The following is a 55,385-nucleotide window of genomic DNA, read 5'->3' as shown; positions in this document are numbered from 1 at the left end:
ACGAGGACGTAAGGATGGATTATTTTGTACTAGCTCTACAAAATATGTATCCATTGCTGCCATCGGGCTTAATGCCTCTCCGAGTGGCTTATAGGTAGTTTGTGGCAAAGAAGGCAAATCAGGACAACGATTTGCCACCGGATTATCTCTTTCTAGGACGCGCCCCTGATCCTGATGCGTGCTGAGCTGCTTAATACTATGATGAAGCTCCTCGGGGGCCACCCATAATGGCTGCGCATACTGATTAAATAATGCTCGCGCATGGGCATCATGGCGAGGATTCGCGGGCAAGGGAAGGTTATGCGCCGCGTTTTCATCTGCTCCATAAAAACCAAAGCCTTTAACCGTATGTGCAATGCCATACGGAATCGATAAAGGATACTGAAGATGTCCCGCTTTTAATAGCTGAACCCGCTGCGCCAACCGCTTTTCCATATCCCAAAGGGTATAAACAAACATGGCAGGATCGCGCCCATCAAAAGCAATTGGATCAAAACCACAACCTTTTAAATGCTCAATAAAACCGCTTAATCCTTCTAAGGTTCCCATTTGGGTACGCTGCTCAATACGACGCCCATTCGCAATCATGATTGGTAACGCCATTCCTGAGTCTTCCGCTCGCCACCAGCGTGGAATCCAGTCACTACCACGCTGCTCTTCGGCAGCGCCATCCGATAAAAAAGCAACCAGTTTTTCCCCTGGTAAAGGCATGTGGGCATACTGTAGCTCAGCAAAACCCAGATACCCCCCTTCGATGATCCCGCCCGCTGTATGTGGATTCACATGACTACCTAGCGGAGCAGCCGGTGCCCCATCTGCAGCCAGAGCATAACCATAAAAATCTTGTAACAAGCGATTGAGCCCTGCCTCGCCATTACCGTAGGCTTGGGCTTGCTCTGGGTGTAGATTACCCAAAAGAACATTCAATGCCTCAATCGCGGCAACACTGTGCCCTTGTCCCATTAGCCAGGCGCGCGTTTCCCCTGTTAAAGCATTAAGCGTCATGTAGGCAGCATAGGCTGGCACCATATTCAAGGCCCCCCCTGTATGCCCTTCGGGCTGCTTTTTAAAATCTTCTGCCTCTAATGGCTGTCCATCTACATGCAAACGATTAGCATACGTCATATGCACCACCACCCACATACCAGCAGCGGTTAAACGATCCAAGGCGATCAGTTTTTCATAGACGGCATCGGTAGTCGGTTGCTTACCCTCTGCAACTAATTCTTGCGCCATGTTTTTGATATATTTTTGCGTTTCTTCGCTATGGGTGATCGGACCGTAACCTTGTTGCCAACGGGAAAAGAGGGTGCTAGCCATATGTGCTCCTAATTAAATCATCACTTATTTAAAGATAGCGTATTTCCGCCTTTTATGTATGAGCAGAAATACTACACTTTTACCTCACATTAGGGTTTACCCTTGACTTACACCTAGGGAAAACCCTATAATTCAAATACTGTCAGTTCCAACGCTTACTCATCTAAGGACATTTATCATGGCAACGCTATCTGCTGATTTTCAATACACCCGCTGGAGTGACTCTATCGAACGCTCCGTTATGAACCAAGTGCTTAGCAATGGTGAGGCGGTGTCCATGAAAGACATCGGCGGTACCATGTTAAAAGGCTGCAAAAAAATCGGCAGCACCTTAGGTAATGCTATTTGTAAAATGGCTGAAGCCCTCTACGAAGCACGCGCCAAAGAAGCTCGTAGATTAATCAGCAATTATTACTAATACTAAAAAGCCACTCTTCTGAGTGGCTTTTTTCATGCACTAACTTTTTAATAAATCCTTTAACATAGTTAAGCGCTCTTTTGGACTCATATGCGCTTGAGCGGCTTCAACAATAGCGCTTTCTGCTAGCCCCATTTCAGCAATAAAACGGGATTTCTCCCGAACCGTATATTCTTTAGCTCGGCGGCGCCGTTTACACCAGCTAACTCGTAAACTTCTTTGTGCACGTGTGATCCCCACATACATAAGACGGCGCTCCTCTTGAATGCGCTGCGTTAATACTATTTCTTCTTGGCCCACCGGTATATCTTCATCGTCACGGCCTAAATGTGGTAGTAAACCTTCCTCTACCCCAATCAAAAAAACATGTTTGTATTCAAGCCCTTTAGCCGCATGTAATGTCGACAAATGCACCGCGTCCGTGTCCTCATCTTTTTCATTTCTCTCGAGCATCGTAATTAACGCGACATGCTGCGACAAGTCGAGCAAACTCATCTCATCAAACTCGGCTTTAGATTTAAGCCAATCCACGAGCTCCAATACATTTTGCCAGCGCGCTAAGGCTGGCTTATCATCAAAAACATCATAGAGGTAACGCTCATAATCAATAGCAGCAAGCAGCTCATCCAACACCGCAGCCGCCGCTTTACCAGTTTGCTCTGCTTTTTGTCGCATACGGGCAATAAACTCAGCAAAAACCTGTAATGTTTTTACCTGTCTATCGGCTAAACGACCTGTTAAGTGAACCAAATCGATCGCCTCAAACATTGAAAGCTGGTGCTCAACGGCGACCTCACCAAGTTGAGTTAATGTTGTTTGACCTATACCGCGCCGTGGTGTTGTAGCAGCACGAATAAATGCAGGATCATCATCAGGGTTAGCAATCAAACGCAAATACGCTAAGATGTCACGGATTTCCGCTTTATCAAAAAAGCTTTGTCCACCACTCATCACATAGGGGATGCGTAACTCTCGCAGCTGCTGCTCAATAAGACGTGCTTGTTGATTACTACGATACAGTACTGCAAAATCCCCCCATTTCGCTTTACGTTCAAACTTTTCCGCCGATAAGCTAATGCCAACCCACTGCGCCTCGGCCTGCTCGTCATCGCAGTCCTTTATTTTAATGGGCTCTCCTATGCCTAAATCTGACCACAGCTTTTTACCAAAAACCACAGGATTATGGCCAATCACATGGTTTGCTGCTTCTAGAATACGCTGGGATGACCGATAGTTTTGTTCTAGTTTAATCAGTTTTAGCTGTGGGTAATCCACCGTCAGTTGGTGCAAATTTTCTACTGTAGCCCCTCGCCACGCATAAATGGCCTGATCGTCATCCCCGACTGCGGTGAACATTGCCCTATCGCCAACCAACAACTGCACCAGCCGATACTGACAAGCATTAGTATCTTGATACTCATCTACTAGCAAATAATGCACGCGTGCCTGCCAACGCTGGCGTACCTCTTCATTAGTAGCTAACAGCTGCGCTGGTAACCGTATTAAATCATCAAAATCCACCGCTTGATAAGCACGTAATGTTTCATCATAGCTGCGATAGACTTTGGCAGATTCAGCTTGACTAGGCGTCTGTACGGCTTGGGCTGCCGCATCGGGGCTCAAGAGCGCATTTTTCCATAAAGAAATATCTTGCTGCACCGCACGTAATCGGCCTTTATCTGTAGTCGCTAATAGCTCTTGGATAATCCCTAACGTATCATTTGCATCCATAATGGAAAAACGAGGCTTCAAGCCAGCATACTCAGCCTCTTCACGCAATATTTTTAAACCCAATGAGTGAAAAGTACTAATCGTTAGCCCTTTTGTTAGGCGCTTGTCCAGTAACCCCTGCACCCGTTCTTGCATTTCCTTGGCCGCCTTATTGGTAAAAGTCAGCGCCACAATACGTCGCGCACTGTATCCACACTCACCAATTAAATAGGCGATTTTTTGAGTAATCACTCGGGTTTTACCACTCCCAGCCCCAGCTAAAACGAGAGCCGGACCATCTAAATAGCGTACAGCCTCGTACTGTGCGGGGTTTAAACCTAATGCCGACATCTTAAATATCCTGAGGATCGATTTCTAATACAAACTTACAACGATAGTATTTCGCTAGCTCATCTAATTGCGGAGCCCAGGCTCGTATAAAAGCGTGCAAAGCCAACCGGTTAGGGCTTTCTATGAGTAATTGTGCCCGTTCAATATTAGCCACGCGCATGATACGTAAAGGCACCGCATCGTATACAAACACATGCTCCATGCCTGGCAGCTCTGGATGCTGTGCCCACTGTTTCGCATGGCGCAAAAATGCCATCGCCTGATCTAATTGCTTTGACTCGGCCGTTATCAATGCCAAATACACAAAAGGCGGTAAGCCAACCTGCTGCCGCTGCTGCAACTGGTGTTCCGCAAACAAGGGATAATCTTGCTGTACTAGAGCTTGATACACAACATGCTCGGGGTAATCCGTTTGCACTAAAACCCTAGCTCCAGTCTGATGGCGTCCTGCACGTCCAGCGACTTGCATCAACTGTGAGAATAAGCGTTCTGGCGCTCGAAAGTCTTGTGCGAATAACATGGTATCAGCATTCAAAACCCCTACCAGAGCAAGTCGACTAAAATCATGCCCCTTGGAGACCATCTGCGTTCCCACCAAAATATCCACTTCCCCAGCATGGACCTGAGCAAATAGTGCCTCTGCACTACCTTTACGACGCGTGCTATCGGCATCGATACGTAATACCCTAGCCTGCGGAAAACGTTGCGCTAAATATTCCTCGACCCGCTGTGTGCCTTTACCCAGAGGGGTTAAATCCACATAACCACAGTCGGGACAATGCTTGGCCACGGGGCTCTGGCCACCACAATGGTGGCACTGCATATAATGTTTATATCCTTTATGTAAGACAGCATAAGCGGAGCAATGCGGACATTGGCTCAACCACCCACACGACCCACAGTGCAATACAGGCGCATACCCTCGCCGATTAAGAAAAATCAGCGCTTGCTGGCCTGCCTCCAAGGTCTTTTCCAAGGCAGTAATTAACTGTGGACTATAGCCTTGCTCTAATTGGGCACGTCGCGTATCAACCAGCTCAATGGCGGGTAATGGTACCGACTTAGCCCGTTGCGATAAGGTCAAAAGCTGATAGTGCCCTTGCTGCGCATGATGCCAGCTTTCTAAAGAAGGCGTGGCAGAGCCTAAAACCACAGGTATCTGTTGCTGCTGTCCCCGCCATAGAGCTAAATCTCGTGCAGAATAACGTAAACCTTCTTGCTGCTTATACGAATGATCATGCTCCTCGTCCACGATAATTAAGCCAAGATTAGGCATAGGCGTAAAAAGCGCCAATCGCGTGCCTAATAAAACGTTCGCATCACCCTCGTAAACCTGCAGCCAGTTTTCTAAACGCTTGCCCGCAGCTAAACCACTATGCATCACCGCAATACGATACGGCTGATTATGCTCATCAACCAAACGCCCACGCAACATGTGCTCAAATTGTGGGGTTAGGTTAATTTCAGGCACCATAAATAGCACCTGCTTTCCCTGTGCCAACACCTGTAAAGCGACCCGCATATAGGTTTCTGTTTTGCCACTACCAGTCACCCCAAATAACAAATAACGCCGAGCACCTTGGTCAATATGAATCTGCTCAAGTGCTGCTGCTTGTTCTGCGGTTAATTCCGGCGCAGCAATCGCTTTAGCACGCTTAGGCGGAGTGGAGGATTTTTTTTGACGTGCTCGCAACCGTGCGACGGGACCGCCTTTTGACAGCTTTCCAGTATAAGCTGCTGGTCGTCGCAATGGACTAGGCAACACAGGTATGACCACCTCGCCTAAAGGGCGATGATAGTACTGCGCCGCAAACTGAGCTAAAGCAAGCCAATCCCTTGGCATAGGTGACACATCATCCAAGACCATACGGATGGCCTTTACTTGCTCGGCATTATATTCAGGTTGCTCAGGGGTTTGGATCACCATGCCAATTAACTGGCGTGCACCAAACGACACTAACACTCGTGTCCCAATTGCTACTGGCTCTTCATGATAATAATCAAAGAGCCCAGCTAAGGGTACGTCCAATGCCACACGTAACCAGTATTTAGCCATAGAGTAAAAAGGCTCAAGATAACTTGAGCCTAGAAGTATATAAGTTAGGGATTAAGCCTGGTGGTATTGCGCACTATAACTATGTACCTCGTCCACTAAGACCTTCACCATATCAGGATCTGTGAAGCGTGAAATACCGTGACCAAAGTTAAATACATGACCACCTTGTCCTACCGGACCAAAGTCATCTATCACTCGGCGTACTTCTTTACGAATCGCTTCTTCGCCGCCAAACATGACCATAGGATCCATATTGCCTTGAAAAGCCACCTGGTCTTGTAGACGCTGGCGCGCTTTGGTCAAGTTAACCGTCCAATCAACCCCTACTGCATCAGCACCACACTGCACAATGTCTTCAAGCCACTGACCACCACCCTTAGTGAAAACAATCACAGGCACACGGCGACCATCATGCTCACGGATTAAACCATCTACGACTTTTTTGGTATAACGCAATGAAAACTCTTGAAAGAGCGAGTCGGCCATGACACCACCCCAGCTATCAAAAATCATAGCTGCTTGCGCCCCGGCTCGGATCTGCTCATTTAAGTACTGAATGGTTGTCTGAGCATTGATTTCAAGAATATGGTGCACCAAGTCTGGACGCCCATACATCATTCCTTTGATCAGGCGATAATCAGCAGAACCTTGGCCTTCGACCATATAGCACGCGATTGTCCAAGGGCTACCCGCAAAACCAATAAGAGGGACTTTGCCGTCGAGCTCGCGGCGAATAAGATTTACCGCATCAAAAACGTATTGCAGCTTTTCCATATCAGGAACGGCCAAACGCTTAACGTCCTCTTCAGTTCGAACCGGGTGAGCAAATTGAGGGCCTTCGCCGTGAACAAAATCCAAACCTAGTCCCATGGCATGGGGAATCGTTAAGATATCCGAAAATAAAATCGCCGCATCAAGATCAAAACGACGCAAGGGTTGGAGTGTAACTTCGCAAGCGTATTCCTTATTTTGCGCCAGTCCCATAAAAGATCCAGCCTCGGCACGCGTTGCACGGTATTCGGGCAAATAGCGGCCGGCTTGGCGCATTAGCCATACGGGGGTATAGGGAACTGGCTCGCGCAATAAAGAGCGCAACAAAATATCGTTTTTAAGTTGTGGTAATGACACGGCAATTCCTAAGTAATCAATGCCTGCTTATTTTAGTGGATTAATGGCTGATCTGGGCAGGCAGACACCCTAAATTTCTCAGCATTAATATTATGTTTGCGCATCAGCTCCCAAAAGGAGCGTCTATGCTTTTGTGCAGCACGCGCTGCTCGCGTAATATTGCCTTGATTTTGCATTAAAGCAGCGCAAATGTATTCTTTTTCAAAACACTGTACCAGCATTTTTTTTGCTTGCTGGAATGAATGATGCTGCAAACCAAACTGTTCATTCATCGTCGCAACATATTGCTCGATAGGAGCAGAAGCATCTTGCAATACGGGTTGCGGCAAATGATCAAAATTTTGGTCTGAAGAGGTATATTTTACCGCCATGGACTGGCGAGCACGCTGCACTAAAATCTTAACACGGATAGGAAGCTCGATTGGGACGCTATAATCCATAATAAAGTCCAACGCGCCCACATCCGATAAGTCCTGTATAGCTAAAGGATGCAAATTACGCACTATAGCTAGCACCGGACAACGCAAGTACGGTCGAGCATAATATAAATGGCTACGTAACCAAGAAAGATTATCCGCACTTGCTGCAACAATAATTGCATCATATTGGTTCAGACAATCGGCCCAGTGCAAAGTGCCTTGCTGCTGACTATCAACATCCAACAAGGACTCAAAAGATCGTTTCTCAAGGCAAATATTTTTATATTTTGCCTCATATAACGAGGCCCATTGACTTTTCTCATCAAGTAGTAATACAGCTCGTAAATCTCTCAACATTATGTAGTACTCCTCTTACGATTAGCTGCTACATAATACTGACACTTGAGCAAAAAAAAGACTCGTATAAGCCGTAATAGTTAACTATTTGAGTAGGATAAAAACCTCATAGTCGTTACGTAAAAAATAGGCGCCTAGTGGCGCCTATTTTTGCAAAGCAGAAAATCGGATTAGTGGCGAACTGATTTACTAAACTTGCGAGCAGCTTGCGCTTGAGCCGCTAACATTGCTAATTCCGCTTCCATTACAGCAATATCCACTTTATCTTTGGTATTGCGCAGGGCTTCTTCAGCTTGTTTACGTGCCTCTAATGCTTTTTGCTCATCCAGGTCCTCAGCACGAATCGCCGTATCCGATAAAACAACGACTTTACCAGGCTGAACTTCGAGAATACCGCCGGCAACGAAGATATGCTCTTCTGTGCCGTCGGCAAATTCGATTTTCATGGTGCCTGGACGGATACGCGAAATCAATGGTGTGTGACCAGGTAAGATACCAAGCTCACCGGACTCTCCGGGTAAAACAACAAACTTTGCTTCACCCGAGAACATTGATTTTTCCGCGCTGACTACGTCAACTTGAAGCAACGCCATGACTCAATCCTTATTATAGGGTTTTGGCTTTCTCGAAGGCTTCGTCGATGTTACCTACCATGTAGAAGGCTTGTTCAGGTAGCTCATCACACTCACCCTCAACAATCATCTTAAAGCCACGAATGGTTTCAGCCAATGGAACGTACTTACCAGGCGCTCCGGTAAAGACCTCGGCTACGTGGAAAGGCTGAGACAAGAAACGCTGGATCTTACGTGCGCGGGCAACGATGAGTTTGTCTTCAGGAGACAATTCATCCATCCCAAGAATCGCAATAATATCGCGAAGCTCTTTATAGCGCTGTAAGGTCTGCTGAACGCCACGTGCAACTTCGTAGTGCTCTTGACCAACGATCTGTGGATCAAGCTGACGACTTGTAGAGTCAAGTGGGTCTACTGCAGGGTAAATACCTAAAGCAGCAATATCACGAGACAATACAACAGTAGAGTCTAAGTGCAAGAAAGTTGTTGCAGGAGATGGGTCAGTCAAGTCATCCGCAGGAACGTATACCGCTTGGATCGAGGTGATCGAACCAGTCTTGGTAGAAGTAATACGCTCTTGGAGCTTACCCATTTCCTCGGCCAATGTAGGCTGATAACCCACGGCAGAAGGCATACGTCCAAGTAGAGCGGATACCTCTGTACCAGCTAGGGTATAGCGATAAATGTTATCCACAAAGAACAACACATCACGGCCTTCGTCACGGAACTTCTCGGCCATCGTTAGACCAGAGAGCGCTACACGTAGACGGTTCCCTGGGGGCTCGTTCATCTGACCGAACACCATGGAAACTTTGGACTCTTTCAAGTCATCTAGCTGAATTACGCCAGCTTCTGCCATTTCGTGGTAGAAGTCGTTACCTTCACGGGTACGCTCACCCACACCCGCGAAAACAGATAAACCGCTATGCTGCTTAGCAATGTTGTTAATGAGCTCAAGCATGTTAACGGTTTTACCCACACCCGCACCACCGAACAGACCCACTTTACCCCCTTTAGCAAAGGGGCAAACCAAGTCAATAACCTTAATACCGGTTTCTAGTAGTTCTACGGAGGGTGAAAGTTCGTCGAATTTCGGTGCTTCCTGGTGGATAGAACGTAATTCGTCGGAATCAATAGGGCCTACCTCGTCGATAGGACGACCTAAAACGTCCATAATACGACCTAAAGTGCCCACACCGACAGGTACAGAAATTGGTGCACCTGTATTGGATACGGCCATGCCACGGCGCAAGCCATCGCTGGAACCCATAGCAATGGTGCGGACAATACCGTCACCTAATTGCTGCTGCACTTCAAAAGTTAAGTCATCTTCTGCAAATTTAGAATCTGCATCGACTAGCTTTAGCGCATCATAAATCTTTGGAATGCTGTCGCGGGGGAACTGAATATCCACCACGGCGCCGATGCACTGAACGATGGTACCGTTGCTCATGTTTAGTCCTTGCTTAATAACGTATACGGTAAGCCTAGCGGATAATTATACCGCTGCGGCTCCCCCCACGATTTCAGAAATCTCTTTAGTAATGGCAGCTTGACGTGTTTTGTTGTAAACCAACTGTAGCTCGTCAATAACCTTAGCGGCGTTGTCGGAAGCAGCTTTCATTGCAACCATACGTGCCGATTGCTCCGATGCCATATTTTCGGCCACAGCCTGATACACCAAACCCTCTACATAACGCTGTAATAGCTCATCAATTACAGTTTTTGCATCGGGCTCATAGATGTAATCCCAGCCGTACTCGGAGTTATTTACGTTTTGTGCGGCTTTGACGGCTTCGTCATCACCTGACTGGAAGGGGTCATCCAGACCACTTGGTAGAGGCAATAAACGAATAAACGTGGGGTCTTGTTTCATGGTATTCACAAAACGGGTGCTGGCTAAATAAACCGCATCAATTTTGCCTTCCATGTAATCATCAAGCTGCACTTTTATGGCGCCAATCAAACGAGATAGATTAGGTTCGTCGCCTAATTGGACTTCTTGGGAAACCAAGTTCGCACCAACTCGAGCTAATGTGCCCGCGCCTTTGCTACCCAGAGCGGTGGCTTGTACTTGAATGCCCTGCTCTTCAAAATCACGCAAGCGATTAAGCACCACACGCATCACGTTGGTGTTTAGACCACCACACAACCCCTTATCCGTCGTCACCACGATCAACCCTACGGCTTTGAGCTCTTTGCTTTCAACCATGTACGGGTGGGTGTATTCCGGATGGGCCTGCATTAAATGTGCGGCAATTTGGCGCACTTTATCTGCGTATGGACGGCCTGCTCGCATGCGCTCTTGTGCTTTACGCATTTTCGAAGCAGCGACCATTTCCATCGCCTTGGTGATCTTGCTCGTATTTTGTACGCTCTTGATCTTTGTACGAATTTCTTTAATTCCGGCCATCACACTTTCCTGTAAAGGCATGATGGAGCCTGCATTAGGCAAGCCCCTTCGATATGCCTATGAGTTAGAATGCGCCGTTCTTTTTAAAGTCTTCGATCGCAGCACGTAATTCGGCCTCATCTTCACTGCTGAGCTTGTTATTTTCAGCAATGCGTTGTACCAAATCCGCGTTTTTACTGCGTAGCGAGTCTTTAAGCGCTTTTTCAAATGACAGAATCTGCTCTACTTCGAGGTCATCAAAATAACCGTTGTTCACAGCAAAAAGAGCCACTGCCATTTCCCACACGGGTAGTGTTACGTATTGTGGCTGTTTGAGCAGCTCAACCACACGACGACCACGCTCTAGCTGACGGCGAGTTGCCTCGTCAAGATCCGAAGCAAACTGAGCAAAAGCAGCCAATTCACGATACTGAGCCAAGTCGGTACGAATACCACCGGACATTTTCTTCATGATATTGGTTTGCGCTGCACCCCCCACACGCGATACGGAAATACCAGCGTTAATCGCAGGACGGATACCGGAGTGGAATAAGTCAGTTTCCAAGAAAATCTGACCGTCAGTAATCGAAATCACGTTTGTCGGTACGAAAGCCGATACGTCACCAGCTTGGGTCTCAATAATTGGCAATGCAGTGAGAGAACCAGTTTTGCCTTTAACCGCACCGTTCGTGAATTTTTCTACGTAATCCGCATTCACACGAGCGGCACGCTCTAGCAAGCGGGAGTGTAAGTAGAACACATCACCAGGGTAAGCTTCACGCCCTGGAGGACGACGTAGCAGCAAGGAAACCTGACGGTAAGCCCATGCCTGCTTGGTTAAGTCATCATAAACGATAAGAGCGTCTTCACCGCGATCACGGAAGTACTCACCCATCGTACAACCTGCATATGGAGCTAAGTACTGCATAGCGGCGGACTCAGAAGCCGAGGCAGCAACCACGATGGTGTACTCAAGTGCACCGTGCTCTTCGAGCTTACGTACTACGTTGTTAATAGTAGAGGCTTTTTGACCTACCGCAACGTAAATACATTTAACGTCTTTGCCTTTTTGGTTAATGATCGTGTCAACGGCAACCGCAGTTTTACCCGTTTGACGGTCACCAATAATCAACTCACGCTGACCACGACCAATTGGTACCATGGAGTCGATGGCTTTAATACCGGTCTGTAAAGGCTGATCAACAGACTGACGTGCAATTACCCCAGGGGCAACTTTTTCGATCACGTCGGTTTCTTTAGCATTTACCGGACCCTTACCATCGATAGGGTTACCTAGTGTATCTACCACTCGGCCTAATAGTTCAGGGCCTACTGGTACTTCAAGAATGCGACCTGTTGTTTTAACAGGGTCACCTTCGGAAATGCTGGTGTACTCACCTAAAATCACAGCACCAACGGAATCACGCTCTAAGTTAAGCGCTAAACCGAAGACGTTGTTAGGGAACTCGAGCATTTCGCCCTGCATCACATCGGATAAACCGTGGATGCGTGTAATACCGTCAGTCACGGATACCACCGTGCCTTGGGTGCGAACGTCTGTGGACACGCTTAAGCCTTCAATGCGGCTTTTTAGCAGTTCGCTGATCTCAGACGGGTTAAGTTGCATGTTCAGACTCCTGGAATCCTGTATTCTGGCCTGCGATCAAGCTGCCAGTGTGTCGCGCATGCGGGCCAGTTGGGCCTGCACGGAAGTGTCTAGTACTTGGTCACCAACCATTACGCGTACACCACCGATCAAAGTAGCGTCCACGGTCACCACAGGCTTGAGCTTTAAGCCAAATTTCTTTTCGAGCGCAGCGACGAGATCGGCGATTTGCTCGGGGCTTAGTTCAAAGGCGCTAGTAATATGCGCTAGCTCCGTACCTTCGAGTTGGTGTTTCAAAGCGTCGAATTGCTCTGAGATATAAGGCAAAAGTAATACTCGGCCTTTATCTACGAGTAACTCGAGGAAGTTCCGCGCTTTGTCAGAAAGCGGGGTTTTCATCAGACCTGCAAAAAGCTCATAACGCTGTTGGTTAGATAGCCCTGGTGTTTTTAGGGTTTCTCTAACGTCTGGGTGACCGGCCACCTGAGCCATTTCGGACAACAGGGCCGACCACTGCTCTAGCGTACCCTCATTGCGTACAGACGCAAAAAGAGCCTCGGCGTAAGGTCTGGCAATAGTCGATAGTTCAGCCATGGCCTGCCTTCAGATTAAAGTTGAGCCTTAAGCTGCTCTAGCAGCTCGGCATGCGCTTTGGAGTCAACTTCGCGTTGCAAGATCTGCTCAGCGCCTTTAACTGCCAATACCGCAACTTCGCCACGCAGTGTGTCGCGTAAGCGTTGCACTTCTTGTGCGGCATCTTGTTGAGCCTGCGCAATGATGCGCGCTTTTTCCGCTTCTGCCTCATGGCGAGCCTGTTCGATTAGCGCAGCAGCTTGCTTTTCAGCTTCGGCCAAGCGCGAATGGTTATCAGACTTTGCGGATGCTTCCATCAGACTGATACGCGCCTGAGCTTGTGCTAGGTCAGCCTTGCCTTTTTCGGCAGCAGCCAAACCATCAGCGATTTTCTGGCGACGATCATCGATTGCTTTTGTCAAGGGAGGCCATACGAATTTCATCGTAAACCATGCCAAGACGAAAAACACGATCATCTGAAAAAAGAGAGTCGCGTTTAAATTCACGGTCGTTTCCCTTATATACCACTCGTGTCCGGCGCTAGTAGGAAGCTACCTGACACCATCTAATCAAGCCGCTAGCGGCGCGTATATGAGCACCGCTCACGACTGCCTGTCCGCCTTAGGGCAAGCGGACCCGCGCCGCAATTAACCAATAAATGGGTTAGCGAACGCAAACAACATAGCAATACCAACACCAATTAGGAAGGCCGCATCAATTAGACCTGCTAAAAGGAACATTTTGGTTTGCAAAGCGTTCATTAGCTCAGGCTGACGAGCAGAGGCTTCTAGGTATTTACCACCCATTAGGGCGATACCGATACTGGCACCAAACGCACCCAGACCGACGATAATACCGCAAGCAAGGGCAACGAAAGCAACGTTGGTCATGACAACTCCTTGGTTAAAAATCTTGTGAGTTCAAAATTACAAAAAAACGGCGTAGCAGAGGAATTCTGCATCCCGATTTTGGTGACCGACCAAAATCGGAAACTGATTAATGGCCTTCGTGAGCCTGACCTACATAGACGAGTGTCAGCATCATGAAAATAAATGCCTGTAGCAGCACGATCAAGATGTGGAAAATGGCCCACACCGAACCGGCTAATACATGGCCAATACCCAAGCCAAGGCTTGCGCCATTAAACCCTGTCCATGCACCGCCTAGTAAAGCGATAAGCATGAAAACTAATTCACCAGCAAACATGTTGCCGAACAACCGCATACCGAGAGACACGGTTTTAGCACCGTATTCAATCAGGTTGAGGAGAATATTAAATGGTGAAAGCAATACACCTGCAATCCCACCAAACGTGAAGGGAGCAGTAAAGAGTTCTTTGACGAAACCACCGGGCTTTTTGATCTTGATGCCGTAATAAAGTGTGAGTAAAAGCACACCTAAAGACATACCCATAGGTACGTTCAAGTCAGCAGTAGGCAAGATGCGATGGTAATACAAGGGATCGCCGGCTTCAGCGCCTAGGCCTGTCACAGCAAATGTCCAGGGCAACAAGTCGACAGGAAGTAAGTCGAGCACGTTCATGAGGACGATCCAGAGGAAAACGGTTAGTGCAAGAGGCGCCACAAAACGGCGGGATTCTTCACTAGGAACGATAGATTTAGCTTGGTCTTCTACCCAGCTAACAAGAATTTCAATCGCGGCCTGAAAGCGCCCAGGTACACCAGCTGTAGCCTTGCTCGCGGCACGGTACATGATGTAGATGGCAATAAGACCCATGAGCAACGACCAAAAAGCGGAGTCGTAGTTGATAACGCTGAAATTGGCGATTACATCTTGTTTTTCCCCGATGTTGTTCAAATGAACGAGGTGATGTTGAATGTAATCTGACTGAGGCGAATTAGCACTAGCAGCAGCCATCTGTAATTACCCTGTTATGTTAAAGGCCCTTAAGCCCACGATTAAGGCAGCTTGCCCAGAGCAAGCAGCACTACGTAACCCTTTAAAACACCTATCAAACCAAACAGCAAAACAGGCCAAACCAACCACTCGTGAAACTGCCATGCTGCCACACCTAGTATAGCGATTGCTGTTCCGAGTTTAAACGCCTCGCCCCAAAAAAAGGACATGGCATTGGCGTTGGCACCACCAACCAAACCCAACAATAAGCGCACAGCGAAAATAGCATTGGGTATAAAGTATGCCCCGGCTCCGACCAGTGCCGAAACGGCTGCATATGTTCCCCCCCACCATGCTGAAAGCAAAATGGTGAGCATCGCCAAACTAGCCTGCGCTATGAGTACCTGTACTATACCCAAGGAGGAACGCTGCGCCAAACGCTGGCGTTGCTCTGGGCTAAGCACAATGGCTTCGATTTCTGTTTGATTTCCAGTCATAGTATCCGAAGAATATGACTGATTAGGCCCGTTGACCCGCCGCATATCCTAATGGTTTCCATAAATTTTTGCAAAGAAGCTTTGATTCATAAGCCCTTTTTGCGCTAAATTGAACGTAACAAAGAACATGCCGTCGGCGTCAAGCCCATGAAGTATAGCTTCATTTTTTTGTTGCAAGCAAATCTGTTTTGCTTTTTGTGTAACAAAAAACAGCAAATTCTAAGCAAAAGCCACAAAAACCCCCACTGAAAACCTCTTGCAAGGCGCTTAAAATAAGGCTTTCAGTGGTTTTTGAAATTATTTGTGCTTAAAGTCAGGCTGACGCTTTTCTACAAATGCTGCCATCCCTTCTTTTTGGTCTTCAGTGGAAAACAGCGCATGAAAGTTGCGACGCTCGAACATTAGGCCTTCGCTTAGACCGCTTTCATAAGCGCGATTGATGCTTTCTTTAGCCATCATCACAGAAGGCAAGGACATGCTTGCAATCGTTTGAGCGACTTCCATGGTTTTTTCCATGAGTTGCTCTGTAGGCACCACGCGTGATACGAGTCCCATTTGATCGGCTTCTTGCGCGCTAATCATACGCGCGGTTAACACCAGATCCATGGCTTTGGCTTTACCAATCGCGCGGGGCAAACGCTGGGTACCACCATAGCCAGGAATAATACCCAACTTGATTTCAGGCTGCCCAAAACGTGCATTCTCGGCGGCAATAATCATATCGCATAACATGGCTAACTCGCAGCCACCGCCTAATGCATACCCAGCTACAGCGGCAATCAGTGGCTTACGCACATCACGCAAATATTGCCAGTCACCACCTAAGTAGTCCTCATTGTACACATCACTAAAATTCCATTGGCTCATTGCGCCAATATCAGCCCCTGCCGCAAACGCTTTTTCGTTACCCGTTAATACCATGACGCTGATGTTTGGGTCAGCCTCAAAGCCTCGGATCGCTTGTGCTAGCTCAGCAACCACCTCGTTGCTCAGGGCATTCAAGGCTTTAGGACGGTTTAATGTTAAAACAGCCACACGACCATGGGTTTGGACTAAAACTAAGGATTCGCTCACATTGCCTCCGCTTATTTCGTAAAATAAAAGTTATGGAACAAGATATTATTTTTTACCGCCTTTGTTTCGATGACCTATCTGGCCATCGCCTCACAGTTAGTCTAAGTATTCCGCAACCAGACCCCTCTGGTCAAAGGGTGTTTTTACCTGCGTGGATACCAGGCAGTTACTTAATTCGTGACTTCAGTCGTCAAATAGAAAGCATACAAGCTTTTGCGCAAGAAAAGCCAATTCGTATCCAAAAAATGAATAATCACGAGTGGCTTTGTGAGCCTTGCGCTGGCGAACTCCGTATCGAATATACCGTTTATGCCTGGGACTTATCAGTGCGCAGCGCACATGTGGATGATAGCCATGCTTTTTTTAATGGCACAAGTGTGTTTTTGGGGGTGAGTGGCCAGGAACATAAACGCTGTCAAGTAGACGTGGTCGCCCCTAAGGGAAAAAACTGGCAGGTTTATACCAGCATGCCCGAGGCCGCCACCCACCCAAATGCCGCGCCACGCCATGGCTTTGGTGTCTACGAGGCACCTGATTATGATGCCTTTATTGACCACCCTTTTGAAATTGGCACCCCACAATATGTGCGCTTTTACGCCCATGGTGCGTTGCATGAGATGGTATTCACCGGAGTGGTTCCTGAGCTTGATTTGACACGTATCGCTGCCGATGTACAAAAAATCTGTGAAGCACAAATCGAACTGTTTGAACCAGAAAGTCGTGATATTCCCTTTTTAGACAGCTCTGATCGATATGTGTTCATGACCATGGTCACAGCGGATGGTTATGGTGGGCTTGAGCATCGCAGCTCGACTGCTCTAATGACCTCACGCTCTGACTTACCAACAGTCCACTGCGACCCAAATAAAAAAAGCCAGGGGTATCAAGACTTTTTAGGGCTGGTGAGCCATGAGTATTTTCATACATGGAACGTCAAGCGCATCAAACCCAAAGCCTTTGCTCCCTATGACTTATTACGCGAGAACCACACCCAATTATTATGGGTATTTGAAGGCTTTACCTCGTACTACGATGAGCTCATGCTGTGGCGCTCAGGTGTTATTGATCACGCAACATTTTTAGCACGCCAAGCCCGCACTATTACTCAAGTGATGCGCCAAAGCGGTCGCAAAAAACAGTCCGTATCAGAAAGCTCCTTTGACACATGGACTCGCTTCTATAAGCAAGATGAAAACTCGCCAAACGCCTTGGTTAGCTACTACAGCAAAGGCGCTTTGGTCGCACTAGCTCTGGATTTATACATCCAGCACCACAGCCAAAATGCAAAAAGCCTCGATGATGTCATGCGTCTTTTGTGGCAGCGTTATGGCAAACACTTTTATCGCGGCCAAGCATTAGGCATCGAAGAAAATGCAATGCCCGCGCTCATACAGGAAGCCACGGGCGTGGATGTATCGGCGCTCATTCAACGCTATGCAGAGGGACGTGAAGACCCTCCTTTAATCGAGCTCTTTGCCTTGCATGGCATCACCCTTAAAGCCAAAGCTCCTGCTCAGCCCTCTTTAGACGTACGTCTCAAAGAACAACCACAAGGGTTACAAATCCTGACTGTTTATGAAAATGGCGCAGCGCACCGTGCAGGCTTATCAGCTGGCGACTGGGTGGTTGCTATCGATGGCTTGCGTGTACAAACACAACAGCAATGGGATCAGCGACTTCAGCGTTATGGGCTAGGCGCATCCTTAGACATCCATGTGTTTCGTCGTGATGAGTTACGCTGCTACACCGTCACGCTTTCTGAAAGCATTGCTAAGGAATATGAGTTTATCCATGACACCAACACCAACTAAGACCGCCTTAGTCACAGGTGCCGCCAAGCGCCTTGGTAAGCATATCGCCCTTAGCCTCGCGGCTGAGGGTTGGGATATTGCCTTACACTATCATCACTCTGAAAAAGACGCCCTTGCCACGGCCACCCGCATCCGTGAGCTAGGGCGTCGGTGCGAACTGTTTTGTGCTGACCTACAGCAACAAGATGCCGGCCAACAGCTGATGCAAACCGTGATCACACGCCTGGGTCCCGTGCAGCTGCTGGTTAACAATGCTGCGCGTTTTGAATACGATAGTGCCGCTGATTTTTCTAGTGAATGCCTCCAAGAACATCTCGGCTCCAATCTCATCGCCCCCTTACAGCTTATTCAAGCCCTAGGCGCACAAAAACCACAAAAAACGCCAGCTGTGGCGATAAACCTGCTCGACCAAAAGCTTTGGGGCTACAATCCTGATTTTTTCTCATACACCTTATGCAAAGCAGCGCTAAAATCCGCTACGATTATGATGGCGCAAGCGCTCGCTCCGCATGTACGTGTAGTAGGCATCGCTCCTGGTTTGACTTTACCTAGCCATCTCCAAAGCCCAGAAGACTTTGCGCGTACGCATCGGCTTTCTCCTTTGGGACACGGCAGTAGTGTCGATGACATTTGTCGAACCGTGCTATACGTCGTCAACACCCCCAGTATTACTGGCAGCTGTATTGTGGTGGACGGAGGGCAGCACTTATTGGGTCTACAGCGCGACTTTAGCCTACTTTAATTTTGGAAGTACCGGTTTTATGATTACCCCCCCGTTTTTGCGTCGAATTTTTTTAAATAAGCTAACGATTGACGCACGTATTGGGATCCTAGAGCATGAATTACGCGCTACCCAACCCATTTATGTTGATGCAGAGTTTGATACCTTAGTCACAGCGCGTTGCAACGACCAAGACATACATAGTGTTTTAGACTACCGCCAACTACGACAGACTATTATTGATTGCTGTACCCAAGAGCATGTTAATCTTTTAGAAACATTGATTGAGCGTACTGCACAAGCGATCTTAGAGCGCTTTCCTTCCGTACAGCGCGTTAAACTACGAATTAGTAAACCCCAAGCATTTACCGACTGTGAAACGGTGGGTATTGAAATTGAACTACAGCGTTAATTATGAACACTCAGGATTTCCCTACTAAAGCAGAGCTAAAACAAAAGCACGAAAATAACAAATTAGAAAAGCGGTTATTAAGGGAGACCGGGCGTGCTATTGCTGACTTTAATATGATTGAAGACGGCGATAAAGTCATGGTGTGTTTATCTGGGGGTAAAGACTCATATGGTTTATTAGATATTCTATTAAAACTAAAAGCCCGTGCGCCGATTCATTTTGATATTGTGGCGGTCAACCTAGACCAAAAACAACCTGGTTTCCCTGCAGATGTGCTCCCTAACTATTTAGAAAGCATCGGGGTGGATTATCACATTGAAACGCAGGACACTTATTCCATCGTCACTCGTGTTATCCCCGAGGGCAAAACCTATTGCTCGCTTTGCTCCCGTTTGCGTCGTGGTATTTTATATCGGGTAGCAGAACAGCTGGGGGCAACTAAAATTGCGTTGGGTCACCACCGGGATGATATTTTAGCCACATTTTTCTTGAATTTATTTTATGGCGGCCGCTTAAAAGCCATGCCCCCTAAACTCCAATCCGATAATGGTAAGCATATTGTGATTCGCCCTTTATCCTATGTGGCAGAAAAAGATCTTATCGCTTATGCAAAATTACGTAACTTTCCCATCATTCCCTGTAATTTATGCGGCTCTCAGGAAAACCTAAAGCGCCAGGAAGCAAATCGTATGATTGCAGAGTGGGATAAAAAATACCCGGGACGCACATGGAATGTGTTTGGAGCACTGAATACCGTTGTACCCTCACATTTAATGGATAGGAATTTATTCGACTTTGCTAATTTAGCGATTACCGGCGAAGCAGACCCAGAGGGAGATACGGCTTTTGATGCGCAGGACTTTAGTCCAGCCCCTGAAGCGGTACGCTTTGGCGATACGGATACCGAGCCCACAGCATCAGTGCAACCTATGCCTAAGGTGATTCCTATTCAACGCCAATAAGGTGAAAAAGGCGGCTCCTGTCGCCTTATCAATGTGGTAGTAGCATAACTAGCTTACAGTCAGCACGTATTGCCAACCGAAAAGTAAACTGTTGGTACACCAGCAAGCCCTGCTTAGGGTGATTGAACTCACGAATCCCACCCTCACGCTCTGTCACCATTTGCCGCCCCCACCACTGAGCAAAGATAGGGCTCTGCTCTTGTAGCTCGGCGACCAGGGCGCGCACTTCGGGCTCATCCACATGCACCCCCACATCCGCTCGAAACTCCCCCACCACGCGCTGGGCACGGCGCTCCCAATCCACAACCAAATCACGAGCACGGGTATCTAAAAAGATATAACGCAATAAATTAGGCTTAGAGCTGCAATCTGGCCAACCTGCAAATAAATCCAACAAAGCCTGATTACGTGCCAGCACATTCCAACTGCGATCCAAAATATACGCCGGCGCAAGGATGTGATCCACGCAGTCACTTAACCCCTGCGGCAATGGCTTAAGCTCAGCTTTGTCGGCCTCGGGGTCCGCGCATTCAGCTAGATCAAATAAGTACTGCCGCTCTGCGCGAGATAAGCGCAGCGTTTTTGCTAAGCGCGCACATACCGTAGGTGAAATCGAAACATCTCGCCCCTGCTCTATCCAGGTGTACCACGTGACACTAATGGCACAAAGCTGAGCGACTTCCTCACGCCGTAATCCAGGGGTGCGACGCCGTGTTCCTACAGGCAAGCCCCAATCTTGGGGCTGTACATGCGCACGCGCCTCTCGTAGAAAATTGCCTAATACTTTGCGGCGTAAAGCCGCCGCAGAGGTATCCGCTTTAAGGTAGCTAGAATTTGTCGCACACATTAATTATCACGCAATGCAAAAGCCAACGCACGCCGTACCTCGGCTTCGTCGCGCCCACTACGTGCTATAAAATCGGCTAGCTGATCCTCTCCTATATCGCCAACACTAAAATATTGAGACTGAGGATGACTAAAATAAAATCCCGACACACTAGAAGCGGGGTGCATGGCCGAACCTTCGGTTAAAAACATTTCGATGTCTTCACAACGCATAACACGGAACATATCTGCTTTTACCGTATGCTCCGGGCACGCGGGGTAGCCAGGTGCCGGTCGAATCCCTTGGTATTTTTCACGAATAAGGGCGTCGTTGTCTAAGTCCTCGTCGGGCGCATACCCCCAAAGATCCCGTCGCACTCGAGCATGCAAGCACTCAGCAAAGCCTTCTGCAAAGCGATCACCTAGCGCTTTTAACATGATGTCAGAATACACATCCCCTTCGGCTAAAAAACGCTCCGAGTGTTTTTCTATGTCTAACCCGCCCGTTACCGCAAACATACCGATATAATCTTCGATACCGCTTGCTTTAGGGGCAATGTAGTCAGCCAAGCACTTGCTATCGACCCCTTCGCGTTTTACCGTTTGCTGGCGCAAATTACGCCAAGTAAATAACACCTCGGAGCGCGATTCATCCGTGTAGATTTCAATATCCTCACCATTGACCGTATTAGCAGGATAAAAAGCCACCACACCGTTTGCGCGCAGCCAGCGTCCATCGATGATTTTTTTCAGCATCGCCTGCCCATCCGCAAACAGCTTTTGCGCTTCTTCGCCAACCACCTCGTCCTCTAGGATACGTGGGTAACGCCCAAACAAGCTCCACGTCTGAAAAAATGGGGTCCAGTCAATAAACTTAACGATTTCGTTTAGATCAAAGTTTTTAAATAAACGACGCCCAATGAATTTTGGTTTGGGTGGGGTGTAATGATCCCAATCGATTTTTGGTGCATCTGCCCGCGCTTGCTCTAAAGAAATCAATGGTGTGTGCTGACGATTCGCATGGCGTTCACGCACCAAGTCGTACTCTTTACGTAAAGCCTCTAAATAAGGTTCGCGCGCGTCTTCTGACATCAACTGCGTGGCAACCCCAACCGAACGGCTTGCATCCGGCACATAAATCACTGGCCCATCATAATTAGGCGCAATTTTTACAGCTGTATGCACACGACTTGTGGTAGCCCCACCGATCATTAAAGGAATATTACGCTCGCGGAAATAAGGGTCTCGCTGCATTTCCGAAGCCACATAAGCCATTTCCTCTAGGCTAGGGGTAATCAAGCCCGATAAACCTACAATATCCGCATTGACCTCTTTGGCCTTAGCAAGAATCTCCGCACAAGGCACCATGACGCCCATGTTAACCACATCAAAGTTATTACACTGCAGCACCACGTCCACAATATTTTTACCAATATCATGAACATCGCCTTTAACGGTAGCAATGACGATCTTACCTTTGGAACGCACATCGCCCCCGGCCGCTTCAATTTGACGTTTTTCCTCTTCAATAAAGGGTACCAAATGCGCAACGGCTTGTTTCATTACCCGGGCGGATTTGACCACCTGTGGCAAGAACATTTTGCCCTCACCGAACAAATCCCCCACAATATTCATACCGTCCATTAGCGGCCCCTCGATGACCTCGATAGGACGACCACCACGTGCAGCTATTTGCTGACGGATTTCCTCTGTGTCTTCTACAATATATGTGGTTATACCATGCACCAACGCATGGGCTAAACGCCCCTCTACGGGTTGTTCTCGCCAGCTCAGGTCTTCTTCACGTTTTTTGCCATCGCCTTTTACGTTTTCAGCTAGCTCCACTAAACGCTCGGTATTGCTGCGTTCATCGTCGGGATCGGTTTTCCCCACTGGCTCCGCGCGATTTAAAATAACGTCTTCGACCATGTCGCGCACCACAGGGTCAATATCTGCGTAAACCCCTAGCTGTCCAGCATTTACGATACCCATCGTCAACCCTTCACGGATCGCGTAGTATAAAAACACGGTGTGAATGGCCTCGCGCATGGCTTCATTACCACGGAAAGAGAAACTAACGTTTGAAATCCCGCCCGAAGTACGTGCATGAGGAAGATTTTTATGAATCCATGTAATCGCCTGAATAAAATCTAACGCATAATTATTGTGTTCGTCTAAGCCCGTAGCTACAGCAAATACATTGGGGTCAAAAATAATATCCTCAGGCGCAAAACCAACCTGATTCACTAAGATATCGTAAGCTCGACCACAGATTTCGATACGACGCTCAAACGTGTCGGCTTGACCAATCTCGTCAAAGGCCATCACCACCGCTGCCGCCCCATATTTTTTGCAAAGCTTAGCGTGTTCAATGAACGCCGCCTCGCCCTCTTTCATGGAAATCGAGTTCACAATCGCCTTGCCTTGCACGCACTGTAAGCCCGCTTCAATCACAGACCATTTAGAGCTATCGATCATAATCGGCACGCGTGAAATATCCGGCTCAGAAGCAATTAAATTCAAGAACCGCTTCATAGCTGCCTCGGAGTCCAACATGGCTTCATCCATGTTGATATCAATGATTTGCGCCCCGTTTTCTACCTGTTGGCGCGCCACATCCAACGCCTCTTCATACTTTTCCTCGCGAATCAAGCGCAAGAAGGCTTTACTGCCGGTTACGTTGGTGCGTTCACCCACGTTCACAAACAGGCTGTCCTCATCAATATTTAAGGCCTCAAGCCCAGATAAACGCGTTTTAATGGGGATATTTGGCACCTGACGCCGTGGCAGTGATTTGACTTGCTCCACAATCGCACGAATATGCTCTGGCGTGGTACCACAGCACCCCCCTACCATATTCACCAGACCCGCTTGAGCAAACTCGTGTAACAGGCTGGATGTGTCTTTAGGGGTTTCATCAAAACCCGTTTCTGCCATAGGGTTAGGTAATCCAGCATTGGGATATACACACAAATAGGTATCACAGATTTTAGATAGCTCTGCAATATACGGGCGCATCAACGCCGCTCCCAACGCACAGTTCAGCCCTATCGTCACAGGGCGCGCATGACGTACAGAGTTCCAGAATGCCTCAACCGTTTGCCCTGATAATATACGCCCCGAAGCATCTGTCACTGTGCCTGATACCATCACTGGCAAACGGATACCACGCTCCTCGAACACGGTTTCCACTGCAAAAATAGCCGCTTTGGCATTAAGGGTATCAAAAATGGTTTCGATCAAAATAATATCGACCTCGCCATCAATCAAGCCATTCAATTGCTCTGTATATGCATCACGCAACTGCGCAAAAGTGATGTTGCGAGCGGCCGGGTCATTGACGTCAGGGGAAATGGAAGCGGTTTTAGGTTGCGGCCCCAATACACCTGCCACAAAGCGTGGTTGCTCTGGTTGGGTATACGCATCACAGGCCTCCCGCGCCAACCGAGCAGAAGCCAAGTTGAGCTCATAAGCAATGTCATAAAGCTCGTAGTCGCCTTGCGCTACTGCGGTTGCTCCAAAGGTATTCGTACAAATCACATCCGCCCCAGCTTCTAAATATTGGCGATGGATCGCTTGAATAATGTCGGGGCGTACTAAGGACAAAAGCTCATTGTCACCTTTCAGGTCTTTATGGTGAGCCTTAAAGCGCTCCCCACGAAAATCCTCTTCGGAAAGCTTGTATTGTTGAATCATGGTACCCATCGCACCATCCAAAATAACAATACGTTCACCAAGCAAACGCACAAAGTCAGCAGCACGAGTATACGAATCCAGAGGATAGGGAGCGGCAGGATAAGACACGGTAAATTCCTACAAAGTGTATCAATTAAGCAACAAAAAATAGAAAGTGAGCTAATCCAGTACACACACTTTCCTTAGCTACGTTTTAATTGTAGCCTTAGCACAGCATTACGCTGAATTTACATCATAGAAACAAAGGTTTATATAGGCGAACGCTAGAGTCTAACGGATTCTATATAACTTTCAGTCCTATACAGGAAACGTAACCGTATAACGGCAAAACGTGCTGCCCCCGCAACGGTATTAGCTCATCACTAAGCCCGATACTGGCCTTTGTTTTCTACCTGAATCATCCGTGCTTACGGTTTACTTTCATGGCGTGCGGGGACGCGCGCCCAGCAGGTATATTCATGAAATTTTCTTTTTATCGTCCGAGTCTAAGTCTACTCGCTAGTCTGCTTTCCGCTTCCGCTTTTGCACAAGCTCCTGTCAAAGAGCTAGATCATATTGTTGTCACCGCGGCGCGTGCGCCCCAATCAGAACAAGAGGCAATCGGCGATATCAGTGTCGTCTCAGCAGAAGAAATCGCTCGTGCAGGCCAGAACAGCGTAGCTGAAATCCTCGCCCGCCAACCTAGTATCGAGTTTTACAATAGTGGCGGACCACAAACCACGACAGGGGTATCGATCCGCGGCGCCGAGGCACGCCATACATTAGTGTTAGTCAATGGCATGCGTATCAACAGCAGCGTCAATGGTAGCGCCAACTGGAATGCGATCGACCCAGCCAGTATTGAGCGCATTGAAATTGTACGAGGCGCGGCAAGCAGTCTTTATGGTTCCGATGCAATTGGTGGCGTAATTAATATCATCACCAAACAAGGTGCTGCTCACCAGCCCGCCCAGCTCTACGGATCGATTGGCTATGGCAGCCACCGTACCGTCAAAACCCACTTAGGGATGGATGGTGGCTCTGAAAGGCTCAGCTATAACTTTAACGCCAGCTTTGCTGATAGCAAGGGTTTTAATGCCACAAACAAAGACAACACTTTTTCCTACTACGCTGACAAAGACGGCTACCAAAGTCATAGCCTTAGTGGTGCCCTCGCTTATGAATGGGCTACTGGGCAAAAAATAGGAATAAACGCGTATAACAACTACATCAATGGGGATTTTGATGCGGGCGAGTTGATTCGAGACGCTTTTACCCAAACCCGCCAACAAAGCTATGATCTTTATAGTCAAAATCGCCTTGGTGCTAACTGGCTCAGCACTTTAAACTTTGGTCTAAGTAAAGAGCAAGTGGTAAACCCTGCCTATGACAGTCGCTTTAGTACGCTACAACGGCAATATCGCTGGCAAAACGATTGGGATTTAAGCGCCCATCAACAGCTCGCTTTTATCGTAGAGCGTCTCGAGGAGCGCATCACACATCAGTTGACTTATACGGATACCAACCGCAACACCAACGCTGTGGCGGCTATTTACCGGGCTCAATACGGACAGCATCGCGTCCAAGCGAGCCTACGCAATGACAATATCAGTGGTTTTGGGCATCGTATGACCGGCGGGCTCGGTTATGAAATGGATTTAAACGATTCATGGACCATCGGTGCGGCGGCGAATACGGGTTTCAAAGCCCCTTCTTTTTCTGATTTGTACTATCCCTTGGACTGGGGCTTTCAAGGCAATCCTAACTTAAAAGCTGAAAAATCTCGTAATGTCGAAGCCTCTCTTGGCTACGATGACGGAACCAGTCAATTCAAAGTCACCGCTTTTCAAAATAAAGTCCGTGATCTGATTGACCCCTATGTGTGTAATGACAACTTTGAATGTACCGCGCTAAATGTTGATCGCGCTACGATCCGCGGTGTGTCATTATATGGAGCACATGATATGGGCTCCGTTCGTCTATGGGCAGCGGCAGACTTCACCAATCCGCGCGACGACAGTAGCCGTAATCAGCTAGTACGCCGCGCAAAACAAAACATCAAAGCCGGGGTGCAATATCAATGGCAAGTGCTTGATCTAGGCGCAGAATACCAATACGTAGGCAAGCGCTATGAAGACAAAGCCAACCAAACCCAGCTAGGTGGCTATAGTTTAGTGAACTTAACGGCTGATTATGCGCTCAGTAAAACCATGACCGCCCAGATCCGTTGGAATAATATTTTTGATAAAACGTATCACAACAGCTATGGCTACAACATGCCTGGTTCCAATGTGTTTGTGAACCTGTCTTGGCGTATGTGATGCAAGTTATACGCCGATGGCTTTTAGTAAGCGTAGCACTGCTGTACTGTGGCAGCAGTGCCGCTTATGAGCGCGTTATTAGCCTAGCCCCACATATCACGGAGCTCATTTACGCTATTGGTGCTGAAGATAAGCTCATTGCCACGGTCAACAGCAGTGACTACCCTCCTGCCGCCAACCAGCTCCCTCGGGTTGGGGATGGGGTCAGCATTTCTGCTGAAGCCTTACTTGCCTACGCCCCTGACTTAGTATTGGCTTGGCAGCCTACTGCACAATTACAACGCCTTGAGTCCGTCTTGGCTCAAAGCCAAATTACGCTGCAGTATATTCAGCCTCAGTCACTCACCGAGATCCCACAAGCCGCCCTAACATTAGGTCAATGGTTAAACCGCGTTGAGCAGGCAGAACAAATCAGCGCCGAGTGGCAACAGCGTATCGCTCAACTGCCTGCTCCGCCCCCTCATACCAGTGCCCTGATTCTTTTAAATATAACCCCACTCTATGGGCTCAATGACCCCATGCTAAATGATGTGCTCCGGCATTGTGGTCTATACAATTGGATCCCCGCCGATCAGCCTGTGATGACTGCTATTACGCTTGAACAACTATTACAGCACCCCGCTCAGACCCTTATTTCTAGCGATACGCTCGACGAGCTTGCTCCGCTACTGCAGCTGCTGGAACCCTTTTATTCACAGTCACCCCACATTTTGTTTGTAAATGCGGATCATTTTTATCGGGCTGGGCCTCGGTTAATCGAAGCCACTGAAGCGCTATGCGCACAAGTTCAGGCCCAAAACGAAGCCCAATAGGACGAAAAAGAACAAAATCGTTTATGCTTAGGGGGTATGATTGAAATAGTCACTATTTTCACCACCTGAAGTACAAAAATGATGAATCCAACTACCCCTAACGATCCTTTTATTATTGCTGGAAAAACCTATTCCTCACGTCTATTGGTTGGCACTGGAAAATACAAAGACTTTGAACAAACGCGTGCCGCCATTGATGCAAGTGGTGCGGAAATCATCACAGTGGCTATACGTCGCACTAACATCGGTCAGGACCCAAACCAGCCTAGCCTATTAGACTATTTGCCCCCTTCGGAATTTACTATTTTACCTAATACAGCAGGCTGCTATAGCGCTGAGGATGCTGTACGCACCTTACGTTTGGCGCGCGAGCTACTCAACGGCCATAAGCTCGTCAAACTAGAGGTTTTAGGTGATCCGAACAACCTGTTTCCTAATATGCCCGAAACACTTAAAGCCGCAAAAACACTTGTGGATGAGGGCTTTGATGTGATGGTGTATTGTGCCGATGATCCGATTCAATGCAAGATGCTCGAGGACATTGGCTGCGTTGCGATTATGCCCCTGGCCTCACTGATTGGCTCGGGCATGGGTATTATCAACCCTTGGAATCTACGCTTGATTATTGATCAAGCCACCGTACCCGTATTAGTCGACGCTGGAGTAGGCACCGCCTCTGATGCCACCATCGCTATGGAGCTCGGTTGCGACGGTGTGCTAATGAACACCGCTATTGCGGGCGCTCAAGACCCGATTCGTATGGCCAGCGCTATGAAACATGGCGTACTAGCAGGTCGCCAAGCCTATTTAGCCGGCCGCATCCCGCGCAAATATTATGATGCAGACCCAAGCTCCCCACTCGAAGGTATGATTCACTCCCGTAGCAATGCATAACATCCCTAATACCCTTACCATTGCCGGCGTCGACCCGTCTGGGGGCGCTGGCGTATTTGCTGATATTAAAACCATGAGTGCCTTAGGCGCTTATGCTACAGGTGTTGTGGCAGCGCTTACTGCACAAAATACCCAAGGGGTCACTGGCATTTATCCGGTTGACCCTGCTTTTATTAAGCAGCAAATTGACACCCTTTTTAACGATATCAGCATCGATGCCGTCAAGCTCGGCATGCTTGGACAGCAACCTGTGATCCGCACTGTGGTAGAAGCGCTCACACACTGGCAGCCAACTCATATTGTGTTAGACCCCGTCATGATCGCTAAAAGTGGGGATCACTTGCTAGAAAAAGCCGCCATCGCAGAAATGCGAGAAGCCTTGCTTCCTTTAGCCACGATGATCACCCCTAATCTTCCCGAGGCAGGTGTATTTTTAGAGCAGCGCCCAGCAGAAACGGTGAAGGAAATGTATGCCGTTGCGGAAAAGCTCCGACGCTTAATGGCGGACGCCGATCATCGCTGGGTACTTTTAAAAGGGGGGCATTTGCCAGGCAATGAGTGCACGGACCTCCTTTATAACGGCGATCAAATGATCGAAATGCCCGCGCAACGCATTCCCACTAAAAACACTCATGGCACAGGTTGTACCTTGTCTGCGGCTTTAGCCGCACTGCTCCCCCAGTCCTCGTCCGTCCCCAAAGCCGCCAAAGCAGCAAAAGCTTATTTATACAATGCAATTGCTCGCTCTAACGAGCTTCGGGTCGGCTCTGGCCATGGGCCTGTACATCATTTCCATGCTTGGTGGAAACCGTTACCCTCTACTGATTAACCTTGATGACGCCATCACGGCGTTCTTTATAAGTCTTACTATCCATGAGTCAGCCTTTAACCGGTATTATTGTGGCAATGCAAGAAGAACTTGAAGTGGTCTTGCAGTCCCTCCAGCAGCCTCAAGCCCACCAACGAGCGGGCATGACGTTTTATCAGGGTATCTATGCTGGTAGCCCTGTTGTCGCTGTTATTTGCGGGGTGGGTAAAGTCAACGCCGCGCTTTGCACGCAAATTCTTATTTCTGAATTTCATACCCAACGCATTATTAATATCGGCGTCGCCGGTGGGCTGCATCCAGAGATTCAACCTGGCGACGTTGTCATTGCCGACACGCTCATGCAGCACGATATGGATTTACGCCCGCTTGGCTTAGCTCGTGGGCATTTTTACCGCATGGATACCCATGCTTTCCCCTCTGACCCCATGCTATTACAATGGGCACGCCAAGCGTGTGCCGATCTAAAAAACCACCGTTTTTTTGTTGGGCGTATCGTAACAGGGGATCAATTTATTGCCAGTCCAGAGCTAGCTCAAGAATTACATCAACACTTTGATGCATTGGCTTGCGAAATGGAAAGCGCCAGCATTGCGCAGGTTTGTTTTTTAAACCACATTCCTTTTATCTGCATCCGCTCTATTTCAGATAATGCGAACACGGGTGCACACATGGATTTTGCTCAATTTACTCCTATTGCTGCGGCCAATGCCACGACGCTATTGCAAAGTATGATTCCTTTGTGCCAAATTAATGCCGATACCATTGAGTTCAAGGCATAATAAGTCTTTACGATTGGTTAATGTCTTTTTTTATTGTCCTGCTACTGTGAACCTGCTATGAATATCAACGCGCTGTCTGAAGTCGAACTTGCCCGCTATTACATGGTTGAACAACAAATTCGTCCTTGGTATGTCGAAGACGAAAAGGTATTGCAGGCCTTATTCGATGTACCACGCGAGCATTTTGTCCCTCCTGCTTTCAAAGGCATGGCTTTTGCTGATACCGAAATCCCGCTCATTATTGATGCCGTCGATACCAACGAATACATGCTAAAACCCGTCATCGAAGCACGCTTAGCGGTTGAACTCAACCTAAAGCCCACCGATGGAGTGCTGGAAATCGGCACAGGGTCCGGTTATCAAGCCGCCCTACTCGCTCGTCTGGCTCAGCAGGTCACTTCGGTAGAGATCAATAGCACCCTAGCTGCCTTTGCCACAGAAAATCTGCAACGCCAACACGTACAAAATGTAAATGTAGAAATCGGCGACGCCCACGAGGGCTGGGGCACGACGGAATATGATGCTATTTTGCTTACCGGTTCCGTCCCAGTTGTGCCCGATGCACTCAAATACCAGCTCTGTATTGGCGGCCGGCTCGTGGCAGTAGTCGGGCGCTCTCCAGTTATGACGGCTATGCGTATTACACGTACCAGTGCCGCTAGCTTTGAGACCACGCCTCTTTTTGATACGGTCATCAAGCCTTTACGTGGCAGCCGCGTCACCCGCTTTCAGTTTTAAATGATGAAAAAAAAGCTGTGTGGTTTTATCTTCGCTGGCCTATTGATAGCCACCCAAGCGGTAGCCACACCGCTCGACCTTTGGCAAGCGTGGCTGCTTGCCCAACAACATGACCCCATCTATGCGGCACAACGCGCACAAACACAGGCCTCTCAAGAGCAAATTGCACAAGCTCGAGCTCGTTTATTACCCGCCGTTGATGCCGTCGCAGGTATCACACACAACGACACCCGCCGCGCTAGCCGCCTGAATCAAAGCAGTGATACCCGTGTTAATCAATGGCAGCTGCGGTTAAGCCAACCCCTTTTTGACTTATCGGCTATCGCCCAGTTTGAACGCTCTCGTTACTTGGCATCAATTGCTGTTTTTGATTTGGAAAATGCCAAACATGAGCTCATGTTACGTGTAGCTCAAACATATTTTGCTATTTTATCTGCCCAAGACAACCTGCGTTCCCTTCAAAGCCAAAAACAAGCTATAGAGCAACAACTCGCTGCCGCGCAACAAAACTTTGCCTTAGGTGGAGCCACCATCACTGACACCTACGAAGCACAATCTCGTTTAGATTTACTCAATGCTCAACTTGTCATCGCCGAAAACAACCTCACTACCGAAAAAAACCAACTAAGTCGTATTTTAGGGCGGCCTGTGCAACATATTGCTCCGCTTCATCACCAAGCAACCTTGCCCACCCCCGAGCCCTTAGATCCCCACGCGTGGGTGCAACAAGCCAGCCTGGGCAATTTGTCCTTAATGCGAGCTAGCCTTGCTATGCAGGCCCAACAATATCAGCTCAAAGCGGATCAACACGAACACACCCCTACGGTGACACTACAAGCTCGTAGCGGCAGTCAAAGCAACATGGGAGTATCTGGCCCTAACACCAGCCCTCGTTCTTTGGATAGCAGCATAGGTGTGGAACTAAGCATTCCTTTATACCAAGGTGGTGCTATAGCCTCTAGAGTGCGAGAAAACGCTTCTCTTTTACAACAAAAGCATTACGAACAAGAAAATGCGCGACGCCAAGCAGAAGAGCAAGTCCGTAGTTATTTTAGTGGTGTATTGGCGGGCTTACACGAAGTGAAAGCCCTAGAGGCAGCAGAAAAATCTAGCCGTGCTGCATGGGAAGCCAACCAAACTGCTTATGAGATTGGTGTACGCATTAATATTGACGTACTTAACGCCCAACAACAGCTTTATGAAACTCAGCGTGCGCTTGCTCAAGCTCGTTACAATACCCTATTGCAGGGGCTACGCCTGAAGCAAGCAGCTGGGTTATTACGCGCTGAGGATATAGCCGCGTTAAATACATTGCTAGCACCAGCTAACTCATCACTAATGCAATGACCGCATCGCATTATTGTGGAGCGCGAATTTTTTTGACTAAGGCCGTCGTTGATCGATCAAATGCGATTGGGATGGCAACGGCGTCCCCGCCCCAACTGCGCACTAAGGCCGTCTCTGGCAGAGTTTCCATATCATAGTCCCCACCTTTTACGATTAAATCCGGCTTAAGTTCAGCAATCAATTGCTCCGGTGTGGACTCCGTAAAAATGGTGACCGCAGTCGTGGATGCCAAAGCGGCTAATAAAGCACAACGATCCTGCTCCTGATTAATGGGTCGATCAGAGCCTTTATTCAGGGTACGCACCGATTGATCAGAATTGACCGCTACTATTAAGCTGGCACCTAGCTGTGCCGCTTGATCCAAATAGCTTGCATGGCCACGATGCAAAATATCAAACACCCCATTCGTAAAGACCAATGGGCGAGGCAGTTCCCCTGCTGCCACCGCCCTAATCAGATCGCTACGAGAATAGATTTTTTTCTCAAAGCTAGGCATATTAATTAAGCCACAACTATTTTTTTGCTCAGGTCTTTACGATAACGATTTAACGCCGAAGGAGACTCAAAGTCTTCTCCCATCAGCAGCGACATATTATGCAAAATACGTGTGCTGACCTTGCCTTCCCATTCTTTATCAAAGCGGATCTGGTTGTCGAGCCAGTTTTCTAACCAACCAGGTGATGGCAGTTTAGATTGCACGGTGTCATTAGGGAACATGGACTTGTTCACGTGCAAATTCGTAGGGTGTAGAGCCTGAGCTGTACGATGCGCCGATGCCATCAATACGCCAATTTTAGAAAAAGCCAAACGTGTTTCTAATTCTGCCTGCTCATCACCTAACTTTAGAGCGCGACGCATATAGCGTAAATATGCTCCAGCATGGCGTGCTTCGTCCTGAGCCACGATCTGATAAATGGCTTTAATCACCGGCTCGGTATGCCATTCTGCAGCACGGCGATACCAGTGATTAAGACGAATCTCACCACAGAAGTGCAGCATTAGGGTCTCCATGGCTGGAGCAGGGTCAAATTCGAAACGTACTTTGTGCAATTCCTCTTCGGTAGGCACCAGCTCTGGACGAAAACGTCGTAAGTACTCAATTAAAACCAATGAGTGTTTTTGCTCTTCAAAAAACCACACCGACATAAATGCACAAAAATCACTGTCATCGCGGTTATCACGCAGAAACATTTCTGTCGCCGGCAAAGCAGCCCATTCAGTAATGGCGTTCATTTTAATGGTGTAAGCCTGCTCATCTGTGAGCTTGCTACCATCAAAATCATCCCATGGAATATCGTGTGCCATATTCCATCGTACTGCTTCCATGGATTTAAAGAGTTCAGGGTAAAGCATAGTTATCCTTATGGTATTGGTGGAGTGGTAACAAGACACAATGCTTACACCACTGCATAACACGTATTAGTCTGAAATTATTTGTTTAAATCTAATACGCGTATTCTTCAAAAAAATGACCATTGCCAATATACAACAGCCATTTAGCCTAGAGTTAACGCACTAATGCCCATAGTGCAACCACAACAGCTACGCCTAGTACAGCGCATAATGCGGCCAATAGCCGATTATTTTGTTGCTGCGACTGACGTAACAAACGTAATTCATCATGAAGCGCCGGCAAAGCATCAGGGCGACTTAAATTTTCGTAAACCAAACGGGGAATTTGGGGAAGTAGTTGTGACCACTGCCCGGCCTCTTTGGTTAAACGCTCTTTTAAGCCTTGAGCTCCTATGCGCTGACGCATCCAGTTTTCTAAATAGGGTTTAGCCGTATCCCAAAGATCTAACTCAGGATCCAGGTCACGCCCCATGCCTTCAACGTTTAATAACGTTTTTTGCAACAAAACCAACTGCGGTTGAATCTCTACATTAAAACGCCGCGAGGTTTGAAATAAGCGTAATAACACCTGACCGAGCGATATTTGCGACAAGGGTCGGTCAAAATAGGGTTCACAAACGGCACGTACGGCGCCCTCTAGCTCTTCCTCACGCGTGTCAGGGGGTACCCAGCCTGACTCGATATGCAGCTGTGCAACTCTCCGGTAGTCACGCTGGAAGAAAGCCAAAAAATTTTGGGCTAAATAGTTTTTATCAAACTCAGAGAGTGAGCCCACAATCCCAAAATCTAGTGCAATATAGCGCCCTAACGTGGCCGGATCATCAGAAACATAAATATTACCTGGGTGCATGTCCGCATGGAAAAAGCCATCGCTAAAAACCTGACTAAAAAAGATTTCAACGCCCTTGCGAGCCAAATCTTTTAAGTCAACACCGGCTTCGAGTAAGCGATCAACTTGGCTAACTGGTATGCCTTTCATGCGTTGCATGGTAAAAACATTTGTCGCGCAATAGTCCCAATACACCTCGGGAACTATTAATAAATCAGCACGCCCTGTTTCTGGTCCAAAATTTCGACGCAATTGACTACAGTTAGAAGCTTCGCGAATTAAATCTAGCTCATCATGCAAATATTTTTCGAATTCAGCCACTACCTCGCGCGGGCGTAAACGTCGCGCATCTACTAATAGACGCTGCACTATGTTGGCAAAGGTGCGCATCAACGCCAAGTCTTTGTCTATGACCTCGCGCATACCTGGTCGCAACACTTTGACCGCCGCCTCGCGCCCATCAGGCAAAATAGCAAAATGGACTTGTGCAATCGATGCCGAAGCCACTGGATCGACTTCGAAGTGTTTAAAAATCACATGCGGCGATGCACCCAGTGCTTTCTCTACCGTTTTTGCGGCTAGCTCTGATGAAAACGGGGGAACACGATCCTGTAATCGAGCAAGCTCCTGCGCTATATCCGCAGGAATCAAATCGCGCCGTGTAGACAGGACCTGACCAAACTTAACAAAAACGGGACCAAGCGCCTCCAGGGCTAGACGTAAACGCACCCCACGGCTTAATTTCGGTTGACGTCCCAAGCGTACCCAACGTAATAAACGATGCGTCCATGGGTGTTGAATACTTGAAAGCACCAGCTCATCCAGACGGTACTTAAAAGCAATGTATAAAATAAAGATAAACCGACGAATGCGCAGCATGGTTTATCCTTTTAGGGCGAGCAAATGAGTACGTTGCTCAAGAGCTTGCAAACGTTGCTCTAACTGCTGCAATTGCACTTGCCAGCTATGCAGATAATCGCGACTGACTAAGATACCGCTTTCCTCGCCCAAAAACTCGGCCACGTTTGCCTGCAGGTGTTGCTGTGTGCGCTGACCAAAACCGATCAACTGCTTTAAAGCAGCCATTACACGCACAGCGATAATATCCCCCGTAAAGCGTGCAATCTCGGCTTCGGGGTCCAAGCGCAACTGGCTTAACACTTGAGCTAATGCATTTGCTAAGCCCGCATCGCCTTGGATATGCACCAAAGCTAATAAAGCGTCGGGATCTTTTGTGGCCAACGCCGCTGGCAACTGATTAAGCCGTGGGGTTGGTATAGCCAACTGCACATCTGCCACAATAGCTGGATCTGTTAACTGCAGCAAACCAGCATAAGTGAATGTTAGCGGTAAATCTAAGGCCCCTACACGCAATAACAATGTACGCCCAGCATATACGGCTAAACGCTCTTGCGCCCATGGCTCCCGGCTTAAAACGGCATTAAGCGCCCGCACAAGCAGTGTTGTGGGGCGCATAGCTGCCGGTATAGGCAGCGAAGCAAAAAGGGTTGGTAACGACACAATCCACCTATAGCTTGGATAAAACCTTAGTTTAACCCGTAGTATAAGGGATTAGTGGCTTGGGTTAATCTGTTGGATACCAGCCAACAACCAACCGCTATTATCCGCTTTGTAAAGGTTCCAAACCTCTTCAAAACTAAATGCTTCAGAGTCTGGCGTTTCGCGTAACATGCCTGAATAGCGTACGCTAGCCAAATGTCCGTCCGCCACTTTTTCAATACCCAACAGCTCAGCATTCAACAACACGATCTGTGTTTGTTGCCCGCCCTCGCGTGCTGTGATTTCTGGGGTGAGCTCTTTCAGTAAGTCATCCGTTAGGTATTCGCGCAATGCAGCAGGATTACCCTGATCCCATAGCTCCTGAATATGGCGGAATTGCTGTTTAGCATTATTTAAAAAGACCGAGATATCAAAATCAGCTGGGATAAACCAAGAAGGATCAATTTCTTGAGTCGATGACTGAGCGCTTGCTGCAACGGAGGCAGCCCCTGCCGTTGCCGCCGTAGACCCCATTGCAGGGGACGACGCCGGCATTTGTGGCGATGACTCACGATACATTGGGGCAGATGTATTCGCCGCCTGCGTAACTGGGCGTGCTGCACCACCACGTAAACGACGTACCAAGAACATCACCGCAAAAATCACTAGACCAATAAGCACCATGCTAGACAGTGCTTCTAACAAGGGCCCGCCTAAGCCTAGGCTAGATAATAGCGCCGCAATGCCCAAACCTGCCGCAATCCCTGCAATAGGACCTAAAAAGCGAGAAAAACCGCTTTTGGGCTGCTGCGCAGCACTATTACGAGCCGCATTGGCATTGGCCGGTGTGGCCGCATTGCGATTGGCTGTAGCAGCTGGTGGCTGCACAGCTTGACGTTGTTTCATAACATTAGTGGATTGGCGCCCGAAGCTTTTGCCCCCGCCAATTCGACGTGCCTCGGCATCAAACGATGCCGTCAACATAGTAAGGGTAGATATCGCAAGAACGGCTACCGCCGCAAAACGGGATAAACGTTTAGAAATCATAAATGCTCCTGTGGGCGGTATCACCCCACCCTATACAGTGGATGTAAACTGACTATAAGCTGACAGCATAGCATAAAAAGGGCTTTTACTTTATTTTTTCCGCTCACATAATGCTTTTCAGTGCCGTCTTAGTTTCCTCTGACAACGGTTTTTTTTGGCGTGTTTCTCGATCTGCTGTCACGATCACGGTTTTACCTACAGCCACACAGGTATCCCCTACAAAAATCACTTGCTCTGTTGTAAAAGAGGTTGTGCCAATATGTATGACTCGTGTTCCTATAGTGACCGTATTCGGCCATGTTAGCTCTGCCAAATAATCCACAGAAATATGAGCCATCATAAACATGGTTTTACCATGTCCTAGTTTATGTTTAGGATCACGTAACAACTGCACACGCCCCACTTCTAAAAGTGTTACGTACACGGCATTATTAATATGACCCTGAGCATCCGTATCACGGTAACGCAAGCGCTCTTCTAAGCGTAAGGGATACTCCTCCAATCTATATTTATTTTTCTGCATTTTTCCTCCAAAAACAGCAAAAGCAGCATCTTACAACGATGCTGCTTTCAGACCACTCTGCGTACATAGATCAAACCATACCAGCCTGCATTAAATAGACAAAAACCTCGATATCATACACATTTTTACCTAAAAATTAAAAACACTTTAGATGACACCATGTCACCAATCTTAACTAAAAAAACCATGTTAATTCTCGCCATACATAATCTGCTCAAACCAATATCTAGGGCCTTGCCCTTGATCCGGTCCTAGAGCCGAAAATCCACCGTCTACAGGTATATCTACACCTGTAATCCAGCTAGCTTGCATAGAGGCCAAAAAATACACCACAGAAGCCACTTCCATTCCATCCCCTACCCTCCCTAACGGGTGCATAATAGCTCCAACCCTATCCGCTAACAAGCGGTCCTCATTAACCATCTCGGCTAATGTTGGAGTCCACGTCCATGCGGGAGACACCGAAACCACCCGAATTTTTTTAGGTGCTAACTCCACTGCTAAACTCTTCGTTAAATGCAAAACGGCGGCTTTAGAAACGGGGTAAAGAAGACGATTACGCGCTGCTATTTTCCCTCCAATACTCCCCATATTAATAATCACAGCCCCCTCGGCCATAATAGTAGCGACCTGTTGCGCCATTATGGCTGCAGAAACAACATTCACGCTCAAACTAGCATGCCACTGTTCACGGGTTGAATAAAAGCCATGGTCTTGATAAACACAAGCATTATTAACTAACACATGAACACCACCAAATGTGGCCTTTATTTTATTTATAGTCGCCTCTATCGCTATATCATCTTGAATATCCAGTAATAAAAAATGTACCTTCTCCCCCAGTTCTTTTACTAAACGCTCACCACTTTCTTGATCTTGATCAGCTACAATGACGTTATCTCCAGCATTAGCAAATGCCCGTACAATAGACGCTCCGATACCCTTTGCACCCCCTGTTACCAATACTACTCTAGACATGCTCGTCCTCCCCAAATAAGGTAGACATACATGCTTTAGGATAAATCGAAGCTATTAAGCGCATACTATTTAATGATGCCTCATGCATAGCCGGTGGTGCTCCACATGCAGCGGCCGGAACAATAACCTTATATCCCATATCCACTGCATGACGCACAGTACTCTCTACCACCGAATGTGTAGCCACCCCAGCAATAACAAGACGCGATGGAGTCAAGTTCTGCAGTACAGCCTCAAGCTGAGAAGAATAAAAAGCATTAATCCTATTATGTGTAATAACGAACTCTCGCTCACAATCAATCAGGGGCTCTAGTCCCTTATAAAACTCACACCCCCAGCTCCCCTCTTGGACTGCCTGCAACTGTCTAACCCCATTAAAAATGGGGGCATTATGTGGTAAATCCGCATAATCTTTTCTATAAGCTACACGTACGTGAACAATAGGAATACTGTTATGGCGTGCCTGCTGCAAAAGCGACATAGCGGCTTGAATAATATCTTTTCTTTGAGGACTATTTTCCTCAATTCCAACTCGTATTTTCCCTCGCTCATGCAACACTTCATTCTGGTAGTGTAGTGCTATCAATACAGTCGTCACAGGCAGCTCCCAAACGTTAAATATGAATCTCTAAATTAGAATGCACATCTTCTCTATTTATAAGATTGACTTGTTTCATATATAACTTCCAACCCTCATCTACGCGTAAAAGCTTATAAATATATGAGCCAGCTAAAAGACGTTGCGTGCCTGCTCTACTTTCCACACATTGAAATGTAGCGCGGGCGACTATATACCCCCGCTGATCTTCTCCCTCAATGGTGATGTTTCCCAATAAACGAGAAGACTGTGTTGGAGGCTGCTGCGACCAGTTCCTCGCATTCTCTAAGCGCTTTATTCGTAGCTCTCTTAACATCGCGTTTTCCCAAAATAGGGAAATATGATCATACGGACTTGTCTGCGCAAAGGATTGTGGCACCCAGTACATTCCATCTTCTGTCCACAGATTAAGCCACTCTTGCCAACGCTTCTCATCAAGTAATCTTGCTTCAAAATATAAAAACTGTTTAATCGCCTCTCGATCCTCTTTAGCTAGTGCTGTTGAGCGAAGCGTATCCACACTCACATCAAAATCAATATCAAATAGCATTTTCTCCCCCTTAATCCTCTAGCATGTAGGCTTTCCAAGCACGATATAAGTTACGCACAGGTAATTCACTTGTTCCATTAATTGCCTTATACCCTCCAGGAATAGCTACATCCGTTCCGTGATATCGATGCATACTAATCCAGTCTCCTCCATCAACCAGATTTCCCTCCTGACAGCGGCCATAAAGCTCTACATCGTCAGGCATTACATTGGAAGACGGTGAGTTAATTAAGTTGGCGTACATTAAGCCGCGATGAAATAGCTCATCGGGCACCCCTTTCAAGCGGAATAACTGAATTTCTACTTCTGTCTCATTCACAGAAACAGGACGAATGACTCGAAACTGCTGGAAAACCGTATGTGGGGAGCCGCTACCATACAAAACCGTGTTATGTCGATTTTCACTTAAGATCTCTAGTGCACGCTCAGCACCATATGCCTCGCTTAAAAGCTCATAATGGCGCTTAGATACAGGATCTGTTTCTATCGACCCCGGATCAAAGATACCCTCCATATAACCATGGCCATGATCAAATGCATAAAGATCTAACTTTTCCCAAAAAGCATACGGCTCACCATTACCGGCCATAATATGTAGCTCTAAAGGCATATGTCCTTCTTGCTCTGCTTGCTTCTTAGCAGCAGCATGTGAGGACTCGTGCGTCACTACTGCATGCATTGTGTCATGCAGATTCTCATAAAAGACTTTCCAGTTAGAAGGCTGCTTTACTTTAAAACTGCCTTTTACTACCTCAACCTCTCCTAATGGAGAGCGATCACAAAGATTATCTAGGGAGCTAATTACACCGCCTAAAAACTCTTGTAGTCCAATACCGCTTTCTGACTGATTCGCAAAAACAAAACCTCGATAACTTTCAACACGTGCAACACGACGCATTGAAAAATCCGGGTGTTTAGGATCAAAGCAGGTACCCTCGAAGCCCGCCCTCATAGGAGCTGCTAAATGCTGCCCATCTAATTTGAATGTCCAAGCATGATAAGGGCAGCGAAAAAACTTCCCTGTATTGCCACACCCCTTCGCCACTACCTGCGCTCCCTTGTGGGGACAGCGATTATAAATAACATGGACATTATTATCACTACCACGCACCATAATGACCTGCTGAGTGCCCAAAGTAGTTGTAATATAGTCTCCTATATTAGGAACTTGGCTTTCATGACCAATATATACCCATATTTTTCCATAAATACGTTCCATTTCCATGTCAAAAATGACCGGATCAGTATAGAGATTTTTATGGACACTATCATCTCTAACCATAGCCCTAATATCCGATTTTGAATATTTAATCATTATCTCCTCCTTACAATTTACAATCTACAGAAAAAGGATCTTTATAATCACTAAAAATCTTTTCCACAGTTTTATTAGTTAAGACGCCATCATCATTTAAATAAACCTCTCTCATGTAGTAGTCCTGAATTGGATAATTATTATTATTAAATCTAAATTTACCTCTAACAGACTCAAAATCTGCTTTTTTTATTTCTTCTCTTAGCCTTTCAGTATCTTTATAATTACCATCTATATTTTTAATAGCAGAGCTAATAAGTTGAGCCGCATCATAGCCTTGAGCTGCATACATCGATGGCAATCTGCCGTACTTTTTCTTAAATAACTGAACAAACCTTTTGTTTGCTTCATTGTCTAAATCGGGCGACCATTGCGCAGCATTCATCATCCCTCGCATAGGATCACCAACAGCTTTAATGGTATCTTGATCTGCTGAAAACCCAGGGGTATATATAGCTAACTGTTGATTCAACCCTGCACTTACTAGTTGTTTAATAAAACCTACCCCCATCCCTCCAGGCAAAAAGAAAAAAACTGAATCTGCTCCCGATGCTCTAATTTGAGCAATCTCTGCAGAGTAGTCTAGCTGACCTAATTTTACGTAAATCTCATCAGCAATATTCCCTTTAAAGAAACGCTTAAAACCATCAATGGATTCGCGCCCTCCGGGGTAATTAGGTGCAATTAAAAACACACTTTTATATTTTTTATCATTAATATACTTACCCATTGCTGAAGGAATATCCTCATTCTGCCATGAGACTGTAAAAAAATTCTTATGGCATCTATTACCAGCATACTCCATAGGTCCTGTATTAGTTGATATATATATTTTCCCACTATTTAAAACTAATGGCATTACAGGAAGCAAAACATTAGAAAAAACCATTCCTGTCAACAGGTCAACCTTATCTCTTTTTATTAATCTATCTGCTGCCTGCCTGCCTTCACTTGCTTTTTGCTGATCGTCCGCTATGATCAGTTTGACTGGTACCCCGCCAAGCTTATTATTACTAACTGACAAAGCCAGCTCAAACCCATCTTTAATCTCATTCCCCAATGCCGCCCCTGGCCCTGATAAAGTAGAGAGCAAGCCAATTTTCAACTCATCTGCAAGCGCCAACCCATTGGAAATGATTAACGCACTTAGTGCTGTCCCTATATAAAACCTCTTCATGTCTCGCTCCTTTAGTCAGTGATTACCCTTGATATGCTCTTCCAATGGTATATAAATCTTTTATTCTTATAGAATGAAACTACTTTATGTCTAAACTATATTAGATAAGGAGACAAAATAGCACTAGCCATATCTGGCACGTTCTATCCATATTAAGAAAACAAATGGAGACATAAAAATGACTTCTTGGCTGCTCAATGGGCTAAAAAACCTTTATTCTAAGAACCCTATTTTTGAGTCCTCTGATCCCGATTTCACAGCGGAAGGAACAGCCCAAGCACTCAAAGAACATCAACTAATTTGGAAAAATGGAAAAGTAGATTCCGTTTTACGCTGTATTGAACTCGGTGAACTCTCTTTTATGATGCTTCGGTATGGTGCTGCCGTACATGTATCACCTGACTATCTCAAAGATTTTTATTTATTTCAGGTGCCAACTTTAGGTAGGTCTCTTATTGGAGTTGGAGACAAAGTCGTACAAGCCAACCCGCAAACTGCGGGCATTATCTCTCCCATGCAACCTCTTTCTTTAGACTGGGATAAAGGCTGTGAGCAATTTTTAATAAAAATTCCTAAATCTCTAATAGATCAAGCCTACATGCAACTATTGGATATTGCTCCTGATGATCTAATTATTTTTGATCCCTCTTATTCACTCAATACGCCCCATGGTCAAGCTTTGCAACATCAGATCAGCACGATTTTATCGTATGCTTCTCAAAAAAATGCTTATCCTGATCAGTGGTTTGCAAATATACAAGCCAACTTATTACAGCACTTACTGCTCACACAACCTAATAATTACTCCCGACTATTCCATCACTCTCCTGCTATGACAGGACAAAGGCGATTACGAGTCGCTCGTCATTACATACATCAAAACTTAACAAGATCAATAAGACTTGAGGAGATTGCTCAAGCTTGTAACTCAAGTATACGCAGTATGACTGAAGCTTTTCGACTACATCTCAACATGAGCCCAACCCAATATATACGTGAAGCCCGCCTTGCAGCAGTCCGTCAGGAGTTACTAAAAGCTCCTTCCAATGCTACTGTGACTGATATCGCAACAAAGTGGGGATTTACCCATTTAGGGAGATTCAGTGCATGGTATAAGCAGATGTATCATGAATCTCCCTTAGATACATTAAAGAAATAAATTAGCGCCCAGCGGTTAAAGCTACCCGATGCTCAACTTTTTCTAAGTGTTCAACGGCACCGGCTTCTTTAGCCAGCTGATACATCTCATCGATCCCCACCGTAACTAAAACCTCTCCAGTCTCATCTAGAATCTGGAGAGGGCCATGAAAAATAGCTAGCATTAAAGCACCTTCATCTGAACCTGGGGCGTGAGTAACACCACCTGCCTCTAACATAAAATCATTCTCGAAAACCTCTCCATTATCATAAAAAAAAGATCCTTTAAGCATAAATATTTCCACTGCTCCCAAGTGCTTATGAGGGGCAAATCGCGAGCCAGGATCGAAGGTATTCAAAACAACCATATACCCTCTATTTTCATCAAAATTGAGGATCTTATATTGAATTCCCTCTAACCCTGGCTTGTTGAGACGAGTCCACGGGATCTGATCAGTTCGAGTAATAAACCCACCATCATCTAACTTACAATGAATGGCATTAACAATTTTATTATCACTCATGGCATCCTCCTTTTTATTCAAGTCCTTTAAACTTAAACAAAGACTGCTCGCCCTCCAATCCATTTTCGGCAATTACCAGCCATTTCGAGCAAAAAAAAACCCCTCGGTGACAGAGAGGGGTTAATATCAGTAAAAGGCATATTTAATCAAGCCGAATTCCTTCGTGCAAAGCGCAAATACCTGCCGTTAAGTTAAAATACTGTACGCGCTCTAATCCCACGTCACGCATCATTTGTGCCAGGGTTTCTTGATCTGGGTGCATGCGAATTGATTCCGCTAAATAACGATAGCTGTCCTCATCTTGTGCTACGATTTTTCCTATCTTGGGCAAGATATTAAATGAATACCAATCGTAAGCTGGCGCCAAAGGTTTAGCAATTTGAGAAAACTCGAGTACAAGTAATTTCCCACCAGGTTTTAACACCCGATACATTTCTGCCAACGCCTGATCTTTGTGTGTCATATTGCGCAAGCCAAAAGCCACACTGACACGATCAAAATAGCCATCAGGAAAGGGAAGATACTCAGCATCACACACAGCAACTGGTGTCACAATACCCTTGTCTAGCAGACGATCTCGCCCAACACCTAACATAGAGCTATTAATATCAGTTAGCCAAACCTGGCCACTGGGACCGACTTTGCGAGCAAAAGCCTTGGAAAGATCGCCCGTACCACCGGCGATATCCAGAATTTTCATACCCGGTCGCACTGCGGCGCGACCAATAGTGAACGATTTCCAAATGCGATGCAGTCCACCTGACATCAAATCATTCATGACGTCATAGCGCTGCGCTACTGAGTGAAAAACCTCTGCAACTTTGGTGGCCTTTTCATGCTCAGCGACCGTTTGAAAACCAAAGTGCGTGGTTTCAGTAGACTGGGGTTGAGGTGTTTTATTTTCCATGATGCTGTAATCGTACCGTAAAAAGCCACTAAAAAGCGAAGCGTCCGCTGAAAAAGTCCATATATTTACATCGAATTTTCACAAACCTGAAACATTAACGCCATATTATGGAGCTATTGTTAATTATCTCAGTTTTATTTCAGCACCATGAGCACCACTATTCTTGTTATTGAAGACGAACCCGCGATCCAGGAACTAATTGCGGTGAATTTATCCTTTGCCGGCCACAAGGTATTACGGGCTTATGATGCCGAGCAGGCACAAACCTTGATTCTTGCTGAGCTGCCTGATCTTATTTTACTCGACTGGATGCTTCCTGGCGCATCAGGTATCACACTAGCTAAAAAACTACGCTCCGATGAGCGCACACGACAAGTGCCTATCATTATGCTTACTGCCAAAGGCGCGGAATCCGACAAGGTGGATGGCCTAGAAGCTGGCGCGGATGATTACATCACCAAACCCTTTTCCCCTAAAGAGTTACTAGCTCGCATCAAAGCCGTTTTACGTCGACGCGCTCCGCAATTAACCGATGATATCATTGAAATCGGCAGTCTACGCTTAGACCCCACTACGCATCGGGTGACGGGGGATGAAAAAACGCTTACCATTGGGCCTACAGAATTTCGTTTATTACATTTTTTCATGACCCACACAGAACGTGTTTTTTCACGAGCCCAGCTTTTAGACAAAGTTTGGGGGGATCACGTTTTTGTTGAAGAGCGCACAGTAGACGTGCATATTCGACGCTTGCGCAAAGCGCTTGAACCAAGTGGCCATGATGCTCATATTGAAACCATACGTGGCGCTGGCTATCGTTTTGCAGCCGTTTTACCAGAGCGCCCCAATAAATAAACCACCGTTATGAAGAAAACCCTGAGCACCGTCAGTTTATGGGCCCTCCTCTCACTGGCTTTAGGTCTATGGCTAGGCGCAGCCATAGGATGGGGCGCATTTGCACTCGGCCTACTGACTCTGGTGCTCACGAGTGGACGCCAACTTCAAAAGATCCAGCTTTGGGTACGAGACGTAGACGCCGCCCCTCCAGCTGCTGTTGGCCCTTGGGACGATATATTAGCGCCTATCTATCGACGCCTTAAACAAAATCGCGAACAAATTCAAACTCTCAACCGCCATTTAGAAGGCATGATGATGGCGGCCGAGGCCTTACCCGATGGCGCCGTGACCTTGGACCAGTCCATGACTATACAATGGTGCAATAAAACTGCCAGTCAACATCTTGGCTTAAATCTGGCGACAGATCGGCATCAAAGTATTTTTAATATTGTTCGTACCCCTGAGTTTGCACATTATGCGCATACTCGCCAATGGGATCAGCCTTTATTACTACATATCAATCAGCGCGGTCAGGAACGTGCTCTTTTATTGCAGCTGACTCCCTATGGTTTCGGCCAATTTTTACTCGTCACCCGAGATGTCACCCAAGTCGAAAAACTCGAAACCACACGCAAAGATTTTGTAGCCAATGTTTCCCATGAGTTACGGACACCACTAACAGTGCTTCTGGGCTTTTTAGAAACGCTACGCGATATGCCCGCTGACTCCTTGCCTATGGAACAGCGAGTACGCTATGAGCAAATGATGCTAGAACAAGCCCAGCACATGCAAGCTATTGTGTCGGACCTATTAACCCTATCGACCTTAGAGTCTTCTCCTACAGCTGAAAACACCGCCGTGCCCCTTAACTGCGTTATCGAGCAAGCGCTGCAGCGAGCCAAAGCCCTATCTGATGGTCAACATGTTTTTGTCACATATATCGATGACAATCTCTGGGTTGAGGGCGCAGAAACCGAATTAGCCTCTGCTATAGGTAACTTACTGACTAATGCCATACGCTATACGCCCAAAGACGGCACGATTACAACGAGCTGGGTACTTAATGAGGACGGCTCCGCCACCTATTCCGTTCAAGACACAGGGATTGGCATTGCCCCTCAAGATATTCCTCGCCTGACGGAACGATTTTATCGCGCAGATAAAGGACGCTCACGTGCGACAGGAGGCACAGGACTAGGCTTAGCTATTACTCGCCATGTCGTTGCGCGACACCAAGCTGAGCTCGATATTAAAAGCCGTTATGGCGCTGGTAGCACCTTTAGCATCCATTTTCCTAAAGAGCGAGTTCGCTTTGCTAACACATAAGGCTATGATAGAGGCGTAAGAACACTCATTATGGAGATCCATCGTGTCACAAACAGAATTACGTCCATTTCACTTAGCTTTCCCCGTACGCGACCTAGAAGAAGCGCGTGAGTTTTATGGTAAAAAACTCGGCTGTCCAGAAGGTCGATCTTCTGATCAATGGATCGATTTTAATTTATATGGCCATCAAATCGTGGCACACTTAGCACCTAATGAATGCAATCCTGTCGCCACCAGTGATGTGGACGAACACAATGTGCCGGTGCGACATTTTGGTGTGGTCTTAGATATGCCCACTTGGGAGGCTCTAGCCGACCGCCTTAAAAAAGACGGCACGGAGTTTGTTATCGAGCCATATGTGCGCTTTAAAGGCCAACCCGGGGAGCAAGCCACCATGTTTTTCATGGACCCCTCTGGTAACGCCTTGGAGTTTAAAGCTTTTCACTCTTTAGATTCATTATTTGCCAAATAAAAAAGCGGGCTTAGCCCGCTTTTTTATTCACTATAGAAACAGTTTATACGCTGGATTATCACTTTCATTCCAATAAGGATAACCAAGCTCATCTAAAAACACCCTAAAATCTTTTTTGTCGGCTGGTGGTACTTGGATCCCTACTAGAATACGCCCATAATCATCACCCTGATTACGATAATGGAACAAACTGATATTCCACTCTGGGTTCATACAACTTAAAAAACGGCGCAACGCTCCAGGCCGCTCAGGAAACTCAAAGCGGTATAACACTTCGTGATGTGCCAAATCAGATTTACCGCCCACCATATAACGCAAATGGGTTTTAGCCATTTCATTATTCGTCAAATTAAGCGTAGGAAAGCCCTGATCCATAAAATGCTGCTCTAAATGATCGATTTCCTGTGCGGATTGTATTTGTAATCCCACAAAAACATGAGCCGTCTCTGCATCGGAGATACGGTAGTTAAACTCGGTGACAGACCGATCCCCCAAAGCCTCGCATAAACGTAAAAAACTTCCATGCTTTTCAGGGAGTGTGACAGCAAAAAGCGCCTCTCGCGCTAAGCCTACTTCGGCACGCTCCGCAACAAAACGCAAGCGATCAAAGTTCATGTTTGCCCCAGAGGTGATGGCAATACATGTTTTTCCTGTAAGCTGATGCTCACGGATATATTTTTTGGCTCCCGCCATGGCTAAAGCCCCTGCGGGCTCCAACACACTACGTGTATCTTGGAAAACGTCTTTAATCGCTGCACAAATCGCATCCGTATCTACCAACACAAAGTCATCCACGTATTTTTGTGTTAGTTTAAACGTCTCTGACCCTACCTGCTTGACAGCAGTGCCATCCGAAAATAACCCCACGTCATTTAACACCAAGCGACGTTTCGCTTTAACACTGCGCTGCATGGCAGCGGAATCTTCGGTTTGTACCCCAATAATCTTAATCTCTGGGCGTAACTGTTTAATATAAGCGGCTACCCCCGCAATTAAACCGCCCCCACCAATAGGCACAAAAATCGCATCAATGGGCCCGGGGTGCTGATGTAAAATCTCCATACCGATCGTACCTTGGCCCGCAATCACATCCGGATCGTCAAAAGGGTGAACAAAAGTTAACCCTTCTTTTTCCATTAAGGTCACCGCATGGTCATAAGCATCGGTAAAACTTTCCCCTGCCAATACCACTTCGCCACCCAAATTGCGCACGGCTTCAATTTTTAATTGAGGGGTGGTGACAGGCATCACAATCACCGCACGAATACCTAAACGTTTAGCTGAAAAGGCTACGCCTTGCGCATGGTTACCAGCCGAAGCCGCAATAACCCCTTTAGCTAAGTCTTCTGCCGGCATCTGAGCCATTTTGTTATATGCACCACGTAACTTAAAGCTAAAAACCGCCAATTGATCTTCGCGTTTAAGTAAAATACGGTTATTAAGTTGGGCAGAAGCCAAAGGAGCGAGCTCTAAAGGTGTCTCTGACACCACATCGTAGACCTTAGAAGTCAAAGTACGTTTAAGATAGTCGTTGGACATAATGGGTAGATTCTTTACTCTATACCGCTTAACACGGCAAAAATAGACGCGATTAAAACAAAAAAGAATAACATATGCACACTGAAAATAGGCGTAGCTCGCCTTTTTATGCTGTATTTTGATTTGGAATTACATGGAAGCGTGGACACACAATACCGTACTGTGGCTTTTACAGGTTTTAGCTTTACCTGAAATTGGTCTCAGTGCCATATTTATCATTAGCTTGGTTTCAGCCACGCTACTCCCCTTAGGCTCCGAACCCGCGGTTCTTGCCTATGTCACCCTAGCCCCAACCATGTTTTGGGCGGCTATTGTCGTGGCAACAATAGGCAACACCCTAGGGGGAGCCATCAGCTACTGGATGGGCCTAGGCGCCGTCAAAACCTATGAAACATGGCGTGAAAAACACCCACATGATGACAAACAGTCGCATTATGCACAAAAAACCGGTGGACGTTGGCATCAGCAGATCAGCCAGTGGCTACAAAAACTCGGACCTAAGGCGCTATTGTTTTCATGGCTGCCTATTGTTGGCGATCCGCTTTGTGCAATAGCCGGCTGGATGCGCATGCCTTTGCTCCCCAGTTTAATTTATATGGCGATCGGCAAATTTTTACGCTATACCATCATGACAGCAGCGATTATCTGGATACTGCCCCATTTGGGCTGGGCTTAAATGAACGGAACGCGCCATAAAAACCACAACTCACTGCACCCAATTGCAGTGAATGATTTACACTAAAGGGTTCTCTTATTGCTTAATCTTTCTCAAGGCTTTTAGTCAGAACATTATGAATGCTCCGGTCGCCAGCCAATTTTTAGCCGCTAATGCGTCTGAATCCACTCATCGTTTACGCGAAATCCCTTACAACTATACTTCGTACTCCGATCGCGAGATCGTACTACGCCTGCTTGGAGCAGAAGCCTGGGAAAAGCTATCTGAGCTGCGCTCAGAGCGTAAAACTGGCCGCTCAGCTCGTATGTTATTCGAAGTACTAGGTGATATTTGGGTAGTGCGTCGCAACCCTTACTTACAAGATGATTTGCTGCATAACCCTAAGCGTTTGCAACAGCTCATCGAAGCATTAAGCCATCGGCTCAACGAAATCAATGCTCGCCGAGAGATCGAGGTTCCGGAGCGTGACCATAAAGTCCTCACCCTACTTTCTGCCGCACGCCAAGCGGTTAACGATTTTGAGCGAGCCTTTCACGAGGCTCGAGAACTACGCCAACAAATCCAAAAACGCCTAGCCAATATCACCGCCAAAGACAATATTAAATTTGATGGGCTATCTCGCGTCTCGCATGTTACTGATGCCACCGACTGGCGCGTCGAATACCCATTTGTGGTCTTAACCCCTGACTCCGAAGAGGAAATCGCCGCGTTGGTCCGCGCCTGTATTGAATTACGCCTTACCATTATTCCTCGTGGGGGCGGCACCGGTTATACCGGCGGAGCCATCCCACTAAGTGCACGCTCGGCCGTCATCAATACAGAAAAACTAGACGCTATCGGCCCCGTGGAATGTATTCAACTACCCGGTGTCAGCGAGCCAACTCATACCATCTTAACCGGTGCCGGTGTCGTCACGCGGCGGGTCGATGAAGCCGCCCAAGCGGCAGGACGCGTTTTTGCAGTGGACCCTACCTCTGCCGATGCTTCCTGTATCGGGGGCAACGTAGCCATGAACGCTGGTGGCAAAAAAGCGGTACTCTGGGGCACTGCCTTGGATAACCTAAGCTGGTGGCGTATGGTTGATCCTGAGGGCAACTGGCTCGAGGTCACGCGCATTAATCATAACTTAGGCAAAATTCACGAGGTCGAAGAGGCTGTCTTTGAACTGCACTGGTACGATGGCGCACATGCGCCTGGCGCAAAGCTGCTACGCCAAGAAACCCTGACGATTGCTGGTCACCGTTTCCGTAAAGCCGGCTTAGGCAAAGACGTCACGGATAAATTTTTAGCTGGCTTGCCAGGTGTACAAAAAGAGGGCTGTGACGGCATCATTACCGCAGCACGCTGGATTTTACATCGCATGCCCGAACAGACCCGCACTGTTTGTTTAGAGTTCTTTGGCTCGGCTCGCCATGCCGTACCCGCTATTGTTGAAATCAAAAACTATCTCGACCATGAAGGCAAAGCCATGGGCGCTTTGCTTGCTGGTCTGGAACATCTTGATGAGCGTTATCTGCGTGCAGTAGGCTATGCCACCAAAAGCAAACGTAACGGCCTACCCAAAATGGTACTAATTGGCGATATCGTTGGTGATGATGAAAATGCCGTTGCCAAGGCCGCAAGTGAGGTCATACGTTTAGCCAACTCACGTCATGGCGAAGGCTTTGTAGCAGTCAGCGCCGAAGCGCGTAAACGTTTTTGGTTAGATCGTGCTCGCACAGCCGCCATTGCCCGCCACACCAATGCGTTTAAAATCAACGAGGATGTCGTAATTCCTCTCGAGCGCATGGGCGAGTACACGGACGAAATCGAGCGCATTAACATCGAGCTTTCTACTCGAAATAAACTACGCCTTATTGATGAAATCGAGCAGTTTCTCAATGGTGATCTACCCATAGGCAAAGTTGTGGATCATGATGATGCCGTGCATACTCGTGAAACTGTGCTCGAGGATCGTCGCCACGATGCGTTAGCAACTTTACAGCAAGTACGTCAACGCTGGAGCTGGCTCTTGCATCATCTAGACGCTAAGGTTAAGGATCACTTACACACCCTGCAAGAGCTTGCCGTCCCCAACTTTTCTGCTCTCCAAGCCCGCTTATCTGAACAGCCCGAGGTCCACATAATTGAGCTGTTACAAGATCACACCATCCGTATTTCATGGAAAACAGAAATCCGCGCGGCCATGGAAAAACATTTTCCTGGGGCTGATTGTGCGGCGGTCTTAGCGCAGATCCAATCTATTCATGATCGCGTCCTGCGTAGTCGTGTTTTTGTGGCGTTACACATGCACGCTGGCGATGGTAACGTACATACCAATATTCCCGTAAACTCTGATGATTACGGCATGCTCCAAGAAGCCAATGAAACGGTAGCGCGCATTATGCAAATCGCCCGTCGTTTAGATGGTGTTATTTCTGGCGAGCATGGGATTGGCTTAACTAAGTTCGAATACCTCACCCAAGAGGAGCTCCAGCCCTTCCAAGACTACAAACGTCGCATTGACCCCGAAGGACGCTTTAATGCAGGTAAGCTCATGCCGGGAGCAGACTTATCTCAGGCCTGGACGCCTAGTTTTAACCTATTAGGCTACGAATCCCTGATTATGCAACGTAGCGAAATTGGTGCTATCTCCCACGCAATTAAAGACTGTTTACGCTGTGGCAAATGTAAACCCGTCTGTGCTACTCATGTACCCCGTGCTAATCTGCTTTACTCGCCTCGCAATAAAATTCTTGCTACCTCTTTGCTGATTGAGGCTTTTCTTTACGAAGAGCAAACACGCCGGGGCATCAGCCTTAAGCATTGGGAAGAATTCGAGGACGTGGGGGATCATTGCACGGTCTGCCATAAATGCTATAACCCGTGTCCCGTTGATATCGACTTTGGGGACGTTTCTATGGAAATGCGGCATCTGCTGCGCCGCATGGGCAAAAAATCAGCAAACCCAGGCACCGCTGCCGCTATGTTCTTTTTGAATGCTAAATCCCCAAAAGTCATCAATGTGACGCGTAAAGCCATCGAGGTAGGCTATAAGGCACAACGCCTAGCTCACGACCTGCTCGCCGTGCCCGCACGCAAGCAAAGCGCACACCCGCCGGCCTCGGTAGGCAAAGCCCCTATTCAAGAGCAAGTGATTCACTTTGTGAATAAAAAAATGCCTGGTGGTTTGCCTAAACAACCTGCTCGTAAGCTACTTGATATTGAAGACCCCAATTACGTCCCTATTATTCGAGACCCCTACAAAACCACGACAGAAAGCGAGGCCGTATTCTATTTTCCAGGCTGTGGGTCCGAGCGTCTGTTTTCTCAGGTTGGGCTAGCTACTCAAGCCATGCTCTGGCACGCGGGTGTTCAAACCGTACTACCACCCGGCTACCTTTGCTGTGGTTACCCCCAACGTGGTAATGGCGACTTTGAAAAAGCGGATCAAATGATCACAGACAACCGCGTTTTATTCCACCGCATGGCCACCACACTTAACTATCTGGATATTAAAACCGTGGTGGTCAGCTGCGGCACCTGTTATGACCAATTATCCATGTATGAGTTTGAGAAAATCTTCCCAGGCTGTCGCCTCATAGATATTCACGAACTGCTTTTAGAAAAAGGCATTAAGCTCGACGACGTTAAAGGCGTGCGTTATATGTACCACGACCCTTGCCACACCCCTATGAAACAGCAAGATCCAATGCGCACGGTCAAAGCCTTAGTGGGAGAGCCCACGATCAAGTCTGAGCGCTGCTGTGGCGAATCCGGCACTTTGGCTGTTACGCGCCCCGATATTTCCACACAGATTCGCTTCCGCAAGCTCGAAGAGCTTCAAAAAAACCAAGCAACGATCGCTGCGGACACCGATCACACAGAAGTCAAAATGTTGACCTCTTGCCCATCCTGTCTACAAGGCCTGGCTCGCTATCAGGGAGATACAGGAATCGAAGCGGACTACATTGTGGTAGAGATGGCTAAACATTTACTTGGTGAAAATTGGATGGCAGATTATGTGAAAAAAGCCAATGCCGGGGGGATTGAGCGCGTTTTAGTTTAATGCCGCCCTCACAAAAAAGCCTGCACGGTTATCGTTGCAGGCTTTTTTTTATAAACGCGCCTGGCGAATTTTTTCTTTTACGATAGGATAAGAAAAATAAGCAAATGCCATCACCCCCACCACACTGACCAGCCAGACCCCTAACAGCTGCCAATGCCAATAAGCCTGTTTTGTTAGCTCAATTCCCACAGAGAAAAAAGTCATGCTTAATAATGCCATGGCTGCAGCTACCGTGCCTTTGGCCACGGGCGATGACATCAACGCAAAACGGTATAACACCCCAAAACTGAGCCCCTCGCCAAAAGCGATCAAACTCATGCCCACAATCAGTGCCCATAACACGTAAACCGGCCAAATTATTCCTAGGCCCATTATCACAACCCCAGCCAGCACAAAGGGAAAGCCGATTTGCACGGTGCGCCCTAAAGGCAGTCGGTCCACCCAACGCGCTACGGTTAAATTGCCTAAAATCAACCCGCCTAACACAGGAATTTGACTCAACGCATACTGACCGCTACTCAACCCTAACCCCTCGATTAAAAAAACGGGGGATAAGGCAATCCACAACATGACGGGTAAAGCCAACATCGGGCCCGATAGGGCCAACACCACAAAAGTTCGATGCAGCAAAACCTGCTTAAAATCCTGCAAAATACCTAGCAAAGAACGCTTACGTCGTTGCTCTACCGCTAAGGTTTCCGGCATATGCTTAAATAAGCCAAATACAGCAAAACTGGACAAACAGGCTATGGCCACAAACCCCCAATGCCACGAAATATGCTCAATCATCACTGCCCCTATCACCGGGCCTAGCAGCGGGGCAAGCAGCGTAATATTCGCCATTAACGCCATCACTTTGACCGCTTGGGTTTCGGTGTAATGCTCTTGAATCGCCGCAAAACCCACTGCTGAAATCAGGGTTAAAGCGGTGCCTTGGAGCACACGCATCAACATAAACTGTTCAATTGATTGCGTAAACAAAATCCCTATGCAACATACAATAAAAAATACCGCCCCCCCAAGAAAGACCTTTCTTCGACCTAGCTGATCAGATAAAGGCCCCCAAATGGCGGCTACTAGCGCCCCACCCAGCAAATAAGCAGACATAGACGTGGGTGCCCAATGCGGGTCGACCCCAAAACCCTGCGTCACGCTCAACATAGCGGGCTGCACCAGATCGTTACCGATATACACAGCAAGCTCAAAAAAAGCAAAAGCAAGAGGAAATAAAAGCGTTTTAAAACTTAAAGAAATAGGTTGTGGCATGCTCATCACTACGCTTGGCTTCTGCGGCCAAGCCTTAGACCTAGTCTTTTATAAGATTAGGTAATATCAAAAGAAAAACGAGTTATTATTAAAACACGTATTGCAAATCATTATTATTACTTTTTAGCAAAAAAGAATATCAGCAAGCCGGATAGAATCAACCCTACCCCTACGATTTTTTGCCAATTAATCACGCGCACAGGCATATGAAACAAGCCAAATGAGTCAATAATTAACCCAAAAACCAACTGGCCTAAAATCATAAAAAACAGCATGTTTGCCACACCCAATTTGGGTGCTAAAAACACACTAGAAAAAACCAACCCA

At 47.2% G+C, this 55,385-nt stretch carries 50 protein-coding genes and 1 pseudogene; 18 read left to right on the top strand and 33 right to left on the bottom strand.

The genetic code is table 11. From position 1 onward, the window contains the following. A pseudogene (locus tag Q1V74_RS02460) lies at positions 1–1,320 on the bottom strand (xylulose 5-phosphate 3-epimerase); the annotation flags it as partial. A 178-nt stretch (positions 1,321–1,498) separates the two neighbouring features. Here Q1V74_RS02460 and Q1V74_RS02455 point away from each other — a divergent pair. Beyond that, positions 1,499–1,738, top strand: coding sequence for a hypothetical protein (locus Q1V74_RS02455; RefSeq protein WP_300646909.1), 240 nt, complete (start codon positions 1,499–1,501; stop codon positions 1,736–1,738). 39 nt (positions 1,739–1,777) lie between these two features. On the opposite strand, the gene Q1V74_RS02450 is transcribed toward Q1V74_RS02455, so the two are convergent. The 14 genes from Q1V74_RS02450 to Q1V74_RS02385 all read right to left on the bottom strand — a co-directional run bounded on the left by Q1V74_RS02450 (position 1,778) and on the right by Q1V74_RS02385 (position 16,330). After that, a complete protein-coding gene (locus tag Q1V74_RS02450) occupies positions 1,778–3,799 on the bottom strand; it encodes a UvrD-helicase domain-containing protein (RefSeq protein WP_300646908.1) in 2,022 nt (673 codons plus the stop codon). A gap of 1 nt (position 3,800) precedes the next feature. Next, a complete protein-coding gene (locus Q1V74_RS02445; protein ID WP_300646907.1) occupies positions 3,801–5,855 on the bottom strand; it encodes a primosomal protein N' in 2,055 nt (684 codons plus the stop codon). A 51-nt stretch (positions 5,856–5,906) separates the two neighbouring features. Further along, entirely contained in the window at positions 5,907–6,983 is a 1,077-nt protein-coding gene (gene hemE / locus Q1V74_RS02440) for a uroporphyrinogen decarboxylase (protein ID WP_300646906.1), read from the bottom strand. Between the two features lie 32 nt (positions 6,984–7,015). Further along, on the bottom strand, positions 7,016–7,759 hold the full coding sequence (locus tag Q1V74_RS02435; RefSeq protein WP_300646905.1) for a helix-turn-helix domain-containing protein: 744 nt from the start codon (positions 7,757–7,759) through the stop codon (positions 7,016–7,018). A 170-nt stretch (positions 7,760–7,929) separates the two neighbouring features. After that, positions 7,930–8,352 (bottom strand): F0F1 ATP synthase subunit epsilon, encoded by a 423-nt coding sequence (locus Q1V74_RS02430; protein ID WP_300646904.1) that lies wholly within the window; start codon positions 8,350–8,352, stop codon positions 7,930–7,932. 13 nt (positions 8,353–8,365) lie between these two features. Next, positions 8,366–9,784, bottom strand: a complete 1,419-nt coding sequence (gene atpD, locus Q1V74_RS02425) for a F0F1 ATP synthase subunit beta (RefSeq protein ID WP_260650174.1) — start codon at positions 9,782–9,784, stop codon at positions 8,366–8,368. A gap of 45 nt (positions 9,785–9,829) precedes the next feature. Further along, positions 9,830–10,744: a F0F1 ATP synthase subunit gamma gene (atpG, locus tag Q1V74_RS02420; RefSeq protein WP_300646914.1), complete on the bottom strand. Its 915-nt coding sequence runs from the start codon at positions 10,742–10,744 to the stop codon at positions 9,830–9,832. A 64-nt stretch (positions 10,745–10,808) separates the two neighbouring features. Continuing rightward, a complete protein-coding gene (atpA, locus tag Q1V74_RS02415; protein ID WP_300646903.1) occupies positions 10,809–12,350 on the bottom strand; it encodes a F0F1 ATP synthase subunit alpha in 1,542 nt (513 codons plus the stop codon). A gap of 36 nt (positions 12,351–12,386) precedes the next feature. After that, complete coding sequence (locus Q1V74_RS02410; protein WP_260650176.1) at positions 12,387–12,923, bottom strand: F0F1 ATP synthase subunit delta; 537 nt, start codon at positions 12,921–12,923, stop codon at positions 12,387–12,389. 14 nt (positions 12,924–12,937) lie between these two features. Next, a complete protein-coding gene (locus tag Q1V74_RS02405; RefSeq protein ID WP_260650177.1) occupies positions 12,938–13,408 on the bottom strand; it encodes a F0F1 ATP synthase subunit B in 471 nt (156 codons plus the stop codon). A 141-nt stretch (positions 13,409–13,549) separates the two neighbouring features. Next, complete coding sequence (atpE, locus tag Q1V74_RS02400; protein ID WP_260650178.1) at positions 13,550–13,792, bottom strand: F0F1 ATP synthase subunit C; 243 nt, start codon at positions 13,790–13,792, stop codon at positions 13,550–13,552. A gap of 106 nt (positions 13,793–13,898) precedes the next feature. Then, a complete protein-coding gene (atpB, locus tag Q1V74_RS02395; RefSeq protein ID WP_300646902.1) occupies positions 13,899–14,780 on the bottom strand; it encodes a F0F1 ATP synthase subunit A in 882 nt (293 codons plus the stop codon). A gap of 41 nt (positions 14,781–14,821) precedes the next feature. Next, positions 14,822–15,256: an ATP synthase subunit I gene (locus Q1V74_RS02390; protein WP_300646901.1), complete on the bottom strand. Its 435-nt coding sequence runs from the start codon at positions 15,254–15,256 to the stop codon at positions 14,822–14,824. Between the two features lie 297 nt (positions 15,257–15,553). Then, entirely contained in the window at positions 15,554–16,330 is a 777-nt protein-coding gene (locus Q1V74_RS02385) for an enoyl-CoA hydratase (RefSeq protein ID WP_300646900.1), read from the bottom strand. Positions 16,331–16,362: 32 nt separating this feature from the next. Here Q1V74_RS02385 and Q1V74_RS02380 point away from each other — a divergent pair, with 32 nt between their 5' ends. From Q1V74_RS02380 to ttcA, 4 genes are read left to right on the top strand one after another with little or no spacing between them, the layout of a single operon-like run. Then, the gene (locus tag Q1V74_RS02380) at positions 16,363–18,141 is read left to right on the top strand and encodes a PDZ domain-containing protein (protein ID WP_300646899.1); all 1,779 of its coding nucleotides are present in this window, start codon (positions 16,363–16,365) and stop codon (positions 18,139–18,141) included. Next, complete coding sequence (locus tag Q1V74_RS02375; RefSeq protein ID WP_300646898.1) at positions 18,122–18,883, top strand: SDR family oxidoreductase; 762 nt, start codon at positions 18,122–18,124, stop codon at positions 18,881–18,883. Before Q1V74_RS02380 ends, Q1V74_RS02375 begins: the two co-directional genes overlap by 20 nt. 19 nt (positions 18,884–18,902) lie before the next feature. After that, positions 18,903–19,274, top strand: a complete 372-nt coding sequence (gene folB / locus Q1V74_RS02370) for a dihydroneopterin aldolase (RefSeq protein WP_300646897.1) — start codon at positions 18,903–18,905, stop codon at positions 19,272–19,274. A gap of 2 nt (positions 19,275–19,276) precedes the next feature. Next, on the top strand, positions 19,277–20,236 hold the full coding sequence (gene ttcA, locus Q1V74_RS02365; RefSeq protein ID WP_300646896.1) for a tRNA 2-thiocytidine(32) synthetase TtcA: 960 nt from the start codon (positions 19,277–19,279) through the stop codon (positions 20,234–20,236). 28 nt (positions 20,237–20,264) lie between these two features. On the opposite strand, the gene Q1V74_RS02360 is transcribed toward ttcA, so the two are convergent. Both Q1V74_RS02360 and metH read right to left on the bottom strand, forming a co-directional pair. Further along, the gene (locus Q1V74_RS02360) at positions 20,265–21,083 is read right to left on the bottom strand and encodes a helix-turn-helix transcriptional regulator (protein ID WP_300646895.1); all 819 of its coding nucleotides are present in this window, start codon (positions 21,081–21,083) and stop codon (positions 20,265–20,267) included. Beyond that, the gene (gene metH / locus Q1V74_RS02355; RefSeq protein WP_300646894.1) at positions 21,083–24,865 is read right to left on the bottom strand and encodes a methionine synthase; all 3,783 of its coding nucleotides are present in this window, start codon (positions 24,863–24,865) and stop codon (positions 21,083–21,085) included. The genes Q1V74_RS02360 and metH overlap by 1 nt, the downstream gene beginning before the upstream one ends. Positions 24,866–25,215: 350 nt before the next feature. On the opposite strand from metH, the gene Q1V74_RS02350 reads away from it, so the two are divergent. The 7 genes from Q1V74_RS02350 to Q1V74_RS02320 all read left to right on the top strand — a co-directional run bounded on the left by Q1V74_RS02350 (position 25,216) and on the right by Q1V74_RS02320 (position 32,456). Next, positions 25,216–27,057: a TonB-dependent receptor gene (locus Q1V74_RS02350; RefSeq protein WP_300646893.1), complete on the top strand. Its 1,842-nt coding sequence runs from the start codon at positions 25,216–25,218 to the stop codon at positions 27,055–27,057. Further along, positions 27,057–27,869: an ABC transporter substrate-binding protein gene (locus Q1V74_RS02345; protein ID WP_300646892.1), complete on the top strand. Its 813-nt coding sequence runs from the start codon at positions 27,057–27,059 to the stop codon at positions 27,867–27,869. The genes Q1V74_RS02350 and Q1V74_RS02345 overlap by 1 nt, the downstream gene beginning before the upstream one ends. A gap of 81 nt (positions 27,870–27,950) precedes the next feature. Further along, complete coding sequence (locus Q1V74_RS02340) at positions 27,951–28,763, top strand: thiazole synthase (protein ID WP_260650339.1); 813 nt, start codon at positions 27,951–27,953, stop codon at positions 28,761–28,763. Continuing rightward, entirely contained in the window at positions 28,756–29,592 is an 837-nt protein-coding gene (gene thiD / locus Q1V74_RS02335; RefSeq protein WP_300646891.1) for a bifunctional hydroxymethylpyrimidine kinase/phosphomethylpyrimidine kinase, read from the top strand. Before Q1V74_RS02340 ends, thiD begins: the two co-directional genes overlap by 8 nt. 44 nt (positions 29,593–29,636) lie before the next feature. Then, positions 29,637–30,371, top strand: a complete 735-nt coding sequence (locus Q1V74_RS02330) for a 5'-methylthioadenosine/adenosylhomocysteine nucleosidase (protein WP_300646890.1) — start codon at positions 29,637–29,639, stop codon at positions 30,369–30,371. A gap of 57 nt (positions 30,372–30,428) precedes the next feature. Then, positions 30,429–31,109, top strand: coding sequence for a protein-L-isoaspartate O-methyltransferase (locus tag Q1V74_RS02325; protein ID WP_300646889.1), 681 nt, complete (start codon positions 30,429–30,431; stop codon positions 31,107–31,109). Then, complete coding sequence (locus Q1V74_RS02320) at positions 31,110–32,456, top strand: TolC family outer membrane protein (RefSeq protein ID WP_300646888.1); 1,347 nt, start codon at positions 31,110–31,112, stop codon at positions 32,454–32,456. 10 nt (positions 32,457–32,466) lie between these two features. Here Q1V74_RS02320 and Q1V74_RS02315 read toward each other — a convergent pair whose 3' ends face one another. From Q1V74_RS02315 to Q1V74_RS02265, 11 genes are all read right to left on the bottom strand, one after another. Then, on the bottom strand, positions 32,467–32,958 hold the full coding sequence (locus Q1V74_RS02315; protein WP_300646912.1) for an adenylyltransferase/cytidyltransferase family protein: 492 nt from the start codon (positions 32,956–32,958) through the stop codon (positions 32,467–32,469). Then, on the bottom strand, positions 32,958–33,809 hold the full coding sequence (locus tag Q1V74_RS02310; protein WP_300646887.1) for a ferritin-like domain-containing protein: 852 nt from the start codon (positions 33,807–33,809) through the stop codon (positions 32,958–32,960). The genes Q1V74_RS02315 and Q1V74_RS02310 overlap by 1 nt, the downstream gene beginning before the upstream one ends. Positions 33,810–33,963: 154 nt before the next feature. Further along, complete coding sequence (gene ubiB, locus Q1V74_RS02305) at positions 33,964–35,517, bottom strand: ubiquinone biosynthesis regulatory protein kinase UbiB (RefSeq protein ID WP_300646886.1); 1,554 nt, start codon at positions 35,515–35,517, stop codon at positions 33,964–33,966. Positions 35,518–35,520: 3 nt separating this feature from the next. Beyond that, positions 35,521–36,159: an SCP2 sterol-binding domain-containing protein gene (locus Q1V74_RS02300; RefSeq protein ID WP_300646884.1), complete on the bottom strand. Its 639-nt coding sequence runs from the start codon at positions 36,157–36,159 to the stop codon at positions 35,521–35,523. A 51-nt stretch (positions 36,160–36,210) separates the two neighbouring features. Continuing rightward, positions 36,211–37,185, bottom strand: a complete 975-nt coding sequence (locus Q1V74_RS02295) for a Tim44-like domain-containing protein (RefSeq protein ID WP_300646883.1) — start codon at positions 37,183–37,185, stop codon at positions 36,211–36,213. Between the two features lie 103 nt (positions 37,186–37,288). After that, complete coding sequence (locus Q1V74_RS02290; RefSeq protein WP_300646882.1) at positions 37,289–37,708, bottom strand: thioesterase family protein; 420 nt, start codon at positions 37,706–37,708, stop codon at positions 37,289–37,291. A gap of 189 nt (positions 37,709–37,897) precedes the next feature. Next, positions 37,898–38,686: an SDR family oxidoreductase gene (locus Q1V74_RS02285; protein WP_300646881.1), complete on the bottom strand. Its 789-nt coding sequence runs from the start codon at positions 38,684–38,686 to the stop codon at positions 37,898–37,900. Beyond that, positions 38,679–39,284, bottom strand: coding sequence for a cysteine hydrolase (locus tag Q1V74_RS02280; protein ID WP_366524606.1), 606 nt, complete (start codon positions 39,282–39,284; stop codon positions 38,679–38,681). The genes Q1V74_RS02285 and Q1V74_RS02280 overlap by 8 nt, the downstream gene beginning before the upstream one ends. A gap of 16 nt (positions 39,285–39,300) precedes the next feature. Next, positions 39,301–39,834, bottom strand: a complete 534-nt coding sequence (locus tag Q1V74_RS02275; RefSeq protein ID WP_300646880.1) for an aromatic-ring-hydroxylating dioxygenase subunit beta — start codon at positions 39,832–39,834, stop codon at positions 39,301–39,303. A gap of 10 nt (positions 39,835–39,844) precedes the next feature. Continuing rightward, positions 39,845–41,149 (bottom strand): aromatic ring-hydroxylating dioxygenase subunit alpha, encoded by a 1,305-nt coding sequence (locus Q1V74_RS02270; protein ID WP_300646879.1) that lies wholly within the window; start codon positions 41,147–41,149, stop codon positions 39,845–39,847. A gap of 10 nt (positions 41,150–41,159) precedes the next feature. Beyond that, complete coding sequence (locus tag Q1V74_RS02265; protein ID WP_300646878.1) at positions 41,160–42,326, bottom strand: ABC transporter substrate-binding protein; 1,167 nt, start codon at positions 42,324–42,326, stop codon at positions 41,160–41,162. 178 nt (positions 42,327–42,504) lie between these two features. Here Q1V74_RS02265 and Q1V74_RS02260 point away from each other — a divergent pair, with 178 nt between their 5' ends. Beyond that, positions 42,505–43,485, top strand: coding sequence for a helix-turn-helix domain-containing protein (locus tag Q1V74_RS02260; protein ID WP_300646877.1), 981 nt, complete (start codon positions 42,505–42,507; stop codon positions 43,483–43,485). 1 nt (position 43,486) lies between these two features. Here Q1V74_RS02260 and Q1V74_RS02255 read toward each other — a convergent pair whose 3' ends face one another. Together Q1V74_RS02255 and ubiE are read right to left on the bottom strand one after the other, a co-directional pair. Then, the gene (locus tag Q1V74_RS02255) at positions 43,487–43,987 is read right to left on the bottom strand and encodes a cupin domain-containing protein (protein ID WP_300646876.1); all 501 of its coding nucleotides are present in this window, start codon (positions 43,985–43,987) and stop codon (positions 43,487–43,489) included. A 142-nt stretch (positions 43,988–44,129) separates the two neighbouring features. Further along, the gene (gene ubiE, locus Q1V74_RS02250) at positions 44,130–44,894 is read right to left on the bottom strand and encodes a bifunctional demethylmenaquinone methyltransferase/2-methoxy-6-polyprenyl-1,4-benzoquinol methylase UbiE (protein WP_260650200.1); all 765 of its coding nucleotides are present in this window, start codon (positions 44,892–44,894) and stop codon (positions 44,130–44,132) included. Positions 44,895–45,041: 147 nt separating this feature from the next. On the opposite strand from ubiE, the gene phoB reads away from it, so the two are divergent. Genes phoB through Q1V74_RS02235 form a run of 3 tightly spaced genes read left to right on the top strand, consistent with a single transcriptional unit; the run spans position 45,042 to position 47,529 of the window. Further along, positions 45,042–45,749: a phosphate regulon transcriptional regulator PhoB gene (gene phoB, locus Q1V74_RS02245; protein WP_300646875.1), complete on the top strand. Its 708-nt coding sequence runs from the start codon at positions 45,042–45,044 to the stop codon at positions 45,747–45,749. A 9-nt stretch (positions 45,750–45,758) separates the two neighbouring features. Next, the gene (phoR, locus tag Q1V74_RS02240) at positions 45,759–47,057 is read left to right on the top strand and encodes a phosphate regulon sensor histidine kinase PhoR (protein WP_300646874.1); all 1,299 of its coding nucleotides are present in this window, start codon (positions 45,759–45,761) and stop codon (positions 47,055–47,057) included. A 40-nt stretch (positions 47,058–47,097) separates the two neighbouring features. Further along, positions 47,098–47,529: a VOC family protein gene (locus Q1V74_RS02235; protein ID WP_300646910.1), complete on the top strand. Its 432-nt coding sequence runs from the start codon at positions 47,098–47,100 to the stop codon at positions 47,527–47,529. 30 nt (positions 47,530–47,559) lie between these two features. Here Q1V74_RS02235 and ilvA read toward each other — a convergent pair whose 3' ends face one another. Next, positions 47,560–49,068: a threonine ammonia-lyase, biosynthetic gene (gene ilvA, locus Q1V74_RS02230; RefSeq protein ID WP_300646873.1), complete on the bottom strand. Its 1,509-nt coding sequence runs from the start codon at positions 49,066–49,068 to the stop codon at positions 47,560–47,562. Between the two features lie 133 nt (positions 49,069–49,201). On the opposite strand from ilvA, the gene Q1V74_RS02225 reads away from it, so the two are divergent. Together Q1V74_RS02225 and Q1V74_RS02220 are read left to right on the top strand one after the other, a co-directional pair. Continuing rightward, entirely contained in the window at positions 49,202–49,744 is a 543-nt protein-coding gene (locus Q1V74_RS02225; protein ID WP_300646872.1) for a YqaA family protein, read from the top strand. Between the two features lie 115 nt (positions 49,745–49,859). Next, positions 49,860–53,792: a DUF3683 domain-containing protein gene (locus tag Q1V74_RS02220; RefSeq protein WP_300646871.1), complete on the top strand. Its 3,933-nt coding sequence runs from the start codon at positions 49,860–49,862 to the stop codon at positions 53,790–53,792. 48 nt (positions 53,793–53,840) lie between these two features. Here the strand turns inward: Q1V74_RS02220 and Q1V74_RS02215 are convergent, their stop codons facing one another. Both Q1V74_RS02215 and Q1V74_RS02210 read right to left on the bottom strand, forming a co-directional pair. After that, positions 53,841–55,064 (bottom strand): MFS transporter, encoded by a 1,224-nt coding sequence (locus tag Q1V74_RS02215; protein WP_300646870.1) that lies wholly within the window; start codon positions 55,062–55,064, stop codon positions 53,841–53,843. A 110-nt stretch (positions 55,065–55,174) separates the two neighbouring features. Then, a partial coding sequence (locus tag Q1V74_RS02210; RefSeq protein WP_300646868.1) for a DMT family transporter occupies positions 55,175–55,385 on the bottom strand: 211 nt, incomplete at its 5' end.

The organism is Paenalcaligenes sp. (genome assembly GCF_030152715.1).
GTDB lineage: Bacteria > Pseudomonadota > Gammaproteobacteria > Burkholderiales > Burkholderiaceae_B > Paenalcaligenes > Paenalcaligenes hermetiae.
The sequence above is the reverse complement of the archived record's forward strand: the minus strand, read 5'-3'. Positions and strand labels throughout refer to the sequence as shown.

Coding starts and splice junctions, on each gene's coding strand:
- Q1V74_RS02290 (WP_300646882.1), bottom strand. CDS start 37,708: ATGCAGAAAAATAAATATAGATTGGAGGAGTATCCCTTACGCTTAGAA.
- ubiB (WP_300646886.1), bottom strand. CDS start 35,517: ATGCTGCGCATTCGTCGGTTTATCTTTATTTTATACATTGCTTTTAAG.
- Q1V74_RS02275 (WP_300646880.1), bottom strand. CDS start 39,834: ATGCTATTTGATATTGATTTTGATGTGAGTGTGGATACGCTTCGCTCA.
- Q1V74_RS02340 (WP_260650339.1), top strand. CDS start 27,951: ATGAATCCAACTACCCCTAACGATCCTTTTATTATTGCTGGAAAAACC.
- Q1V74_RS02215 (WP_300646870.1), bottom strand. CDS start 55,064: ATGAGCATGCCACAACCTATTTCTTTAAGTTTTAAAACGCTTTTATTT.
- Q1V74_RS02220 (WP_300646871.1), top strand. CDS start 49,860: ATGAATGCTCCGGTCGCCAGCCAATTTTTAGCCGCTAATGCGTCTGAA.
- Q1V74_RS02410 (WP_260650176.1), bottom strand. CDS start 12,923: ATGGCTGAACTATCGACTATTGCCAGACCTTACGCCGAGGCTCTTTTT.
- Q1V74_RS02450 (WP_300646908.1), bottom strand. CDS start 3,799: ATGTCGGCATTAGGTTTAAACCCCGCACAGTACGAGGCTGTACGCTAT.
- phoR (WP_300646874.1), top strand. CDS start 45,759: ATGAAGAAAACCCTGAGCACCGTCAGTTTATGGGCCCTCCTCTCACTG.
- Q1V74_RS02310 (WP_300646887.1), bottom strand. CDS start 33,809: ATGCTTTACCCTGAACTCTTTAAATCCATGGAAGCAGTACGATGGAAT.
- Q1V74_RS02320 (WP_300646888.1), top strand. CDS start 31,110: ATGATGAAAAAAAAGCTGTGTGGTTTTATCTTCGCTGGCCTATTGATA.
- atpG (WP_300646914.1), bottom strand. CDS start 10,744: ATGGCCGGAATTAAAGAAATTCGTACAAAGATCAAGAGCGTACAAAAT.
- phoB (WP_300646875.1), top strand. CDS start 45,042: ATGAGCACCACTATTCTTGTTATTGAAGACGAACCCGCGATCCAGGAA.
- Q1V74_RS02270 (WP_300646879.1), bottom strand. CDS start 41,149: ATGATTAAATATTCAAAATCGGATATTAGGGCTATGGTTAGAGATGAT.
- Q1V74_RS02325 (WP_300646889.1), top strand. CDS start 30,429: ATGAATATCAACGCGCTGTCTGAAGTCGAACTTGCCCGCTATTACATG.
- folB (WP_300646897.1), top strand. CDS start 18,903: ATGATTACCCCCCCGTTTTTGCGTCGAATTTTTTTAAATAAGCTAACG.
- ubiE (WP_260650200.1), bottom strand. CDS start 44,894: ATGGAAAATAAAACACCTCAACCCCAGTCTACTGAAACCACGCACTTT.
- Q1V74_RS02375 (WP_300646898.1), top strand. CDS start 18,122: ATGACACCAACACCAACTAAGACCGCCTTAGTCACAGGTGCCGCCAAG.
- Q1V74_RS02445 (WP_300646907.1), bottom strand. CDS start 5,855: ATGGCTAAATACTGGTTACGTGTGGCATTGGACGTACCCTTAGCTGGG.
- ilvA (WP_300646873.1), bottom strand. CDS start 49,068: ATGTCCAACGACTATCTTAAACGTACTTTGACTTCTAAGGTCTACGAT.
- Q1V74_RS02285 (WP_300646881.1), bottom strand. CDS start 38,686: ATGTCTAGAGTAGTATTGGTAACAGGGGGTGCAAAGGGTATCGGAGCG.
- Q1V74_RS02225 (WP_300646872.1), top strand. CDS start 49,202: ATGGAAGCGTGGACACACAATACCGTACTGTGGCTTTTACAGGTTTTA.
- atpE (WP_260650178.1), bottom strand. CDS start 13,792: ATGACCAACGTTGCTTTCGTTGCCCTTGCTTGCGGTATTATCGTCGGT.
- atpD (WP_260650174.1), bottom strand. CDS start 9,784: ATGAGCAACGGTACCATCGTTCAGTGCATCGGCGCCGTGGTGGATATT.
- Q1V74_RS02255 (WP_300646876.1), bottom strand. CDS start 43,987: ATGAGTGATAATAAAATTGTTAATGCCATTCATTGTAAGTTAGATGAT.
- Q1V74_RS02430 (WP_300646904.1), bottom strand. CDS start 8,352: ATGGCGTTGCTTCAAGTTGACGTAGTCAGCGCGGAAAAATCAATGTTC.
- Q1V74_RS02345 (WP_300646892.1), top strand. CDS start 27,057: ATGCAAGTTATACGCCGATGGCTTTTAGTAAGCGTAGCACTGCTGTAC.
- Q1V74_RS02350 (WP_300646893.1), top strand. CDS start 25,216: ATGAAATTTTCTTTTTATCGTCCGAGTCTAAGTCTACTCGCTAGTCTG.
- ttcA (WP_300646896.1), top strand. CDS start 19,277: ATGAACACTCAGGATTTCCCTACTAAAGCAGAGCTAAAACAAAAGCAC.
- Q1V74_RS02455 (WP_300646909.1), top strand. CDS start 1,499: ATGGCAACGCTATCTGCTGATTTTCAATACACCCGCTGGAGTGACTCT.
- atpB (WP_300646902.1), bottom strand. CDS start 14,780: ATGGCTGCTGCTAGTGCTAATTCGCCTCAGTCAGATTACATTCAACAT.
- thiD (WP_300646891.1), top strand. CDS start 28,756: ATGCATAACATCCCTAATACCCTTACCATTGCCGGCGTCGACCCGTCT.
- Q1V74_RS02360 (WP_300646895.1), bottom strand. CDS start 21,083: ATGTGTGCGACAAATTCTAGCTACCTTAAAGCGGATACCTCTGCGGCG.
- Q1V74_RS02265 (WP_300646878.1), bottom strand. CDS start 42,326: ATGAAGAGGTTTTATATAGGGACAGCACTAAGTGCGTTAATCATTTCC.
- atpA (WP_300646903.1), bottom strand. CDS start 12,350: ATGCAACTTAACCCGTCTGAGATCAGCGAACTGCTAAAAAGCCGCATT.
- Q1V74_RS02390 (WP_300646901.1), bottom strand. CDS start 15,256: ATGACTGGAAATCAAACAGAAATCGAAGCCATTGTGCTTAGCCCAGAG.
- Q1V74_RS02380 (WP_300646899.1), top strand. CDS start 16,363: ATGGAACAAGATATTATTTTTTACCGCCTTTGTTTCGATGACCTATCT.
- Q1V74_RS02260 (WP_300646877.1), top strand. CDS start 42,505: ATGACTTCTTGGCTGCTCAATGGGCTAAAAAACCTTTATTCTAAGAAC.
- Q1V74_RS02435 (WP_300646905.1), bottom strand. CDS start 7,759: ATGTTGAGAGATTTACGAGCTGTATTACTACTTGATGAGAAAAGTCAA.
- Q1V74_RS02295 (WP_300646883.1), bottom strand. CDS start 37,185: ATGATTTCTAAACGTTTATCCCGTTTTGCGGCGGTAGCCGTTCTTGCG.
- Q1V74_RS02330 (WP_300646890.1), top strand. CDS start 29,637: ATGAGTCAGCCTTTAACCGGTATTATTGTGGCAATGCAAGAAGAACTT.